The sequence below is a fragment of the Culturomica sp. genome, assembly GCF_003524185.1.
GTDB lineage: Bacteria > Bacteroidota > Bacteroidia > Bacteroidales > Marinifilaceae > Culturomica > Culturomica massiliensis.
In genome coordinates this window covers 57,672-115,342 of sequence record NZ_DOED01000007.1, presented here as the reverse complement: position 1 = coordinate 115,342, position 57,671 = coordinate 57,672, and the positions used below count along the sequence as shown (strand labels likewise).

At 44.0% G+C, this 57,671-nt stretch carries 35 protein-coding genes, 1 tRNA gene and 1 riboswitch (2 of these 37 cut by a window edge); of the genes, 18 read left to right on the top strand and 18 right to left on the bottom strand.

Going from position 1 to position 57,671, the window contains the following annotated elements; translation table 11 throughout:
* The 5 genes from metF to DD657_RS02760 all read right to left on the bottom strand — a co-directional run.
* On the bottom strand, positions 1 to 396 hold the start of the coding sequence (metF, locus tag DD657_RS02780) for a methylenetetrahydrofolate reductase [NAD(P)H] (RefSeq protein WP_021987412.1). 558 nt of this gene lie to the left of the window's left edge; only the first 396 of its 954 coding nucleotides appear in the window; it begins with the start codon at positions 394 to 396; the stop codon falls past the left edge of the window.
* A 109-nt stretch (positions 397 to 505) separates the two neighbouring features.
* Entirely contained in the window at positions 506 to 4,030 is a 3,525-nt protein-coding gene (gene metH, locus DD657_RS02775; protein WP_287048388.1) for a methionine synthase, read from the bottom strand.
* Positions 4,031 to 4,102: 72 nt separating this feature from the next.
* Complete coding sequence (locus DD657_RS02770) at positions 4,103 to 4,852, bottom strand: UPF0280 family protein (RefSeq protein ID WP_021987414.1); 750 nt, start codon at positions 4,850 to 4,852, stop codon at positions 4,103 to 4,105.
* 116 nt (positions 4,853 to 4,968) lie between these two features.
* Complete coding sequence (locus tag DD657_RS02765) at positions 4,969 to 5,379, bottom strand: NIL domain-containing protein (RefSeq protein ID WP_068690497.1); 411 nt, start codon at positions 5,377 to 5,379, stop codon at positions 4,969 to 4,971.
* Positions 5,380 to 5,406: 27 nt separating this feature from the next.
* Positions 5,407 to 6,558: a homocysteine biosynthesis protein gene (locus DD657_RS02760; RefSeq protein WP_021987416.1), complete on the bottom strand. Its 1,152-nt coding sequence runs from the start codon at positions 6,556 to 6,558 to the stop codon at positions 5,407 to 5,409.
* Between the two features lie 257 nt (positions 6,559 to 6,815).
* Positions 6,816 to 6,919: riboswitch (SAM riboswitch) on the bottom strand.
* Between the two features lie 180 nt (positions 6,920 to 7,099).
* Here DD657_RS02760 and DD657_RS02755 point away from each other — a divergent pair.
* The 3 genes from DD657_RS02755 to DD657_RS02745 all read left to right on the top strand — a co-directional run bounded on the left by DD657_RS02755 (position 7,100) and on the right by DD657_RS02745 (position 10,688).
* Entirely contained in the window at positions 7,100 to 8,275 is a 1,176-nt protein-coding gene (locus DD657_RS02755; RefSeq protein WP_068692221.1) for an acyltransferase family protein, read from the top strand.
* Positions 8,276 to 8,286: 11 nt separating this feature from the next.
* Positions 8,287 to 10,437 (top strand): alpha-N-acetylglucosaminidase, encoded by a 2,151-nt coding sequence (locus DD657_RS02750; RefSeq protein WP_287048387.1) that lies wholly within the window; start codon positions 8,287 to 8,289, stop codon positions 10,435 to 10,437.
* Between the two features lie 83 nt (positions 10,438 to 10,520).
* On the top strand, positions 10,521 to 10,688 hold the full coding sequence (locus DD657_RS02745; RefSeq protein ID WP_287048385.1) for a hypothetical protein: 168 nt from the start codon (positions 10,521 to 10,523) through the stop codon (positions 10,686 to 10,688).
* 98 nt (positions 10,689 to 10,786) lie between these two features.
* Here the strand turns inward: DD657_RS02745 and DD657_RS02740 are convergent, their stop codons facing one another.
* Both DD657_RS02740 and DD657_RS02735 read right to left on the bottom strand, forming a co-directional pair.
* Positions 10,787 to 11,368 carry a porin family protein gene (locus DD657_RS02740; RefSeq protein WP_021987419.1) on the bottom strand — a complete coding sequence of 194 codons (582 nt, stop codon included), beginning with the start codon at positions 11,366 to 11,368 and terminating at the stop codon, positions 10,787 to 10,789.
* Positions 11,369 to 11,412: 44 nt separating this feature from the next.
* Positions 11,413 to 12,174: a TrmH family RNA methyltransferase gene (locus DD657_RS02735; protein WP_287048384.1), complete on the bottom strand. Its 762-nt coding sequence runs from the start codon at positions 12,172 to 12,174 to the stop codon at positions 11,413 to 11,415.
* A 99-nt stretch (positions 12,175 to 12,273) separates the two neighbouring features.
* Between DD657_RS02735 and tamL (DD657_RS02730) the strand changes: the two genes are divergently transcribed.
* The 8 genes from tamL (DD657_RS02730) (at position 12,274) to DD657_RS02695 (ending at position 28,422) form a co-directional block, all read left to right on the top strand.
* The gene (gene tamL, locus DD657_RS02730; protein WP_021987421.1) at positions 12,274 to 14,592 is read left to right on the top strand and encodes a translocation and assembly module lipoprotein TamL; all 2,319 of its coding nucleotides are present in this window, start codon (positions 12,274 to 12,276) and stop codon (positions 14,590 to 14,592) included.
* A 99-nt stretch (positions 14,593 to 14,691) separates the two neighbouring features.
* Entirely contained in the window at positions 14,692 to 15,633 is a 942-nt protein-coding gene (locus DD657_RS02725; RefSeq protein WP_021987422.1) for a sensor histidine kinase, read from the top strand.
* Positions 15,634 to 15,748: 115 nt separating this feature from the next.
* Positions 15,749 to 16,402: a response regulator transcription factor gene (locus DD657_RS02720; protein ID WP_021987423.1), complete on the top strand. Its 654-nt coding sequence runs from the start codon at positions 15,749 to 15,751 to the stop codon at positions 16,400 to 16,402.
* A gap of 156 nt (positions 16,403 to 16,558) precedes the next feature.
* Positions 16,559 to 19,660: a SusC/RagA family TonB-linked outer membrane protein gene (locus DD657_RS02715; protein ID WP_287048383.1), complete on the top strand. Its 3,102-nt coding sequence runs from the start codon at positions 16,559 to 16,561 to the stop codon at positions 19,658 to 19,660.
* Between the two features lie 50 nt (positions 19,661 to 19,710).
* Positions 19,711 to 21,162, top strand: coding sequence for a RagB/SusD family nutrient uptake outer membrane protein (locus DD657_RS02710; protein ID WP_287048382.1), 1,452 nt, complete (start codon positions 19,711 to 19,713; stop codon positions 21,160 to 21,162).
* 139 nt (positions 21,163 to 21,301) lie between these two features.
* Positions 21,302 to 25,966: a translocation/assembly module TamB domain-containing protein gene (locus tag DD657_RS02705; RefSeq protein ID WP_287048381.1), complete on the top strand. Its 4,665-nt coding sequence runs from the start codon at positions 21,302 to 21,304 to the stop codon at positions 25,964 to 25,966.
* Complete coding sequence (gene tamL / locus DD657_RS02700) at positions 25,963 to 28,269, top strand: translocation and assembly module lipoprotein TamL (RefSeq protein WP_021987427.1); 2,307 nt, start codon at positions 25,963 to 25,965, stop codon at positions 28,267 to 28,269. The genes DD657_RS02705 and tamL (DD657_RS02700) overlap by 4 nt, the downstream gene beginning before the upstream one ends.
* Positions 28,270 to 28,334: 65 nt before the next feature.
* A tRNA-Ser gene (locus tag DD657_RS02695) sits at positions 28,335 to 28,422 on the top strand.
* Positions 28,423 to 28,550: 128 nt separating this feature from the next.
* Here DD657_RS02695 and DD657_RS02690 read toward each other — a convergent pair.
* Positions 28,551 to 29,573 (bottom strand): M48 family metallopeptidase, encoded by a 1,023-nt coding sequence (locus tag DD657_RS02690; protein WP_287048380.1) that lies wholly within the window; start codon positions 29,571 to 29,573, stop codon positions 28,551 to 28,553.
* Between the two features lie 217 nt (positions 29,574 to 29,790).
* Between DD657_RS02690 and DD657_RS02685 the strand changes: the two genes are divergently transcribed.
* Positions 29,791 to 31,107: an acyloxyacyl hydrolase gene (locus DD657_RS02685; protein WP_287048379.1), complete on the top strand. Its 1,317-nt coding sequence runs from the start codon at positions 29,791 to 29,793 to the stop codon at positions 31,105 to 31,107.
* A gap of 173 nt (positions 31,108 to 31,280) precedes the next feature.
* On the opposite strand, the gene gpmA is transcribed toward DD657_RS02685, so the two are convergent.
* The 5 genes from gpmA to rimP form a co-directional block, all read right to left on the bottom strand.
* Positions 31,281 to 32,027 (bottom strand): 2,3-diphosphoglycerate-dependent phosphoglycerate mutase, encoded by a 747-nt coding sequence (gpmA, locus tag DD657_RS02680; RefSeq protein WP_021987430.1) that lies wholly within the window; start codon positions 32,025 to 32,027, stop codon positions 31,281 to 31,283.
* A gap of 36 nt (positions 32,028 to 32,063) precedes the next feature.
* Positions 32,064 to 33,116: a class I fructose-bisphosphate aldolase gene (locus DD657_RS02675; protein ID WP_287048378.1), complete on the bottom strand. Its 1,053-nt coding sequence runs from the start codon at positions 33,114 to 33,116 to the stop codon at positions 32,064 to 32,066.
* A gap of 146 nt (positions 33,117 to 33,262) precedes the next feature.
* Positions 33,263 to 36,046, bottom strand: a complete 2,784-nt coding sequence (infB, locus tag DD657_RS02670; protein WP_287048376.1) for a translation initiation factor IF-2 — start codon at positions 36,044 to 36,046, stop codon at positions 33,263 to 33,265.
* A gap of 40 nt (positions 36,047 to 36,086) precedes the next feature.
* On the bottom strand, positions 36,087 to 37,328 hold the full coding sequence (nusA, locus tag DD657_RS02665) for a transcription termination factor NusA (protein ID WP_021987433.1): 1,242 nt from the start codon (positions 37,326 to 37,328) through the stop codon (positions 36,087 to 36,089).
* A gap of 63 nt (positions 37,329 to 37,391) precedes the next feature.
* A complete protein-coding gene (rimP, locus tag DD657_RS02660) occupies positions 37,392 to 37,859 on the bottom strand; it encodes a ribosome assembly cofactor RimP (protein ID WP_287048375.1) in 468 nt (155 codons plus the stop codon).
* A gap of 369 nt (positions 37,860 to 38,228) precedes the next feature.
* On the opposite strand from rimP, the gene lpxD reads away from it, so the two are divergent.
* From lpxD to lpxA, 3 genes are read left to right on the top strand one after another with little or no spacing between them, the layout of a single operon-like run.
* A complete protein-coding gene (lpxD, locus tag DD657_RS02655; RefSeq protein ID WP_021987435.1) occupies positions 38,229 to 39,263 on the top strand; it encodes a UDP-3-O-(3-hydroxymyristoyl)glucosamine N-acyltransferase in 1,035 nt (344 codons plus the stop codon).
* Complete coding sequence (locus DD657_RS02650; RefSeq protein ID WP_021987436.1) at positions 39,263 to 40,663, top strand: bifunctional UDP-3-O-[3-hydroxymyristoyl] N-acetylglucosamine deacetylase/3-hydroxyacyl-ACP dehydratase; 1,401 nt, start codon at positions 39,263 to 39,265, stop codon at positions 40,661 to 40,663. Before lpxD ends, DD657_RS02650 begins: the two co-directional genes overlap by 1 nt.
* Before the next feature lie 50 nt (positions 40,664 to 40,713).
* The gene (lpxA, locus tag DD657_RS02645) at positions 40,714 to 41,493 is read left to right on the top strand and encodes an acyl-ACP--UDP-N-acetylglucosamine O-acyltransferase (protein WP_021987437.1); all 780 of its coding nucleotides are present in this window, start codon (positions 40,714 to 40,716) and stop codon (positions 41,491 to 41,493) included.
* A 114-nt stretch (positions 41,494 to 41,607) separates the two neighbouring features.
* On the opposite strand, the gene pckA is transcribed toward lpxA, so the two are convergent.
* Together pckA and DD657_RS02635 are read right to left on the bottom strand one after the other, a co-directional pair.
* Positions 41,608 to 43,215 (bottom strand): phosphoenolpyruvate carboxykinase (ATP), encoded by a 1,608-nt coding sequence (gene pckA, locus DD657_RS02640; RefSeq protein WP_287048372.1) that lies wholly within the window; start codon positions 43,213 to 43,215, stop codon positions 41,608 to 41,610.
* Positions 43,216 to 43,363: 148 nt separating this feature from the next.
* Positions 43,364 to 43,912, bottom strand: coding sequence for a DNA alkylation repair protein (locus DD657_RS02635; protein ID WP_287048370.1), 549 nt, complete (start codon positions 43,910 to 43,912; stop codon positions 43,364 to 43,366).
* Positions 43,913 to 44,046: 134 nt separating this feature from the next.
* On the opposite strand from DD657_RS02635, the gene DD657_RS02630 reads away from it, so the two are divergent.
* Positions 44,047 to 46,350, top strand: coding sequence for a S9 family peptidase (locus tag DD657_RS02630; RefSeq protein ID WP_068690453.1), 2,304 nt, complete (start codon positions 44,047 to 44,049; stop codon positions 46,348 to 46,350).
* 59 nt (positions 46,351 to 46,409) lie between these two features.
* Here DD657_RS02630 and DD657_RS02625 read toward each other — a convergent pair whose 3' ends face one another.
* Positions 46,410 to 49,838: an ATP-binding protein gene (locus tag DD657_RS02625; RefSeq protein WP_287048367.1), complete on the bottom strand. Its 3,429-nt coding sequence runs from the start codon at positions 49,836 to 49,838 to the stop codon at positions 46,410 to 46,412.
* A gap of 272 nt (positions 49,839 to 50,110) precedes the next feature.
* Between DD657_RS02625 and DD657_RS02620 the strand changes: the two genes are divergently transcribed.
* Positions 50,111 to 50,599: a Dps family protein gene (locus DD657_RS02620; protein WP_021987442.1), complete on the top strand. Its 489-nt coding sequence runs from the start codon at positions 50,111 to 50,113 to the stop codon at positions 50,597 to 50,599.
* 166 nt (positions 50,600 to 50,765) lie between these two features.
* On the opposite strand, the gene rlmD is transcribed toward DD657_RS02620, so the two are convergent.
* Together rlmD and DD657_RS02610 are read right to left on the bottom strand one after the other, a co-directional pair.
* The gene (rlmD, locus tag DD657_RS02615; protein ID WP_068690449.1) at positions 50,766 to 52,169 is read right to left on the bottom strand and encodes a 23S rRNA (uracil(1939)-C(5))-methyltransferase RlmD; all 1,404 of its coding nucleotides are present in this window, start codon (positions 52,167 to 52,169) and stop codon (positions 50,766 to 50,768) included.
* Positions 52,170 to 52,252: 83 nt separating this feature from the next.
* Positions 52,253 to 52,945: an SIR2 family NAD-dependent protein deacylase gene (locus DD657_RS02610; protein WP_021987444.1), complete on the bottom strand. Its 693-nt coding sequence runs from the start codon at positions 52,943 to 52,945 to the stop codon at positions 52,253 to 52,255.
* A 213-nt stretch (positions 52,946 to 53,158) separates the two neighbouring features.
* Between DD657_RS02610 and DD657_RS02605 the strand changes: the two genes are divergently transcribed.
* Positions 53,159 to 57,671, top strand: the 5' portion of a protein-coding gene (locus DD657_RS02605) for a T9SS type B sorting domain-containing protein (protein ID WP_287048364.1). 3,491 nt of this gene lie beyond the right edge of the window; 4,513 of the gene's 8,004 nt are visible here — the first part of the coding sequence; the start codon lies at positions 53,159 to 53,161; its stop codon lies beyond the right edge, outside the window.

The window sequence follows — 57,671 nt, the reverse complement described above, 5'->3', positions numbered from 1 at the left end:
TTTTTGACCGGGTATTGCGTCTCCGCGAAGGGCGACGACATTTTGGATATCCAGAAAGTTGAGATCAATCAGGTCGTTTTCGAGTTTATGTTTTGAAGCACCTCCACAAATCAGGTGGGGGACTACCTCTATTTTGAATTTTTTCATAATAGCGGCTGCAATAGCGACTGATCCGGGACGTTTCGTGACCGTAATTTTTTCGAATGTACCGTCCGGTTTTGGGCGAAATTCGATTTCATCCCGATGGAAGGTGATATTGAGAAAAGGAGGATTGAAATCCATCAGCGGTTCTATGGATTCATATAGTTTATGTACATCGCTGCCCCGCAGGGGAGGAACCAATTCGAAGGAAGCAAACGGGCTTGCTTCCCGATTTAATATATCTGTTATTTTCATTGTCGGTTTATTAAAATGATTGTTTGTATGTAAAAACGGGTCCGGGTGTTTTTTTAATTTCGCATACTTCCATTCTGGTTTTACGGATATCCGCCTTTACGGGCAGTTGCTATTTTATAATATGGCTTAATAGGCGTTTCCCCTCTGTTTCTGATATTCCTTTGTTTTTACAATAAGCCGCAAACTGATCCGGTCCGATTTCTCCGATACCGAAATACCGGGCTTCCGGGTGTGCGATGAGCATACCGCAAATGCTGGTCGAAGGTGTGATAGCATAGGAAGGGGTCAGGGTAACGCCTATTTTTTCCGGGGCATCCAATAGTTCGAATACTTCTTTTTTCAGGGAGTGGTCGGGACAGGCCGGATAGCCGAAGGCCGGCCGGATCATCTGTAATCCGTCATTTACTTGTTCCTGCATCCATACGGCTAAAGCTTCTGTCAGGCGGGCACAGAGACTTTCCCGAAGCAAATGCTCGAAATCCCGGCAGTCCGGACAGTTGTGCCGGTCCGATACTTTCAGGCAAAAAACACCGATCGTACTCGGTTGATCAGCTTGTGGAGAGATAAAATCCGACAGGCAGAGGCAAACCAGACTGTCGCTTTGTTGCCGTAGCATCGGTAATCTGTGTCCGTTATCGAGAATAATGGTGTCGTTTTCCGTATGAGCATTGAAAAAACGTACGACGAGTGAAGCATCGAATTCCTGGCCGGCAATGATCCGGCCGAGCATTTCGAGGGCTGCCTGATAGGTTTTTTCGGCTTCTTCCCGGGTGTAGATGATTTCCGGAAATTTACCTTTGAATCCCCAGAAATGAAAAAAAGGCGTCCAGTCGATGCGTTCTGCGAGTTCTCCCAGGTCTAAGTGTTTTACGGTTAAGTTGTGTTCCCCAAAATTTTCCGGTTGTCTGTAACTTTCCGGGGTGAATACCGGTTTTCGGGAAATCGCTTCCGGATAGGAAATACATTCCGTATGTGATAGCCGGTAAGCTTCGCGGATTTTAGCCTGTTCGGTTTTTATTTCCTGAAGGTAGGCGTCCGGGTGTTGTAGAAAGCGTTTGATTATTCCGGCGGTCCGGGAGGCATCTCCTCCGTGTATCACCCCATAGTTGTATTTGGGGGCCAGTTTGACGGCCGTGTGTACGGCCGAAGTGGTTGCACCTCCTACCACTAACGGTATCCGGATGTTTTCTTTTTGTAACAATTCACACAAGGCTTCCATTTCACTCAGGGAGGGAGTGATGAGTCCGCTGATTCCGATAACGTCGGGCTTGTAGGTATGTATTGCTTCCAGGATGCGTTGGTTGTCGACCATGACTCCCAGATCGATAACTTCCATATTGTTACAGGTCAGTACGATACTGACGATGTTTTTCCCGATATCGTGAACATCTCCTTTGGCTGTTGCGATTACAATTTTATTTCGTTTAATATTCCGGTTACCGCTTTGGTTGTGGCGTTCGATTTCCGGTTGTAATATGGCGACAGCCTCTTTCATAATCCGGGCCGATTTAACGACTTGAGGTAAAAACATTTTGCCTTCTCCGAACAGGGTACCTACTTTATCCATGCCTTTCATCAAAGGGCCTTCGATGATTTCAACAGGAGAGGGGTATCGGGAGAGGGCTTCTTCAATGTCGGCGGGAAGATAGTCCTTGATACCTTTTACGAGTGCATAACCGAGGCGTTCTTCCAGGCTGCGTTCCCGCCATGCTTCGTTTTTTATATTTTTTCCTGTTGTTTTGTTTTCTTTGATTTTTTCAGCCAGTTCGATCAGTTTTTCGGTGGCTTCCGGATATTTGTTAAGTACGACGGCTTCAACCGCTTGCAATAGTTCCGGCTCGATTTCGTCGTATACCTGTAGCATGGAAGGATTGACGATTGCCATATCCAGACCGGCGTTTATGGCATGATACAGGAAAACCGAATGCATGGCTTCTCTTACCGGACTGTTTCCGCGAAATGAGAAAGAGAGGTTGGAGACTCCTCCGGAGGTTTTACATCCCGGAAGATTTTCCTTGATCCATTTTACAGCGCGTATGTAGTCTACAGCATAGTTGTTGTGTTCTTCCAGGCCGGTGCCTATAGCCAGGATATTGACGTCGAAAATGATGTTTTCGGGGTGAAATCCGGCTTTCTGTGTGAGCAGACGATAGGCCCGGCTGCAAATACTGATTTTTCGCTCGTAGCTTACGGCCTGTCCTTTTTCGTCGAAAGCCATAACGACGACGGCAGCCCCCAGACGTCTGATTTCGGATGCTTTACGCAGAAATTCGCCTTCTCCTTCTTTCAGGCTGATGGAGTTGACGATGCATTTTCCCTGTGCATTTTTCAGGCCGGCGAGTATGGTGTTCCAGTCGGACGAATCGATCATCAGGGCGGCTTTGGCGATATCGGGGTCGTTGCTGATAATGCGTGTGAATGTCGCCATTTCTTTGGCACTGTCCAGCATGGCATCGTCCATATTGATATCGATGACTGAAGCTCCGTCCTCAATTTGTTTCCGGGCAATGCCGGCTGCTTCTTCATAAGCCCGGTCATGAATCAGTCTGGCAAATTTTGCCGATCCTGCGACATTGGTACGTTCGCCGATGTTGATAAAGTTGTTTTGGTTTTTATCGACGACAACCGGTTCCAAACCGCTGACAACCAAGTGTGAGGTTGGGGATTGGGGCTGACGCGGGGGGATGCCGGTCATGGCATCGTGTATGGCCCGGATGTGTTCCGGGGTGGTACCGCAGCAACCGCCTGCGATGTTCAGTAACCCTTCCCGGGCCATGTTTTGCAGGCATTGGGCTGTAAAGGCCGGACTTTCGTCGTATTCACCCATCTCGTTCGGTAGTCCGGCGTTGGGATATAAGCTCAGATAGCAGGGCAAAACGGCAGAGAGCCGCTCGACGAAAGGCTGTAGATCGGGAGCTCCGAACGAACAATTCAATCCGAAGCTCAATAGCGGGTAATGGGCAAGGGCTGTGTACAGCGCTTCTAAGGACTGGCCGGTCAGGGTACGTCCGCTTTTGTCGTTAACGGTAGCGGAAACCATGACCGGTATAGTCGTTCCTTTCTCCTGTTGTACCCGGTCGATGGCGTACAGTGCGGCTTTGGCATTCAGTCCGTCGAATACCGTTTCAATCAGCAGTAAGTCGGCTCCGCCGTCGATCAATCCGTTTATTTGGGTCGTGTAAGCCGCTGTCAGGGTATCAAAATCTACCGGACGGAATTCCGGATGATTGACGTCCGGAGACAGGGATAGAGTTTTGGAGGTCGGGCCGATACTGCCGGCAACAAATACCGGACGATTGGCCAGTGAAGCGGTTTGTTTTGCCAGGCGGGCTCCTTCGTAATTCAGCGTATATACCAGTTCACTGCAATGATACTCTTCCTGGGAGATTGCATTGGAATTGAACGTATTGGTTTCGATAATATCAGCACCTGCTTCTATGTAAGACCGGTGTATGGACTGAATGACTTCCGGTTTTGTCAGGTTCAATATATCGTTGTTACCTTTCAGGTTTACCGGGTGAGTGACAAAACGTTGTCCTCTGAAATCTTTTTCAGTCAGTCCGAATTTCTGAATAGCCGTGCCTGTGGCTCCGTCTAAGATGAGTATTTTCTCTTTTAATAGCTTTCTCAGCATATATACTACAATATAGATCCGGAGCTTTAAATACGGCAGGTCGTAAAACCTGCCGGTATATATGTCCGGAAGTTAGTTAAAAAACTTGAGTTCAAATTTACCGACAGCCCCCATTTTATCGTCTTTGATCAGAACAGCCGAGATAATATCTTCTATTTTTCCGATTTTTTCCAGTACCGGATTTATATCCTCGGCTTTTCTGACAAAATTAGCAAAGGCGGTGGCATAGCTGTCAGCTAACAATACATCTTTACAAATAATCATTACTGCGTCGGCTTTTCCGAAGCTTAATGACGGTCCGACTGTACCGGAAGAGGTACAGATACCCAACGGCGCTTGTGACGCGTTGATGTGTAATCCCACTTTCTCGGAGAGGGGAGAAGCTCCTGCGAATACCGATACGTCAATGTCTTCCAGAATATCGGCATAGATATCCCCTCCGTTTTCAATGATTACTTCTTTAACTCCGAAATGCCTTTTCAGTGCATTTGCAATATACAGAGCAATGGCACCGGCAACGGCACTCATCGGTCCGATATTGGTCCGGTGGGAGATTTCGGACATTTGTGTAAATATGGCCGGAGCATCGGGTTTGGCGTCGTAAGGTACCAGTGATGTCAGATAACAGGGATCTTTTTGCAGATACTTTTCCATGGTATCCCGCAGTTCTGTGATCAATGTATTGCTGTATTCAGGCATCTCAGGGCGGTATGATGTTTTATCTATACCGATCCACAAGTCCGATTCTTTGCATTTTACGACAAAGCTGGTCCAGCGACCTTCCCGAAAATGTTCCCGATAGGTTCTGTTTTTATATTCCATGATCTGTAAGGTTTAGGGTTTATTCTCGATCATAAAATTATAAATTTTCTTCCAGCTTTGGTATCGAAAAATGAGCAAAGTTTGATATTGTACAGACATTTGTCCGCGTTGAAGCCTTATTCCGAAAATTCGATCCGGAAAAGTTTTAACGGGCATGATTTCAGACAAAGCTTACAGACGATGCATTTTTCCGGGTTGAATTTGAGTTTCCAATCCGGTTCTCCGATTGTCAGCGCATGGGAAAAGCAGGCTGAAGCACAGTTGCCGCAATTGATACACCGGCTTTCGTCGTATGAAATTTTACTTGCCAGCGGGCTGACGGTAACTCCGTTGTCGGTCAGAAAGGCAAGACCTTGTTCCAGTAACAGTTCGTCAGCTTCCAGTTCTACGAGTAATTTTCCGGATTTTCCGGCTTCAATTTCTGCTTTTAATATATTGATTCGGATATCGTATCGTTTTACGAGATCGTACATCAACGATCTGTCGGTAGCATCTACCGGGAACGATAATACAACTTTTTTTATCATAGGATTCGTGTTTCAGTGTTTGTGGTTTCAATTTTCCGGTTTGGTTTCGAGCAATGATTTCAGCCCGGTGTTCGTCGGCATCGGACGAACGGGTTCTGTCAGTTGGAAATGGCCTCCGGCAATCCGTTTTTTTAGCATTGCAGCGATTTCCCGGGCTTTTGCCAGGCTGGAAACCGGAGCCGTCCGGACTTTTTGTCCTTTGATTTCAATTTCTCCGCTGTGTAATGCGGCATAGTTCGTTTTGCCCAGTATCTGATTTCCGTTTCCATAATCTACGATCGTCGTTTCGATCTGTTCGTTACGGATGGAGACTCTGCGGGCCAGATCTTCGTCCAGTATGGGAATGGGGATACCGATGCCGACAAACAGGCTTATTCCGTATTTTTCATAATAAGCGGCCCGGAGGTATTCGCTACTCATATTTTTAAGATCTCCGATTACGGCAATGGTACGGGCGTTGCTTGTCGGTATGCCATATTCGTTTACTTCTTTTGTCGAATGAAACTGTGTTCCGTTCCAGGTGACGTAACCTTCTGTACCGCCAAGGAAGATCCGGGTGCCTAACCCGATCGTCCGGCATTCCGGATCGTTGATCAGGGGAGACAGTTCTCCGGCCGTACTGTAGGACGCATTGCGCATACGGGGAAGCAGGGTTCCCATGTAAGTGTATTTAAGCTGGTCCGTGGTATTGGTCGCTACATTGTAATTTTGATATGCGTTTCTCGGATTGTAAAGGATGGCTTCGTTGACAGTGTCTTTATTGATGACCGTTTTGATGTGTTTACGCGGGTAACAGTCGGTGCCTTTTCCCCAAGCTTCCAGTAAAATATCTTTACCGTTGATCAGGTCTTCGATGATATGGGCGCCACCGTATGCGGGACGCTCGGGGTTGCAGTCGGTTGCTCCTATGTAGGTGTCTACCGCTGCCAATCCGCCGCTTACTCTCACACCGTTCAATTCGATTTTTTCCATCCGGATGGGTGGATTGGCGTGTCCGAAGTTGATAAATGCACCGGACGAGCACATTGCTCCGAAAGTACCTGTTGTTACGACATCTACTTTTTGTGCAATTTCTTTGGGGGATAATGTACGGGATAGTTCCGCTACTTCTTCTGCCGTTAACACGACGGCCGTTCCTTTCTTTATTTTTTCGTTTATTTCAGCGTATGACTTAGCCATGGAATTAAAATTGAAATTTGATACAATAAGTTTAAGGTCGAAAAATCTATCGTATACAAGCGGAAACTCCCTTCCGTCCGGGTACTTTAGTTTTTCGTCCGGCTATAATATAAGCCGTTATTGGCGGGGAAAAATAAAAGATCAGCGCATACAGCGCATATACATGAAGAAACCGTTAAGAAAAGAATAGGTTGCCTGAAATACTTTTGTGGACACTTTTACTGAATGACTGTCTGTTTTCATCTGCTTCTCGGTTTAAATTATAATTCCTGATTTTCAGGACGGGTTTTGGCACCTTTCAGAAAGTTCTGAGGTTGTCGGAGTTTCATAGAGCCCGTCTCTCAACTCCTCTTTATAATTCAAACAATCTTTCTTACGGATTGAATTGATGTTGCAAAGAAAAGTCAAAATCTTGTAAATTCCAAAAAAAGGAATAAAAAATGCATTTTTATTTATTTGTACGGCATAAATTCTTACATTTTCTTTTTCTTTGTAAAAAAATGTATTGAGATGTAGCTTGCGTTTTTTTTAGATGTATGATATGACAAAACAGACAAATCGTTTATTGGCACTGGATGTATTGCGGGGTATTACGATAGCGGGTATGATTTTGGTGAATGATCCCGGTTCGTGGGGAGCTGTATATGCGCCTTTGTGCCATGCTTCCTGGAACGGACTGACTCCTACCGATTTAGTGTTCCCTTTTTTCATGTTTATTATGGGGGTATCCATGTATTTTTCTTTGCGGAAATACGATTTCACTTTTTCCGGGGAAGCAGCCGTAAAGATTTTTCGCCGGGCTACGGTTATTTTTTTGATCGGAGTCGGGATCAATTGGTTTGCTTTGTGGTTCTCGGCTGTCTGTAGTCCGGAGGAGATGCCTTTGGGCGAACGGCTTACCTTGAATTTATTTCCTTTTGACCGGTTGCGGATATTGGGTGTTATGCAACGATTGGCGATTGCTTATCTGGGGGGAGCTTTGTTGAGTCTTTGGATAAAGCCGAAGTATTATCTTGGGGCTGCATTCGGCATTTTATCGGGTTATTTTTTTATTTTATGGGCAGGAGACGGGTTCGCCCGGTCAGCGGATAATATTATTGCCGTGGTAGACCGGACCGTATTCGGTGTGAATCATTTGTATGGCGAATGGTTACCGGACGGGACCCGCATTGCTTTCGACCCGGAAGGTTTGTTGAGTGCTTTGCCTTGTGTGGCGCATGTGTTGTTGGGGATGTTTATCGGCAGGGCGTTGGTGGAGGCTAAGGATAATACGCTGCGTATACAACGGCTTTTTATTTTCGGAACTCTTATTTTATTTGCCGGTTTTCTGCTGCAATACGGTTGTCCGATAAATAAGAAAATATGGAGTCCTACTTATGTGCTGGTTACCTGTGGGTTGGCTTCACAGTTGTTGGCATTGCTGATTTTTGTCATAGATGTAAAGGGGTATAAGCATTGGAGTCGTTTTTTTGAGGCTTTCGGGGTTAATCCGTTGTTTATATATGTATTGGCAGATGTGCTGGCGATTGTTTTGGGGTATGTTCATTTTTTCCGGCAAGGAGAATATATCAGTTTGCAGGGTTACATTTATTCCGTCGGTTTGGCTTCCTGGCTGAATCCTTATTTTGCTTCTCTGGTGTATGCTGTATTGTTTGTATTTTTGAACTGGTGTGTGGCCAGGGTGTTGTATAACAGAAAAATCTACATTAAAATCTGATAAAACGAAATATGAAAAGTATCTGTTTATTTATTTTTTTGTTGTCGGGCTATCTTGGGAATGCCTCACCGGTTCATGAGTTGCTGGACCGGATAGATCCGGGGGCTTCAAAGAAGTTTAAGATTGAGCTGGTTGAAGGTAATACGGATTTTTTTGAGCTGGATCAGGATGGGGACCGGGTGGTTGTGCGGGGAAACAATTATGTCAGTATCGCTACTGGTGTGAACTGGTATTTGAAGTATTATGCCGGAATTCATTTGTCCTGGAACGGTATGAAAGCAAAATTACCTGCTGTTTTACCTCCTGTCGAAAAAAGGGAACGCCGGGAAACATCGTTGAAGTACCGGTATGACCTGAATTATTGTACTTATTCCTATTCGATGGCGTTTTGGGATTGGGAGCGTTGGGAGAAAGAGCTCGACTGGATGGCATTGCATGGGATAAATCTGCCCCTGGCATTGACCGGAACGGAAACGGTTTGGCGCAATGTGTTGTTGCAGTTGGGGTATAGTGCGGAGGAGATCGGAAAGTTTATTGCCGGTCCGGGATTTTTAGCCTGGTGGCACATGAATAATCTGGAAGGGTGGGGAGGTCCTAACCCGGAAAATTGGTATAAACAGCAGGTGCAATTGCAACAGCGTATTTTAAACCGGATGCGGGAATTCGGTATAGAACCCGTTTTCCCGGGGTATGCCGGTATGGTACCTCATGATGTGAAGGAGAAACTGGGGCTGAATGTAACCGATCCGGGTAAGTGGTGCGGTTTTACCCGTCCTGCTTTTCTGCAACCGGAAGACCCGGCATTTCAGCGTGTTGCCGGTTTGTACTATGCGGAAATGGAAAAGCTGTTCGGGAAAGCCCGGTTTTACAGTATGGATCCTTTTCACGAGGGAGGAAGTACGGAGGGGGTTGATCTGGCTGCTGCCGGCAAATCGATTCTGGAAGCCATGAAGCGTGCTAATTCTTCGGCTGTCTGGGTTATTCAGGCCTGGCAGGCCAATCCCCGGCCGCAGATATTGGATGCTATTGAAGCCGGAGATATGTTGGTATTGGATCTTAGCAGCGAGAATCGTCCGATGTGGGGTGATAAGGAGTCGCCCTGGTACCGGGAGAACGGTTATGGAAAGCACGACTGGTTGTATTGTATGTTGTTGAATTTCGGTGGTAATGTCGGGATGTACGGACGGATGGACCGGGTGATCGACGGATTTTATGCTGCCCGGGAGTTGCGGAAAGGTACTTTGTGCGGAGTCGGAATTACAATGGAGGGGATTGAGAATAATCTGGTGATGTACGAGCTGTTGCTGGAGTTGCCCTGGCGGCCGGAAAAATTTACAAAGGAAGAGTGGGTGGAGGGGTATGTGAAGGCCCGTTATGGATGTGACGATTCCCGCTTGCGGCAAGTCTGGCAAATATTGTCGGAGACGGTTTACAATTGTCCGGATATCCGGGAAGGAACTGTGGAGTCTGTATTTTGTGCCCGTCCGGCTGAGGAAGTGCACAGTGCTTCCAGTTGGGGAAGTTCCCGTATGTATTACCCACCGGAGGAATCGGAGAAGGCTGCGAAGCTGATGTTGTCGGTGGCTGACCGTTATGCCGGTAATAATAATTTCGAATATGATTTGGTCGATGTGGTACGACAGGCTATTGCTGATCGTGGAAATCGGCTGCAAAAAGAAGTTACGGCGGCATACCGTGCGGGTAAAAAGGCTGATTTCCAAAGGTTGAGCCGGGAATTTCTGGATTTGATTTTGGTGCAGGACAGTCTTTTGACGACACGCCGGGAATTCAAAGTCGGCAACTGGATTGCACAGGCGCGGAAAATTGGACGGACAGAGGATGAGAAGAGGTTGTATGAATGGAATGCCCGGGTACAAATTACAACGTGGGGGAACCGGAAAGCGGCAGATGAAGGCGGTTTGCGTGATTATTCCCACCGGGAATGGTCCGGTTTGCTGAAAGATTTTTATTATCCCCGCTGGAAGGCCTATTTTGACATGTTGGGACAACGCCTGAACGGTGTGCAAGTCCAGGATATCGACTGGTATGCGATGGAAGAACCCTGGACATGGCTTCGGAACGATTATCCAGCAGAGCCGGAAGAAAATGCAGTGGAAGTAGCTCAGTGGGCTTATGGGAAGGTTTTTGTAAAAATCCGATAGCAAACAGATTGTGTTATCCATCAGCTACTAACAGTTGCTGCACGATAACCTTCCAGGACAACGATCTGCCCAAAAGAGAATGGATGCAAAAAGGCTTTTCAGAATTGATGAAACTACCCGATGCCAGACAAGCATGTAGTGAACTACTCCCTGAAATGCCACAAATGGCAGATACAATGCAACTTATGGTCTTCAATACCGGTATACAGGAAGTGACCGGCGAATGGAAAGACTTTATTTCCGGGTTATAGCAGTTTTTTCATTGAAAATATAAAATAAAGAGTCGCAAAATTCCGAATGGTTTGCGACTCTTTTTATGTATTACGATTCTGTAATTTACGATTCGTTTTTAGATGATCTTGAATCCAAGGGTAAAATTAAAGGAACGGGGAGCTTTGATTTTGATTTCGTCGTTCTGGAATTTTTTGAGTCCCTTCTCATAGTCGATATCGAAGGTCAATTTCCATACGTCGACACCGACACCGATTTTTCCGTTCCACATGGTTTTGTCGTTGTCGATTGCATTGCCGAAGTCTCCTTTGTCCCATTTTAATTTACCTGTAAAAGACACAACCGGTCCCAGATAAGCCCTGAGTTTTACGATCGGTAAGTCTAAGATATGCAGCCCTACCATTAACGGAATGTCGAACGAATTGTATTTCAGGGAACTGCTATAACCGTCTCCTTTCACTTCTCCCTCTTTATGCGAGTAGTTTAAAGAGGGCTCTACATACAGCGGTCCCAGGTTGACACGGGCAAACACACCGAACATGTAGCCGGTATTGGAACCGTTTTTTAACACAGTAGGTACGTCTTTTACTTTGATTTTGGTGTTGGAAATACCTCCGTGAATACCGAAATTCAGCGGAGATTGTGCCATACAGGTCAATGTACCCAGGCAAACGGCCAAAAGAATAAACAGTTTTTTCATATTTAGCGTTTTAATTGATTTGATTATTTTTACGTTATTTAAAATTAGTTGTTCCGTTTGAATTCCGATAAAATAATACCGGTAGCGACTCCTACATTCAGCGATTCCGTCGAATAAGTACTGTCAGCAAAACTCGGGATGGTCAGTTTACTGTCGATGCAGGATTCGAGTTCCGGACAAATACCTCTGCCTTCGTTGCCCATAATGATAAAGCCTTTGGCTGATAATTCCGTTTTATAAATATTTTCTCCGTTCAGAAAGGTTCCATAGCAATGGAATTCCGGGGAGCTGAATTTTTTCAGCAAACCGACCAGGTTCGTATAGATCGTTTTCACCCGGAAAACAGCTCCCATGCTGGCTTGAACACATTTCGGACTGAATGCTCCGGCGCAATCCATATCGCAAAAAACGTACCGGATTCCGAACCAATCGGCTACCCGTAATATCGTACCCAGATTTCCCGGATCCTGAATGCCGTTTAGAACCAGGGAAAGGGATTGCCGGATCTCGGTTTCTGTGTACCGGTATTCCGGAATTTCGGCTAATGCTATTACTTCCGGTAATGACTGGAAATTGGAAATGGCATGCATTTCCCGTTCGTTTACTTCTACAATTTCCCGTACCCCTTGTATGTCCGGATGTGATGCAAGCCATTGCGGATAAGCCAACAGCATATCGATTTTCAGGTCGGATTGCAGCAGTTCGCTTACCAATTTTCCACCTTCTGTCTTGAAGAGATTATATTTATCTCTGAATTTCTTTTTTTCAAGACTTTGGATTATTTTTGTTACATGTTTGCTTAGCATACTGTGAATCGGAATTTCAGATTTAGGTATTTCTTTATTTTGAAACCTAAATCCGAATGAGTTGTATTTCGCTTACAAAAATAATAACATTTTTGATAGTTGGAGAGGTATACCGGATATAAGATCGTATTTGTCGGTCTGTTGTTGTTGTTGTTTTATGCTTGTTCCCCGACGAAATATATCGGTGAAAATGAATATTTGCTCAATAAAGTGACTGTTAAAACGGACGATAAAGCCGTTAGCCGGTCGGATTTAAAGAAAAATATTCGGCAGAAACCCAATACCCGTATTTTAGGGGTGCTGCGCTTTCATTTGGGGATGTATAATTTAAGCGGCCGTAACGGAGAGAAACGCTTTAACAAGTGGTTGCGTACGATTGGAGAAGCTCCTGTCGTTTATAATGATTTTCATACGCAGCGGAGTCTGGCACAACTGAAGTTGTATCTGAATAATAAGGGGTATTATCATGCTTCGATATCGGATACCGTTATCTATAAAAATAAGAAAGCAAATGTGGAATACCGGATATCTCCGGGAAAACAGACGGTAATCGAGGAGTTCGGATACCGGGATAAGCAGGATTATGTGCAGAATCAGCTGGAGGATTCGACGGAGCTGATGCAAATTGTCCTGGCCGATTCGGTACATAGTTTGTTGAAGACGGGTAAACCCTTGGATATGGATTTGTTGGAATCGGAACGGGAACGGGTTACGCGTATGCTTCGGGAAAAAGGATATTTCAATTTCTCTAAAAATTTCATCCAGTTTTATGCGGATACTATTCAGGGACAGGAGGTTGATAAAGCCCATTTGTTGTTGAGTGTGATCGGTAATCCTGCGGATTCCTCTGCCTACCGGAAGTTCAGGATAGGTGAAATCAATATCAATTTCGATTATGATCCGCTGTATCTGGCGTCCGGTGCGGATTCTTCATATGTAGATACGACTTATGGGGGATATGGGATCATCTACCGCGATAAGTTGAAAATCAAGCCGAAGTTGATTGAGGAAACGATTCAATTCAAAGAGGGAGAGCTTTATAATGTACAAAAGGTTGTCGATTCTTATTCGCGTTTGCAGGCTTTAAATCTCTTTAAGTTTATCAATATTGTTTTTAAGGAGAAGGTGGATACGACGGGAGTAAAATCTTTGGTTTGTGATGTACAGTTGATACCGATGAAGCGTCAGTCGTATAATGTTTTTCTGGAGGGAACGCATAATTCGGGTAATATAGGGGTCGGAGGTAATCTGACTTATAATCACCGGAATTTGTTTCAAGGGGGAGAAAATCTGACTTTTAGTATATGGGGGGCTTTGAAGAAGGAGCAGTTGAATGAAAATAAAATTTTCAGTACCCGGGAATTGGGTGCCGAGTTGAAGTTTATCACGCCTCAATTTTGGCTACCGATTTTTAAGATGAAGGATTTCCGTCGCAATTTTGCCCCTAAGACGTCGGTGTCCCTGTCTTATAGCTATGAATATACACCTTTTTATGACCGTCGGGTAGCGAGTGTGAAATTCGGTTATTTGTGGCGTAAAGCGGATAAGAGGTGGCGGTATAATTTCGATTTGGTCGATCTGAATTATGTGATGATGCAGAAGGTGGATTCTGCTTTTCTGTCTGGTTTGAAAAGTGATTATATAAAGAGTGCTTACCGGAGTCACTTGATTTTTTCGGCTAACTTTATGACTATTTTTACCGATCAGCAGTTGAATACTCCCGGAAGTTACAATTATTTCAGGAGCAGTGTGGAAAGTTCCGGTAATTTGCTTTGGGCTGTCGATAATATGTTCGGGGTGAAGCGTATCAAGAGCAGCGGCGATTCATATTACGAAGCTTTGGGGGTACAATATGCCCAGTATGTAAAGGCCGATGGCGAATATCGTTTTCACCATTATCTGAACCGGGCCAATACCATGGTGTATCGTTTTTTCATCGGTTGCGGTTATCCTTACGGGAATATGAAGGTGTTGCCGGTGGAAGAAGCTTTTTACGGAGGCGGTGCGAACGGGATAAGGGCTTGGCAGGCGCGGACTTTAGGTCCCGGAGCTTATGTAGCGACGGATAATTATCCGAATAGTGTCGGGGATTTTAAATTGGAAGCGAATGTGGAATACCGGTTTAAGCTTTTTTGGTTATTGGAGGGGGCTTTGTTTGTGGATATCGGCAATGTGTGGAATATAACTAAATACGAAGACCGTAAAGGGGCAACGCTGGGGGCTGATTTTTACCGGCAACTGGCTATCGGCACAGGGACGGGTTTACGTCTGGATGCCAGTTTTTTCTTGTTGCGCTTCGATTGGGGTATAAAAGTGTCTGATCCGGCGAAACCTGAAAATAGCCGTTTCGTATTGTTTGATAACGGCAAATGGATGAAGCATACGGTTTTCAATATTGCGATCGGTTATCCGTTTTAAGCAGTTAGGATGTTTGTCCGTAAAAAATTATAAATTTACCGTTTGAATGAGAGTCGGAGGGTGCTGCAAGGAATTCTTATAATGCTATAATACAAATTTATGCTATCTACTATTCTGGTATATATGTCGTTGTTGTTTCAGGTACTGGCAGCGGCAATTGCTATCAGCTTGTTTAAACGGACGAAGTTCAATGCTTCCTGGATATTGATTTCAACGGGATTTATATTGATGGTGGTGTCCCGTATATTCGAACTTTTCCCTACAATCTACCCGGAATGGGAAGAGGAGTTGGCTGTGGTGCAGAAGTGTCTGGCTTTTGTGATTTCTTTGGTGTTGTTGATCGGCGTGTTTTATATCCGGAAGATTTTTCAGTTTATGAGACGTCTGGATGAGATTCGCCGGGAAACGGAAAATAAAGTGCTTTCGGCTGTCATCCGGACAGAGGAGCGGGAGCGGCAACGGTTTGCCAAGGAGTTGCACGATGGGCTCGGGCCTTTGTTGAGTGTCGTAAAAATGTTGTTGTCGGGATTAAGCGGGGATGCCAAACCGGAAGTGAATGAAAAAATAAAACAAAATCTGAAACAAGCCGTAGATGAGGCTATTATCAGTGTGAGGGATATCTCTGCCAATATCAGTCCCCACATTTTGAATAATTTCGGGTTGAAGGATGCCGTCGATTCTTTTATTAAGAAATTGCGTTCGGCAAAAGCTCTCGATATCAGTTTTACAACCAATATCGGAAACCGCCGGTTCGGTTATAATGTAGAGGTGATTATGTACCGGGTGATTTGTGAATTGATCAATAATACTTTGCGTCATGCCGAGGCGGATAAAATCCGTATCGAATTGAAGCTTACCGATGAAATTATATATTTGACATATACCGATAACGGTATCGGTTTTGATGTGAGCCGTCAGGCCACAAAATACGGTATGGGGTTGGATAATATGCAATATCGTCTCAAGTCCGGTAACGGGGGAATTGAGATAATGAGTGAACGGGGAAAAGGTATGCAGGCGAAGGCATTTATTAAGTTGTGATGAGTTCATGGACTTATTTAATATTTACGTAGCCTTTTTGAATTATAGAATGTTGCAACCTTGAAACCTTGAAACGTATAATTAATTTAGACAGATTACTTATTATAGAAAGTATATGCAGAAATTGAAACTTTATCTGGTAGATGACCATAAGCTGTTCAGGGAAGGGTTGAAGCTGCTGTTGTCGACACAGGATTTCGTAAAACATATTTACGAAGCTTCGAACGGACGGGAATTTATTGAAAATTTACCATTAACGGAATGTGATGTGGTGCTGATGGATATTGAGATGCCTGAAATGAATGGGATCGAGGCCACGCGGGAAGCTTTGCATTTGCATCCGGAATTGAAAATCATTGTCCTGTCGATGTATGGGGACGAGCAATATTACTATCAGATGATCGATGCCGGAGCCAAGGGCTTTATGCTGAAGAACACCGGGATCGAAAATGTCATCAAGGGAATTCAGAAGGTAGCCGCCGGAGAGAATTTTTTTTCGGAAGAGTTGCTGTTCAATATTCTGAATAATATGCGGGATAACAGTAAAACTACCGCAGATGTTCCTGATAATGAATTATCCGATAGGGAGATGGAGATTTTATACCATGTTTGCAAGGGGGAATCCAATCAGGAGATTGCAGAGGCTTTGTTTATCAGTAAGCGGACGGTAGATAAGCATCGGGCTAATTTATTGAGTAAAACCGGTTGCCGCAATACGGCGGCATTGGTCATGTATGCCATTAAGAACAAGATGATCGAAGTAAATTGATGTTTTAATTTACCAACGAATGTAAAAGAGGACTACGGTCCTCTTTTTTATTTTGTTAAAATTAAGAGGTATTGAAACCGATAACGTTGGAATTCGTTAAACAAATCAAAAAAAGTTGCAATAGCAGGTTTTTATAACTAATCTAAACTAACATTTATGAGAAAACTAATCGGTTTATTGTCTCTCCTGTTTTTTATCGGTTTACAGGTGAGTTACGCTCAGACGCGTACAATCAGCGGTATTGTGACGGATATAAGTGACGGGCTTCCGCTGCCCGGCGTTTCCGTTGTGATAAAAGGAACGCAGACCGGAACGGCTACGGACGTGAACGGTCGTTACACAATTGAAGCAGCGCCTTCAGATGTACTTATTTTTTCTTTTGTCGGCATGAAAACGCAGAACGAGACTGTCGGCAATCGTCAGGTGATTAATGTTGCTTTGGAGAGTGATGCACAGAATCTGGAAGAAGTTGTGGTGACCGGTTATGGAGTGACCCGTAAAAAAGCATTTACGGGGGCAGCTTCTACTGTGGGTTCCAAGGATATTGCCGATAAGACGGATGCCAATCCGATCAAAGCGCTGGAGGGAACCGTGCCCGGATTACAGATGAATGTATCTTCCGGACAACCCGGTGCTCCGGCAACCATTTTCATCCGGGGACGTAATTCTTTGAATTCCGGTACACAGCCTTTGTATGTGATTGACGGTGTTCCTGTTACGGCAGAAACAATGGGGATGCGTTCTTCCGAATCGCAATCGTTGTCTCCGCTTTCTACATTAAGTCCTTCGGATATCGAATCGATGACCGTATTGAAAGACGCTACGGCAACTTCTATTTATGGAGCCCGGGCTGCTAACGGGGTAATCGTCATTACGACAAAGAAGGGCCGGGCCGGAAAGTTGCAGGTGAACCTGACGGTTAAATTGGGTATGGAGATGAAACCTTCCATTCCTAAAGCTTATAAACCGTTGGATGCAAAACGTTACACCGAATTACAGGTGGAAGGGTTGATGAACGATTACGAATTGTATGGGGAGGGCGGTAATGCCGCTTATTATAATAACGTGGTGTTCGGCGGTTATTTCCCTTATACTCCGGAAGGTATGAAGGATATGATGTATGCTTATCTGGAAACCGACGGAAAGACGAATACCAATTGGTTTGACGAGGTGACCCGCGTCGGATTCGTTCAGGAATACAATCTCGATTTACAGGGAGGGGGCAATACGGAAACGGCTCCTAAGTTCTATACGTCTTTCAACTATTTTAATAATAAAGCATTGGTGATCGGTAAGGACCTGGAGCGTTATTCCGGACGTTTTAATTTTTCCCAGTCTCCCAGTAAACTGATCAGTTACGGATTTGCTTTGAATCTTTCTTATACGAAAACCAATATGGGTGCTGGGGGCGGTTATTTTTCCGACCCGATTACCCAGGCTTATATGCAATCTCCTTTGATACCGGTGAAAGATGAGAACGGAGATTGGAATTTCAATACCCTTAACGGATATAATCCTGTGGCTCAACGAAGCAAATACGGAGATAAGAGTGAGGGGAAACAGTACCGTGCGACAATTACTCCTTATCTGACGGTAAATTTCCGGCCGGATTTGATTTTTAACTCCCGTATCGGTATTGATTTTTATGATTTGAAAGAATTCGGGTATTGGTCGTTTTTGCAGCCGCAGGGTGCGGATATGAGAGGGTTGGGCGAACAGGGTACGACAACCCGTACATTGCTCAGTATCACCAATACATTGAGTTATATCAAGTCGATAAACGACGTGCACAATCTCAATCTGATGGTTGGTCAGGAAGTACAGAAAACGAAGGAAAATCTTTCTTACCTGGCAGCTTCCAATTATCCGTTGTTCAATATGAACCAGGTGGCGAATGCTGCTGTGCCCAGTTCTGCCTCGACCAGTAAAAATGATTTTGCGTTGGCTTCCTTCTTTTTTAACGGCCAATACGATTATATGAATAAATATTATTTCTCTGCCAGTGCCCGGGCCGACGGTTCTTCCCGTTTCGGAAAGGATCACAGATGGGCCGGATTCTGGTCTGTCGGAGTCAAATACCGTTTGACGGAAGAAGATTATATGGCATCGGTAAAATCCTGGATGAACAACCTGACTTTACGGGCCAGTTACGGTACTTCCGGTAATCAGGATGTCGGGGATTCGGCATTTGCCCACGGTTGGTATGCTTCCCGGAATTTGTTCGGATTCGGCTATAATTACAACGGTTTGCCGGGAAGTGCACACGAGCAGCAGGGGAATCCCAAGTTGAAATGGGAGCAGACGAATAAATTCAATGTCGGACTGGATGTTTCTTTCCTGGACCGTATTACTTTGGAATTCGATTATTATTACCACCGGACCAAGGATATGGTATTTCTGGTGCCCGTATCCCGGACTACCGGATTGGAGACGATACCTAAAAATATCGGTAAACTGGAAAATCAGGGTATTGAGTTTACGATTAATGCCAAGGTTTTGCGCTTGAACGGTTTTAATTGGGATTTGAGTTTGGTCGCTTCTCACAATAAGAATAAGATTGTCAAGTTGAGTACGGACGAACCTATAGAGGGTGCGATTACAATTGTCGAGAAAGGACGTGATATTTATACGTTTAAGATGAAGAAATATGCCGGTGTGGATCCGCAAACCGGAGAAGCACAATGGTATAAAGGAACGACAGGAAGCGAAATTACGAAGAATTACAACGAAGCCGGCAAACGTTATGTCGGAGCTGCCAGTCCTAAATTTCAGGGGAGTGTTATCAGTCGTATGAGTTATAAAGGGTTTGATTTTTCATTTCAGTTGAATTATTCATTAGGCGGTAAGATTTACGGAGATAATCTGACGTATGACGAACAGATCGGAGGTTCCGGATTTGATAATACCACCCGGTATGTATATGACCATCGCTGGCAGAAACCGGGAGACCGTACGGACGTGCCGCGCTTTGTATTCGGAGACGGCTCTGCGGCTAACAACGCTTCTACCCGCTTTTTGATGAACGGGCGTTATTTGAAGATCCGGACGATGTCTTTGGGGTATACATTGCCGAAACGTATTACGGATATGGCTCATTTGGGATCGGCCCGTGTTTTTATGACGGCTGACAATCTGTATACTTTCTGTGCCAAGAATTTCCGGGGATTCGATCCTGCAGGTATCGGCGCTAACGGTATACAATGGTGGAATTATCCGACACCGCGGAATATCATGTTCGGTGTAACCATCGGTTTTTAAAAGATAAAATACAATTGCCGTCCGACGGCTTATAATTAAAAAATCAGTATATGAAAAATAAATTGAAATATTTAATCGGGCTGCCCGTATTGCTGTTATGTTCCTGTAATGATTTTCTGGATTTGGACAATTTCCAGAATGTACCTACGGACGATGCATACAAAACGGTGCAGGATGTACAGAACGGCATGAACGGTATGTACTATGCTTTCGGCTATTATTATTTTTACGGAAGAAATGTCGTAGCTTTGGGAGATATGGCTGCAGACAATGCTGTTGCCAGTGCTTCAACAGGTCATTTCCTGTCTATCAACCGGTATAATTTTTCGGATACCGACGGGAATCTGGACGAAATCTGGCTGGGAGGCTATCAGGTACTCGACCGGGCTACCCGTACGATTGCGGGAGCTAAAGCCGTGTTGGAAAAGGCCGGGGCTTTGCATTTATCGGATAAGGATGTGGCCAGTTTGCATTCGTACATCTCTCAGTGCTATGCATTGAGAGCTTTGTCTCAGCATGTGTTGGTCAACGTATTTGCTTTGCCTTATAAAGCGGGGGAAGCCAATTCTCAATTGGGGATCGTATTGCCGGGAGAAGAACCCATTCCTTCTTTTACAAAGGTAGAACGGGCGACTGTGGATGCAACTTATGCCAATATATTGGCAGACATAGCAGAATCTGCCAAATGGTATACTTATGTTGACAATTACAATCTGAATAATGAGGACGATGTTATTTTGCCGGATCAGTATTATATGAACCGTGCAGCTATTTATGCTTTGGAGGCCCGGGTGTCGTTGTATATGGAAAATTATAACCGGGCGATCGTTGCAGCCGATTCAGCCGTTATTTTACGGAATGCTACGGAGATTTCCAATGAGGCTTATTTGAAGATGTGGTCGTCGACGGCCATCAGTGACGAAGATATTTTTACAATTGCCAAATCGGAGAACGATAATTTGTCGGCTAATTCGTTGAATACGCTGTATGGCAGCTACAGGGGTGCTCTTACCGATACGGTTGTCAAAATTTTCGGTGCAGATGATGTCCGGCTGAAGCTGATCGATGTAAAAACGCGGCATCCGAAAAAATTCGACGGTATACCGACTTCTCAAGCTGTCAATAATATACCGGTGTTCCGGATTTCAGAGATGAAGCTGATTGAGGCGGAAGCTTATGCCCATCTGAACAATACGGGTGAAGCACAAAAAGCTTTGCTGTATACGGCCAAGCGAAATCCGGCTATCACTGCGGTTACGGACTTACCTTCGGGAACTGCTGATTTGCTGGATTTCATCGCCCAGGAGCGGAGACGGGAGTTTTTCGAAGAAGGTTTCCGCTGGTATGATGCACGGCGTACCGGAATGCTGATCAGTGTATCCAATGGCAGCTATAAGGATTTTAATGTGGCAGCCTTTGTATATCCGATACCCGCTTCCGAAGTAAACGCCGGTTTCGGAGTCGTTCAGAACCCCGATTGGGAAAATAACATGCCTTCTTAATACAGAAGAGCTGTGACTGGTCACTCATGAAGGGGATGTGTCAAAAGTTTACTTTTGACACATCCTCTTTTTCCCATATTATTTCTTTATTTTTGATGTTTGACTTTTTATCTTTAAACTGTATGTATCGGGCTGAAGTATGAGGAAGTTTTTTAAATATCTTTTTCGGACGCTGGGGGTTCTTGTGGCGTTGATTCTACTGCTGGTTAGCTTGCTTTATATACCTGCCGTACAGCGTTATATAAAGAACAGGGTGGTGGAATATGCAGCCTCGCGCTGGGATATGACGGTCGGGATCGGAGAGTTATCTTTGAAATTTCCGGTAGATTTATCTTTGAAAAGGGTATATGCGGGAAAAACGAATACCGATACGTTGGCTTATCTGGGACGTTTACGTTTGAATGCGGGGATAGGCCGTTTAATGTGGGGACAGATTGCCGTAGATGATTTACAACTGGAAGATGTGGTGTTGAATTTGAGAAACGACACTACCGGTATGGTTTTGAAAGTACGTACCGATCGGGTCGGGTTGCAGGCGGATGTGGTTAGCTTGCGGGAGAAACGTGTGGATATCAGCCGTCTGTTGTGTTCCGGAGGAGATGTGTTTCTTGCGACCGGCGTGAGCAGGGAAGATCGGGATACTATAAAAAATGCTTCTTCATTCGACTGGACATTTGTTATCCGGCAATTGGAGATCGATCGGGTATATTATACAATGACCTCGGAGGCTTTGGCGCGTTTGTATGCCGGAGTTGGAAAAGGAATAATTGCCGGAGGTGTTGTCGATATGGTGCACCGGCAGGTGAATGTCGATTCTGTGAATTTGTCGGGAGGTGTTTGCGATTTGATTCCAATGGATACGCAGAGTGTAAGTCCGGTACAGGGGGCGGTATCTCCGGATACTGCCGGCTTATGGACCGTAGAAGCCGGCCATCTGGAATTGGAAAATTCGGCTTTTTCAATGTCGGGAACTGAAAATAAAAAGTTTGAGCTTACTTTGACGGATATCGGACTTCGGATCGATAGCGTATATAATCGGGGAGCTGTTGTAAAGGCTGATTTGAGTCGTTTGCAGGTTGTGAGGGCCCAAGGTGGACGGATTGAAAAGATGCAGGCGAGTGTCGATATGGGTGAGGAACGGACCGAGCTGGGAAATGTCAGCATCCGGACCCCATACACTAGCATACGTTTGAACGCTTTGTCCGATGCTCCGTTGGCGGAGATAGGCAAGACCGAGCCTTTGCGGGTTGTTCTGGAAGCTTCGGTGGGGATGGAGGATGTCCGTTTGTTTTGGGCGCAGATGCCGTTGGGGATGGAGAGAAAAAGTGTAAAGTTCGATATGGATATTTCTTATCGGGAGGATCGTATCGGTATCCGGAAGTTTATGGCCGTGATGCCCGGTAATTTCGATTTGTCGGGTACGGGGGAGGTGGCTTCATTCCGTGATTTGAATAATCTTGCCGGAGTTTTGAATCTGGAGGGAAATATTCAGGATGTTTCTTTTTTGAATGAAAAGAATAAGCGATTCCGCATACCGGATCAGATGCGGTTGTCTTTGGCGGCTCGTGCCGGGGCAGGGGTGTTACATCCCCGTCTGGAACTTTGCCGGGAAGCCGGCTGTGTTACTGTAGACGGCAGTTATGACGTGAAGAATGAAGGGTATGATGTACGTTTGGTATCGGACCGTTTTGATATCGGACGTTTTTTGCCTGCGGATTCTCTCGGAATATTAACGACGGATATTAAGTTGACGGGGCACGGGTATCGGTTCGGAAAGGCTAATGCCCGTTTGACTCTCGATTTACGGGAATTGGTTTATAAAGGACATCGTTACCGGGATATTTTATTGGCAACCGATGTGCAGGGGTCCCGTATAAACGGGCTGTTGAAGAGCGGTGATCCGGCATTGTTGTCGGAGATAGCCTTTAAAGCCGATTCTATCGGGAAAAGGTATGCTGTGGATGCAAACGGGAAGGTAGAAAAAGTCGCTTTGCAGGAACTGCATTGGGTGGCTGAAGAATTTTCTGTCGGGATGAATTTCGATATTAAAGCAAGTCTGGGGAGGCAGGGAGAAATATTGTTGAATACAGATATCCGTCAGGTGAAGGTTGAGGATGCCCGTAATTCTTATGATTTAGGCGGTTTAACTTTGCGCCTGGACAGTGAACCGGCAGAAACGGAAGCGGATTTGGTTTCCGGTGATTTCCGGCTGGCATTCAGGAGCGATACGGCTGTGACGGAGATTTCGGCGATGTTGGGAAATGCCGTCGGCGAGATTCAGCGACAGGTGCGGCAGCGGCGTTTGGCAATGGATAGCATACAGGCGTTGTTACCTTATTATACACTGACAATAGAAGGAAGTGTCGATAATGTCATGGGACGTTATTTGCAGGCCCGGGGCATTCGTTTTAAAGAGGTGTCGTTGAAATCTGCTTCACAAAAAGGCGAAGGAGTAAATATGGAGGCCATGATTGTCGGGCCTGTTTTGGATAAGGTGAAATTCGATTCCGTATGTATCTCTTTGCATCAGCAGGAGAATGGCATGGATTATCGTGTTAAAGTTCTCAATCCACAAGGGATTGTAAAAGATTTGTATGATGTCGTGCTCTACGGCTCTGTTCGGGATAACCGTTTTAAGCTTGCTGCCTTGCAAAAGAATAAGGAGGGGCAGGTCGGTGTGGATTTCGGAGCGGCGTTTACTTTCCGGGATAGTTCTTTTTCGGTTAACTTTTTTCCGCATGATCCGGTTCTGGGATATACGAAATGGATGGTCAACGCCGGTAATGAATTGAATTTTTATAAAGGAGGGGTGATGACTGCGGACTTGCGTATGGCTTATCAGGAGAAGTTGATCAGTTTGCAGTCTTTGGAAGACCACGGAGATGAGAAAAGACGTCTTCAGGTCGAAATCAATGGCATTGATCTGGCTTCGGTTTCGAATATGATTCCTTTTGTGCCGGATATACAAGGTATTCTAGGAACGGATTTGTTGTTTTATACGGTGGATGGACATACGATAGCCGAAGGGGATTTTAATATTCTGAATTTTTATTACCAACAACAGCGGATCGGGGATGTTAATCTGGATGTCAGTTATAGTGTGGCTAACCGGTTTACGGATCATTCCGTCGATTTTACCCTTTATCTGGATGATAAACCGAGGGCTGTGGCCAAAGGTGATTTCTCGACTTCTGACCGGAACAGGGAGATTACCGTGGATGTAGATCTGCCTTCTTTACCGTTATCCGTCGTCAATGCTTTTTTACCGTCGGATTTGTTACGGTTGACGGGAGAGTTACAAGGGAAAATAGACCTCCGGGGAACGATGGATAATATGTCGGTCAACGGAGGAATTGCTTTCCGGGATGCCAAAGCAGATATAACGATGCTGGGGACCGGATTTGTATTGGATACGACTTATATTCCGGTAAAAAGCGGAAAGATTCTTTTCGAGAAGTTCGGTTTTTGGGCACCGAACCGGCATGCACTGACAGTGGACGGTTCGGTTACAGTGATGCCCTTGACGAGGATGGGGATGGATTTGACTCTTGCTGCCAGGGATTTCCAGATTGTGAACGTGAAGGCCAATCCGGAGTCGATGGTGTATGGAAAGGCATATACCGATTTGTCGGCTTCTATCCAGGGACCTTTCGACCACCTGAAGTTGACCGGGAATGTCAAATTGCTGAATAATACGGCAATCAATTATGTGTTACGTAATTCTTCCCCTGAATTAAAGGACCGGAGTGTGGATTTGGTGCGTTTTGTTTCTTTCCGGGATACAACGTTGCTGGAAAAGGATTTGTTGACCAATCGGGTGAATACCGGAAGTTTCAATATGAAAGTGTTTATCGAGATCGGAGATGCCGTGAATGTGAATGTGGATTTGTCGGAAGGGGGGGATAACCAGATTGCTATTCAGGGAGGGGGTAATTTGATTTTTTCGATTACTCCCGAGGAAGGAAATAATTTAAGCGGTAAGTATACGTTGGCAGGAGGTACTGTACGTTATGCCATACCGGTGGTGGGGAATAAACTGTTTACCATACAGAGCGGCAGTTATGTCGAGTGGACCGGGCCTGTCGATAATCCGGCATTTCACATTACGGCCAGCGAATCGGTAAGGGTCAGTGTAACGGAGGATAATCAATCTTCCCGCCTGGTGAATTTCGATGCTATGATTCTGATTCAGGGAAATTTGCAGCAACCGCAGATTACTTTTGATCTGGCGGCTCCCAATGATCAGGCTATTCAGGTGCAATTGGCGGCTTTCTCTCCGGAAGAAAGGACGAAACAGGCTATGAATCTGCTGATATATGGGACGTATTCAGGACCCGGTACTGTCAATACGGGAAGTACTGCCAACAATACGCTGAATAATTTTGTGGAGAAAGAATTGAATCAGTGGAGTCGTAAATATTTGAAGAATGCCGGGTTGACGTTCGGTATCGATACTTATAATCAGATCGGGGCCGGAGGACAGGAAACGAAACGTACCGATTATTCTTATCAGTTTTCGAAGCAATTGTTCAATGATAAGGTGAATGTAAAGATCGGAGGACGTATATCTGCGGATAATGATCCGGGAAGCAGTATGGAAGATAATTTGGTTGATGATATCGCTATTGAATATATGTTTACCAAGAACCGGAATTGGTTTTTAAAGGTATTTCGTCATACCAATTATGAAAGTGTTCTGGAAGGAGAGGTGACCCAAACGGGTGTCGGTATTGTGTTGCGAAAGAGTTTCCGGAAAGTAAAGGATTTGTTTATACGAAAGTCAAAACGGGAAACCAGGAAATGATGAGAAACTGTATCCTATTGTCCTTTTTCTGTCTGTTGTTTTTTTCTTGTTCTACAACGAAAAAACTGACAGACGGGGAGGTGCTGTATACCGGTGTAAAGAAAATGAAAATTGAAACTCCGCCGAAGTTGAAGCTGAAAGGGCCGGAGAAATCCGCATTGACGTCACCGATGTCTTATCCGCCTAACAATCCTTTGTTTGCACCTTATGTCAGAAGTCCGTTCCCGATTGGTTTGTGGGTGTATAACTGGCATATAAAGAAAGAAAAAGGGCTCAAATGGTGGCTTTATCGTAAGTTGGCGAAAGAACCGGTACTGATATCGGATGTACAACCTGAATTGAGGTTGAAGATGGTGGAAAACAATATGAAAGATTTCGGTTTTTTCGGTCTGGAAAGCCGTTATGAGATTATTCCCCGTAAACGTAATCCGAAAAAGGCCAAAATCAGTTATTGGGTGAAGTTACCCGATCCTTTCCGTTATAGTTCCGTCGATTTATGGGGATGGAAAGGACAGATGGATTCTTTGGTCAGGCAGTCGATGCGGTTTAGTTTGCTCAAGGCCGGCGAACAGTATGATGTAAATGTACTGGAGCAGGAACGACAACGCATATCGGATATATTACGCAATCGGGGATATTATTATTTTCAGCCCCAGTATATCGAATTTTTGGCGGATACCACCCGGCGGCACGGGGAAGTCGATTTGCGTATCGGATTAAAGCAGGGTATCCCGGAAGTGGCTTTTCATCCCTATACAATACGGAATGTGGACGTTTCATTATTCGGGAACGACGATTCGGACCGGCGGGATACCTTGGAATACGATCGTCTGCAAATGGATTATTCGCCTCCCCAGACATTAAAACCGAAAATCTTGTCTCAGGCCGTGAAAGTGCGTCCCGGACAATTGTATACGGCCCGCCGTCAAAACCGGACCCAAAGCGGAATCGTGCAACTGGGGGTATTTAAATTCGTCAATTTGACGATCAATCCGGTCGATACTTCATACGGACGTAAGCTGGATTATAAGATATCGGCGGATTATGCCTTGCCGATAGAAACGGAAGTGGAAGTCGATATCGCCTCAAAATCGAATAATTTATTGGGGCCGGGATTGATCTTGAGTTTGAATAATAAGAATATGTTTAAACGGGCGGAAACTTTTTCTTTAAAATTGACCGGAGCCTATGAATGGCAAGTCGGAGGGGAAAAGACGACGAAAGGCCGTTCCGGGTTGATTAACTCTTATGAGTTGGGCGTCAATCTGAATTTGTCGGTTCCCCGCTTGCTGGTACCCGGCTTTCTGAAATCGGGAAAGGATCGTCAGGAGAGGACTCATTTTCAGATCGGAACGGATTTTCTGAACCGGCATAGCTATTTCCGAATGATTTCGTTTTGGGGAAGCGCTACTTATGATTTTAATTCTTCCCGGCGGAATTATCATTCGGTGGTGCCTTTCAAATTGAATTATACTCATTTGTTGCGAACGTCACATGAGTTTGATTCTACCCTGAACAAAAATCCGGCGATAGCCCTGAGTTTTAAAGATCAGTTTATACCGTCGATGTCGTATACCTATACTTTTGACCGGGCGGCGACCTACCGGAATCCCAACCGGCTTTTCTGGCAAACTTCCATTACACAGGCCGGGAATATTATTTCCGGTATTCAGTATCTGGCCGGGAAAAGGGGAGAAGGGCGTGAGATATTGGGAAATCGCTATTCACAATTTTTGAAATTGACGAGTGAGATTATCAAATATCGTCAGGTATCCGAAAACAGTCAGGTGGCTATGCGGCTTATGGGAGGAATCGGCTATGCATACGGAAATTCGAGAGTGATGCCTTACAGCGAGCAGTTTTATATCGGAGGAGCCAACAGTATCCGGGCTTTTCAGATCCGATCGATCGGACCGGGAAGCTATCATCCGGAAAAACGGTCGGTGACGGCTTACCTGGATCAGACCGGAGATATTAAGCTGGAAGGAAATATCGGTTATCGTTTTAAAATTGCCGGCCGGTTGAATGGAGCTGTATTTGTCGATGCCGGAAATGTTTGGTTGTTGCGGAAAGAAAAGGAACGTCCCGGCGGGGAATTCCGCTTGAAAGATTTGTGGCGGGAAATTGCCTTGGGGACCGGCTTCGGGTTACGTTACGATATTACTTATATCGTTATCCGGGCAGATTTGGGCGTGGCCTTGCATGCTCCTTATAATACGGGGAAACCCGGATATTTTAATATCAGGAATTATGATTTCAGAGACGGATTAGTATTGAATCTGGCCATCGGTTATCCTTTTTAGATTGAAAATAATTCGGGTTCTTGTTATATTATTTACTTTTTTTTCTATCTTTGCCCCGCTGTATTGGAGAGATGCAGGAGTGGCTGAACTGGCTCGCCTGGAAAGCGGGTATACCTCAAAAGGGTATCAGGGGTTCGAATCCCCTTCTCTCCGCTGAAGTTAAAGAGTTAATCGGATCGATTAGCTCTTTTTTTAATGTACCGGGATTCGAATGGAAGGATTGCCGGGAGGTGTTGCATACAGAGGTTTGGAATCACCTGAAAAATGCCATTGTGAATATGTTAATGTCGGTTTTTGCAACATTTTTTTATATTTTCAATTCTATCTTTTAATCTGGGATGTTCAATATCGTATTTATCCATTCTGCCCGCAAAGAGTCCGTTTAATTTTGTAAGAGCCGATATATATGTATCAGCACCAATAATTTGAGCTGCGTAACTATCTGCTTTTTTCTCATATTGCTTCATTATTATTCTGAGAAATGGTATTAACCCTCCGGCTAATCCGATTGCAGCGACGATGACATAGGGATTCTTGTTGCTGCTGTAGGATGCAAGAAAACCGGTGAGCATGGTAATATATACGCCGACAATGTCGATAAGTATGAGTTTACGTAAATGCTTGTATTTGATATGTCCAATTTCGTGGAGTAAAATACCTGTATATTCATCTTTAGACAGATTTTCTATAAGATTAGAACCAATCATTATTATTTGACTTTTCTTTGTTATCCCCATAGTACATGCAATATTGGAGTTTTTAATGACAAAAACTTTTCCATGACAGTCATTATCGGTCAAAAGTTTGGTGTATTCAGGATTCATTTCTTTTTTCCGGAATAAGAGATAATATAACGGGATGACAATGTACTTGTATAAGAATATGGGTGTTGTCATAATTGGCATACTGATAATTAACACGAGGAGTATATATTCATTAGCAATGCCCAATGCTGACAGTCCGAACGGTACGATTACCGATAGTGAAATGACACACATAAAAACAGGAATAATTAAAAGGGATGAGATGAGTGTTTCTTTCCAGCATTCTTTTATATTTTCGCCGTAAAATGTAACAGAAATAATAAGTCCTGATAGAGATATTCCGATCGAAGCTAATAATATTGTAACCCACATAATTGAGGAATAAAGGATGTTTACTGTTTCAGATGTAATAAATTTGAAGCTCCCAATAAGTTGTTCATTGATTTCGCGGATGCAATGTAGTATGAAATATTTTAACCTGCAACTCGGATTTAGCGAATGGATTTTTACGGTATTTTTACAGGCTTTCCCTTTTTCCATAATTCAAGCAGTTAAGGGAGGTGAGCAAGAAATACCCGGATCCGGGATGAGTTTATAGAGGAAGAAGTGGAGGGTGAAATTTAAGTATCTGTGCGGTTTACCTCCTTTTTTCTTAACTGTTTGTAAGGTATTATCAATTTTATTATCATTATATTTGCACCTTATTGGAAAAAAATGCTCCTGCATATCTATTGTAAAATAAGGCTTGGGAAGTTATATGAAAAGTAAGATGCAGATGTGGAACGTGATATCCCTTTTGGGTGTGATGCTTTTTTATTTGTCCGGTATAGCCTGTGCAGAAGAAGGGATACTTATTCCCGGAGGGGCGGGAGGGGCGACCGTATCGTTGCCTGAAAAAAAAGAAGCGGTTGATTACTTTGCTTCCGATACGGCTTCTCTGCCGTTTTCGCGTCGCTTTATTCATCGATTGAGTGTAGAAGCCCGTCCGGGGTATATTTTTACGACAAATTCTTTTCTGCGGGGAGAGAATATGTATCGGAAACCGATCAAACATACCTTTTCCTCTCATCTGAATTATTCGTTTCAATTTCGTCCCAATACCTGTGCCGACCGGATTTACGGAGGGGCATACCAGGGGGCCGGATTGGCTTACTATACGTTCGGGGACCGGAAGGAAATAGGAAATCCGGTTGCATTTTATTTGCTTCAGGGGGCACGTATCACCCGTTTTACTTCTTATTTGTCACTTAATTATGAGTGGAATTTCGGATTTTCAGTGGGATGGAAACCGTACGATTACGGAAAAAACAATTATAATAAGGTGATCGGGTCGAGTACAAATGCCTATATCAATACTAATTTTTATTTAAACTGGCGTCTTTTCCGGCATTTGGATTTGATGACCGGTGTGACGTTGAGTCATTTTTCCAACGGTAATACGCGTATTCCGAATGCGGGTTTGAATACCGTCGATTTGAAAATAGGTTTGGTATATAATATGAACAGAAAAGAGGATTTACTGGGTAAGTCTTTGTTTAAGCCTTTTGTACCGAAGTTTCCCCGTCATATCAGTTACGATTTGGTGTTGTTCGGTTCGTGGCGCCGGAAAGGGGTTATTTTCGGTGATAAGCAGGTGGCTTCACCGGAGGCCTATACGGTGTTCGGCTTCAATTTTAATCCGATGTATAATATCGGATATAAGTTCCGTATCGGATTGTCGTTGGATGGGGTATACGATGGAAGTGCCAATGTTTTTACAGAGGATTATATTGTCGGTACGACACAGGAGTTTTATAAGCCTCCGCTCCATCAACAACTGGCATTGGGTATTTCGGGCCGGGCGGAATATGTGATGCCTTATTTTACGATCGGAATCGGTGTCGGCGGTAATGTCTTACACGGAAAAGGGGATTTGAAGGCTTTTTATCAGATTTTGGCATTGAAAATTGCCGTTACCCGAAGTTCATTTGTTCATGTCGGTTATAGTATTCACGATTTCAGTACGCCTAATTTTCTGATGCTGGGAGTGGGCTACCGCTTTAACAATAAATATCCGAAAGTTATTCAACGCTGAATTTAACTTTGAATCAGCAGTGGCGGGAGGAAGGAAAGATGATTTATGATTTTTGATTTACGGTTGCAGATTATTTCCTGAACCCGTTTATGGCTGATTTGAAAGTTCGTTTGTGAGATTTGCGGAATTTACCGGTTGATAAGAATCGTAAATCAAAAATCATAAATCATAAATTATTTTTTCTGGCCTTGTTTGGCGACAGCTTCCATCATTTTACGGATTTCTTCGGGATCGCCGAGGAAGTAATCTTTTTGTAATTTTAACGTATCGTCGAATTCAAATACATAGGGAACGGCTGTCGGGAGGTTTAGTTTTACAATCTCATTGTCCGGAATATTTTTGAGGTATTTTATAATTCCTCTCAGGCTGTTGCCGTGAGCTACAACCAGGAGCTGGTCGAAATGTTGTAATGTCGGAACGATTACTTCTTTCCAGTAAGGAAGTATACGTTCGACCGTGTCTTTCAGGGATTCCGTCAACGGGAGATGATCGCTTTGAATTCCCATATAGCGGATGTCCAGACGCGGATTACGCGGATCGTTTTCCCGGAGTGCCGGCGGAGCGATGTCGTAACTACGGCGCCAGATCAATACTTGTTCTTCTCCGTATTTAGCGGCTGTTTCGCTTTTGTTCAAGCCTTGCAGGTTACCGTAATGCTTTTCGTTTAACCGCCAGGTTTTTTCTACGGGAATCCAATCGAGGTCCATCCGGTCGAGTACGACATTCAGGGTTTTTACTGCCCGTTTCAGAAAGGAAGTGTAGGCTTTTTCAAACTGAAAACCTTTTTCTTTCAATAGATTTCCGGCTTTTACCGCTTCTTCGATTCCTTTTTCCGTTAGATCAACATCCGTCCATCCGGTAAAACGGTTTTCTTTATTCCAGGTACTTTCGCCGTGGCGAAGTAATACTATTTTTTTCATGTTTATCGATTAAAATTAAATATGTATGGATTTGTATTATGCCAGCGTAATGCTTTTGTCCAGGTATACATCCTGAATAGCATTGAGCAGGCGTACTCCGTCTGCCAACGGTTTTTGAAAGGCTTTGCGGCCGCTGATCAGGCCCATACCTCCTGCTCGTTTATTGATAACGGCGGTTATAATGGCTTCCTGTAAATCCGTATCTCCGTGTGATTCCCCTCCGGAGTTGATCAGGCCGGCACGTCCCATGTAGCAATTGGCCACCTGATAACGGCATCTGTCGATCGGGTGCTCACTGCTCAATGCCGAGTACATACGGGGATCCGATTTGGCAAAGTGCAAGGTGGTAAACCCACCGTTTGTTTCGGGTAATTTTTGCTTGATGATATCGGCTTCGATTGTAACACCCAGGTGATTGGCCTGTCCGGTAAGATCGGCAGCCGTATGGAAGTCGGTTTGTTCCGTTTTAAAGGCAGGGTTACGCAAGTAACACCACAGAATGGTAGCCATTCCTTTTTTATGGGCGTATTCGAATGCCCGGGCTATTTCGATGATTTGTCGCCGGCTTTCAACCGAACCGAAATAAACGGTCGCTCCGACAGCAACAGCTCCCATGTTCCAGGCTTCATCGATAGTACCGAATAAGATCTGGTCGTAGCTGTTGGGATAGCTCAACAATTCATTGTGGTTGATTTTTACGATAAACGGAATTTTATGTGCGTATTTCCGGGCGACAGAACCGAGTACCCCAAATGTGGAGACTACGGCATTACAACCGCCTTCTATTGCCAGACGGATGATGTTTTCCGGGTCAAAGTAAAGGGGATTGGGAGCGAATGAGGCTCCGGCCGTGTGCTCTATTCCCTGATCGACCGGAAGAATGGAAAGATAGCCTGTATCAGCTAAACGGCCGTGACTAAAGAGTGTTTGTAAGCTTTTCAGTACGGGAATATTCCGGTCGGAATTGCTCCATACTTCACTTACAAAGTCGGGAGAGGGAGCATGTATGAGTTGTTTGTCTATGGTTTTACAGGTGTGACCGAGGTAGTATTCCTGTTTGTCGTCTAAAATTTTTGCTATGTTATTCATAGGATTTAATTTTTACACATTGTTGTATTAAGAGTTTTACGAATATACAAAAGCAAAAGTTTTTGCCGCGCAGGAAAAAGAAAACCTGTAAAGTCCGGTATTGACCGAAGCTTTACAGGTTTCTGTGGAAATGACCTTCAATGGGATTATAAGGTCTTTTTAATTTCTACTTCTTCAAAAGCTTCGATCATATCTCCGATACGTAAGTCGTTGTAGTTCGTAATGTTCAGACCGCATTCAAAGCCTTTGGAAACTTCTTTCACGTCGTCTTTGAAACGTTTTAAAGAACCGAGTTCGCCTGTATAAATTACGATACCGTCGCGAATGATGCGAATCTTGGAAGAACGGGCGATTTTTCCGTCACGTACGATACACCCGGCAATTGTACCGACTTTTGAAATTTTGAATGTTTCCAGTACTTCGACTGTCGCTACGACTTCTTCTTTGATTTCCGGGGATAACATACCCTCCATAGCAGCTTTGATTTCTTCAATGGCGGTGTAAATAATAGAATATAGGCGGATATCGATTTGTTCTTTTTCCGCTAACTTCCGTGCACTCATGGAAGGACGTACCTGGAATCCGACGATGATGGCATTGGAAGCCGCTGCCAGCATGACGTCTCCTTCGGAAATTTGCCCGACAGCTTTGTGGATTACATTTACCTGAATTTCATCCGTAGACAGCTTGATCAGGGAGTCGGAAAGGGCTTCTATCGATCCATCCACGTCGGCTTTTACGATGATATTCAATTCCTGGAAGTTACCGATGGCAATCCGTCGGCCGATTTCATCCAATGTAATATGTTTTTGCGTACGCAAGCCTTGTTCGCGTTGTAATTGCTCGCGTTTGTTTGCCAGGAGACGAGCCTCTTTTTCGTTGGCCATTACGTTGAATTTGTCTCCTGCCTGGGGTGCGCCGTTTAATCCAAGGATCAATGTCGGTTCTGACGGACCAGCTTTTTCCAGCTTTATACCTCTTTCGTTGAACATGGCCTTTACGTGGCCGAAATATTGACCGGCAAGAACAACATCACCTACTTTTAGAGTACCGGATTGTACCAATACGGTAGCAATATATCCCCGTCCTTTGTCCAAAGAAGATTCGATGATAGAACCGACGGCCTTTTTGTGCGGATTGGCTTTTAAGTCGAGCAATTCGGCTTCCAGCAATACTTTTTCCAGCAGTTCCTCGATATGCAGACCTTTTTTGGCTGCAATTTCCTGACATTGGTATTTACCTCCCCATTCTTCGACGAGGTAATTCATATTGGCCAGTTCTTCACGGATTTTGTCCGGATTAGCTCCGGGTTTATCAATTTTGTTGATCGCAAATACGATGGGCACTCCCGCTGCACTTGCATGGTTTATGGCTTCAATGGTTTGCGGCATGACATTGTCATCGGCTGCAATAATGATGATGGCGATATCCGTTACCTGTGCACCGCGGGCACGCATAGCGGTAAATGCCTCGTGTCCCGGAGTATCCAGGAAAGTTACAGCACGACCGTCAGACAATTTTACGTTGTAGGCACCGATATGCTGGGTAATACCTCCGGCTTCGCCTGCAATCACATTGGTTTTGCGGATGTAGTCGAGCAATGATGTTTTACCATGATCGACGTGTCCCATAACGGTTACGATCGGCGGACGCGGGAGCATGTTTTCAGCGGAATCTTCCTCTTCTTCAATTGCTTCCTGAATATCGATACTGACGAATTCAACGGAGAAACCGAATTCATCGGCTACCAGGTTAATGGTTTCTGCATCCAGACGTTGGTTGATGGAAACAAATAAGCCTAAACTCATGCAAGCCGATATAATATCCGTTACCGGTGTGCTCATCATGGTTGCCAATTCAGCAACGGTAACGAATTCCGTCAGTTTCAGAACGCTTTTATCTTTTTCTTCCTGTTCCATTTCTGCCTGCAATTTTTGTTGCACGGCATCCCGTTTGTCACGGCGGTGTTTGGAAGCAGCAGATTTACCTTTATTTCCGAGACGTGCGAAGGTGTCTTTAATTTGCTTGTCGACATCTTCTTCCGAAATTTCGGTTTTGTCCTGTTTCTTTTTCTTCAGTTTTTTGAGTTTCTTTTTATTCTCTTCGATTTTGCTGTTTTTATCGTTTGAAGGATTAACAGCTACTTTTTCATCCGAACGATGAATCCTTTTCCGTTTTTTCCGGATGTCTCCGTCATCTTCCGAGTTTTCTTCGGAATTGGTATTCGTATTGGTATTTTGGGTTTCTGTCCTGATCGGCACAGCGACCCGGTTTACTTTTTTCAATTCTTTACGATCCCTTTCTTTCTCCTGTTTGCTTTTTTTCGGAGGACGGGTACGTTGATTAATGGAATCGAGATCAATGCTGCCTACGACTTTGACGTCTTTGACTGTCGGTTGCGTAATTTTAAACGGTGTCTCGTTGTTATCGGTTTCTGTATTCTCTTTTTCTTCCTCCGGTTTAACAGCAGGAACTTCCTGTGTCGTTTTTTCTTCGGCAACAGGCTTTTCTGTTTCTTTCGGTTCCGGCTCCGGTTGCTGCAGAACGGGTTCTGCTTCCGGTTCTTTCTGCACTTTGGCCGGTGTGTTTAAATCAATGTGATCGACTACTTTGATTTTGTTTTCCAGTTTTACTTCGTCTTTTACAGAAATGAACTCTTCCTCATCATCGTTCTTTTCCGTGATAATACCCATGTCGTCAATGGAAACGGTTTCTTTTTTCTTACGGGTATTTTTCAGGTCAACCATTGTGGATTCCTTTTTCACTTCGCTGTCTGAAGAAAATTCTTTAGCCACCAGGGCATAATTTTCGTCAGAGAGTTTGGTGTTGGGATCAGAAGATATCTTGATCCCTTTTTCATGCAGGAATTCTACAATTGTAGCGACTCCTACGTTAAATTCTCTGGCTATTTTACTTAATCTTACTGGCATATAGAGATTTTAATTTTTTACAAGATTGTTTTCGGCGGAATTATTCGAACTCTGCCTTCAATATACTGATTACTTCGCGTATGGTTTCGATTTCGAGATCTGTTCTCTTTTCGAGTTCATCTTCGTTTAATTCCAGTACACTCTTCGCTGTATCACATCCGACTTTTTTCAATTCGTCGATGACCCACGGTTCGATTTCGTCTTTGAATTCGTCGAGGTTCACATCCTCTTCTTCCTGGGCTTCGTCGAATTCTCTGTACACGTCGATTTCATAACCGGTCAGCTGACTGGCTAATTTGATGTTGAGACCGCCTTTCCCGATTGCCAGAGAAACTTCTTCCGGATTCAGGTAAACATTGGCTTTTTTGTTTTTATCGTCGATTTCAATGTGGTTGATCTTAGCCGGATTCAATGCACGTGTAATGTATAATTGGAGATTATTGGTGTAATTGATGACATCGATATTCTCGTTTCTCAATTCACGTACGATACCGTGTATACGGGAACCTTTCATACCGACACAAGCTCCGACCGGATCGATACGATCGTCATAGGATTCGACTGCAACTTTAGCCCGTTCTCCCGGAGCCCGTACGATATTTTTAATTGTGATCAGTCCGTCGAATATTTCCGGTACTTCATTTTCGAAAAGTCTTTCCAAAAATACAGGTGAAGTTCTGGAAAGGATGATATAGGGATTTGAATTCCGCATTTCTACCCGGATAACGACTGCTTTAATCGTATCTCCTTTTTTGAAAAAGTCAGAGGGAATCTGTTCTTGCTTGGGAATAATCAGTTCGTTGCCTTCATCATCGAGAACAAGTATTTCTTTTTTCCACACCTGATATACTTCTCCTAAAATGATCTGACCTACTCTGTCTTTGTATTTGGTGTAAATGTTGTCTTTTTCCAGTTCCAGGATTCTGGAAGAGAGGTTTTGTCTTAAAGCAAGTACGGAACGCCGGCCGAAATCTTTCAATTTTACTTCGTCGGTAACGTCTTCTCCGATTTCGTAATCTTCATCAATTTTCTTGGCTTCGCTTAAAGCGATTTCCGTATTCGGATTCTGTAAATCTTTGTCTTCAACAACTGTCCGGTTTCTCCAGATTTCCAGGTCTCCTTTGTCAATATTAATGATAATGTCAAAATTTTCGTCTGTTCCATATTTTTTCAAGAGCATATTTCTGAAAATATCTTCCAATACACTCATTAAAGTAGCTCTGTCAATGTTTTTGAATTCTTTAAATTCGGCAAATGATTCTACTAAATTAAGATTTTCCATTTGGCTTTTTAGCTTTTATTTTGATTATTTATTTTTCTTTCTTCCTTCCTTTTGACGACCGTGTTATTTTATCTCGACGACATCCTTAATTTCTTTGATATTGGATAAAAGAATTGTTTTTTCGACTTTAACAGTTTCTTTTTTCTTTTTGCCTTCTACCGGTCTTTTCTCTTCGCATTCCAGTATAATTTTTTCTCCGTCATAGGCTTTTAAAATACCTTCTGCCCGGAGGGTATCTACCGTTTTCACGACGACTTTGTTGCCGATGTTTTTTTGGTATTGGCCGGCGACTTTAAAAGGATAACCGATACCGGCACTGGAGACTGTAAGTTCGAAATCTTCATCTTCCCTGTCCAGACAGGCTTCTATTTGCCGACTGATCCGGCTGCAGGTGTCGATATTTATACCTTTCGGAGAGTCGATGAAAATTTCGATGATGTTGTTTTTTAAAACTTTGATTTCAACTACAAATAATTCGGAATCACCGATGATCCCTTCTGTGATCGTTTTTATTTCTTCTACAGTTTTCATCCGTTCGTTTCTTTGTCAAATTACTGATTTCTGACAAGCTTTAGATTCGTTTTACAGTATCGTATATTGATTTTTTTCTATAACAAAAGGGGACGACTTCGTCCCCTCGTGTTTGTGATCGCTTAAAATCAGTGCAAATGTAATACTAATTATTGAAAAACAAAATATTAAGTGGATAAAAGTTTATTGCTTTTATAGGTTTTTGCCGGGATGTTTTGCCAGAAGTCAGGCATACTTTTTAAAGGTTTGTTGTAATATGTTGTTTTTTAGTGTGTTGTATTGAAAATGGGGAGATAAAAACGAAACATATTTGTAATAAACTTATTGAGTTACAAATAAAATTTGTAAGTTTGCCGAAATTTTAATTTTATGGAATTTAAAGCAAAGGATATAGCAGCTTTATTAAACGGAGTTGTAGAGGGTGATCCGGAGGTATGTGTGAATAATGTTTCCAAGATTGAGGAAGGAAGGCCGAATACGCTCGCTTTTTTAGCTAATCCGAAATACGAGCATTATATATATACGACGGAGGCATCTGTCGTTTTGGTAAATCAGGATTTTGTGGCTGCTCATGCCGTATCGTGCACATTGATACGTGTGGCTTCTGCTTATGAAGCTATCGCAAAATTATTGCAGATGTATGAGAATATGCGTCCGCAGCCAAGTGGAATAGAACAACCGTCATATATTAGTGAGAACGCCGTCATTGGGGAAAAACCCTATGTCGGCGCTTTTGCTTATATCGGTAAAGGTGTGCGTATTGGCAATCATGTAAAGATTTACCCCCAGGCTTATATCGGAGATGGGGTGACGATCGGAGACAATACGACTATTTTTGCCGGAGTGAAGATTTATCACGGTTGTGTTGTGGGTAACGGATGTACGATTCATGCCGGAACTGTGATCGGTGCGGATGGTTTTGGGTTTGCTCCTTCTTCCGAAGGGTATAATAAAGTAGCTCAGATTGGAAATGTGATTATTGAAGATCATGTGGAAATCGGAGCTAATACTTGTATCGACCGGGCAACGATGGGATCGACCCGTATCGGTAAAGGTGTAAAATTGGATAATCTGATTCAGATTGCCCACAATGTGGTTGTCGGAGAGAATACGGTGATGGCTTCTCAATGTGGTATTGCCGGGACGGCTAAGATCGGTGCAAATTGTATGTTAGGAGGACAGGCTGGAGTTGCCGGGCATTTGGAGGTCGGAAACGGGGTGAAGATTGCCGGGCAGGCGGGAATCGGTGGTAAAATTGCTGATGGGGCTGTTGTTATGGGTGCTCCGGCATTTGATGCCGGTCAATATCAGAAATGTTACGTACTATTCAGAAAATTCCCTGAATTATATACACGTATCCGGGAAATGGAAAAAGAAATTCAAACATTAAAGTCAAAACAATAATGTCAGTAAAACAACGTACGCTAAAAGCAGAGTTTTCCCTAAAGGGTAAAGGGTTGCATACGGGAAAAGAAGTATGCGTGACTTTTAAACCGGCAGAAGAAAATTCCGGTTATAAAATTATAAGAACAGATGTGGAAGGTAGGCCGGTTGTACCGGCTTTGGCTGAATATGTGAAGTTTGTGGAACGTGCCAGTTGCCTGGAAAAAGACGGTATATGCATATATACCATGGAACATGCCATGGCAGCTCTTTACGGTTGCGGTATCGATAATTGCGATATCGAACTGGAAGGGGAAGAATTTCCGATCCTGGACGGTAGTTCCCGTTTTTATGTCGAGGCTATTGAAAAGGCCGGAATTCAGGAGCAGACGGCAGAACGACGCTATTTTGAGGTGAAGGAGAAAATGGAGTTCGTTTCTGAAGATGCGCAAACGAAGATTACATTACTGCCGGATACGGATTATAGTATAAATCTGGTTGTTGCTTATGATTCTCCTTATTTGTCGATGCAATATGCCACTTATTCTGCACAGCATTCGGATTTTGCAAAAGAAATTGCTCCGTGCCGTACTTTTGTTTTTTTACGGGAAGTGGAGTTTCTTTTTGCCAATAACCTGATTAAAGGAGGAGATTTGCAGAATGCCATTGTTATTGTGGATAAAGAGGTTTCAGCAGAGGAGATCGACCGTTTGGCCAAGCAATTCGGATATGAGGACATCGAAGTGCGTCAAGGCATTTTGAATAATCTGGAGCTTTATTTTGGAAATGAGCCGGCCCGTCACAAATTGCTGGATGTTATCGGAGACCTGGCGTTGTGCGGTCGTTTTATAAAGGGACGTGTGATTGCAGAGAGACCGGGACATAAAGCGAATACGGCTATGGCACAGAAAATATACAAGGCGGTATTGAACGAGGAAAAAGACGATGCATATCCGATAAATATCGATTTCGAGAAAGAACCTTTGATGGATATCAATAAAATCCGTGCTTTGCTGCCTCATCGTCCGCCTTTCTTGCTGGTGGATAAGATTTACAAGGTAACGGATGATATGGTGATCGGATGTAAGAATGTCACCATGAACGAACCTTTCTTTGTCGGTCATTTTCCGGAAGAGCCGGTAATGCCGGGTGTGTTGATTGTGGAAGCAATGGCACAGTGCGGAGGAATTCTGGTGTTGAGCGGGGTGCCTGATCCGGAGAATTACTCGACTTATTTTATGAAAATAGACGGAATAAAATTTCGTAAAAAAGTAGTGCCGGGAGATACGTTGATTTTTAAATTAATCACGCTGGCCCCTGTAAAACGTGGCATTGTGACGATGAAAGGATATGCTTTCGTCGGTAAAAAACTGGTTTGCGAAGGAGAATTTATGGCTCAAGTAGCAAAAACCAAGAACTAATATTATATTTGCAGGCTGGAATTTTATTTAGTAACTAAAACAATAAACGAATGAAACAACCGTTGGCATACGTTCATCCCGAAGCACAGATTGCAGACAACGTGGTGATAGAGCCGTTTGTAACGATAGATAAAAATGTCGTAATTGAGGAAGGGACGCGTATCGGTTCAAATGTAACGATTCTGGAAGGAACTTATATCGGTAAGAATTGCAAGATTTTTCCGGGAGCTGTTATTGCAGCCGTTCCCCAGGACTTAAAGTTCAAAGGAGAAAAATCTATTGTAAAGATAGGTGATAATACGACAATCCGCGAATGCGTGACTGTTAATCGCGGGACTGCAGCTAAAGGAGTTACACAAATAGGAAATAATTGTTTGATTATGGCTTATGCCCATATCGCTCACGATTGTACCATCGGTAATAACTGTATTATAACGAATGCTTGTCAATTAGCGGGTGAGGTTGTGGTGGATGATTACGCTATTTTAGGCGGAATGAGTGCTGTGCATCAGTTTGTCCATATCGGTAAGCATGTTATGATTCAGGGCGGTTCCTTGATCGGTAAGGATGTACCTCCTTATGTAAAAGCCGGACGTTTGCCGCTTTCTTATGCGGGTGTGAATTCTATCGGTTTGCGCCGCCGGGAATTTACCAATGAGAAAATCAATGAAATTCAGGATATTTATCGTATTCTTTATCAATCCGGGTTGAATAATTCGGATGCTATCGAGAGAATAGAAGCTGAAATGCCTGCTTCCAAGGAAAGAGATGAGATCATCATGTTTGTCCGTAACAGTAAGCGGGGAATCATGAAAGGATATCTGGGATAACAGAGAAATTGAAGTAATGAAAAAGCAGTTCGAAAGAACTGCTTTTTTATTTAGGCCTTGTATAAAAAAACTCCCGGTTTTGCCGGGAGTTTTGTATGAATAAAGAATCCGTTATTATAATTTCGGACCGGCAGCAACCAATGCTTTACCTGCTGTATTGCCTTCGAATTTTTTGAAGTTTTTGATAAAACGTTCAGATAAATCTTTGGCTTTGGTTTCCCATTCGCTTGCATTAGCGTAAGTGTCGCGAGGATCGAGGATCTTCGGATCAACGCCCGGTAAGGCTGTCGGCACAACGAAATCGAAATACGGAATGGTCTTGGTCGGGGCTTTGTCGATAGAACCGTCCAGAATTGCATCGATGATACCGCGGGTATCTTTGATGGAAATACGTTTTCCGCTTCCGTTCCAGCCGGTATTTACCAGATAAGCTTTTGCACCTGATTTTTCCATTTTCTTCACCAATTCTTCTGCATACTTGGTCGGGTGCAATGATAAGAAAGCAGCTCCGAAGCAGGCAGAGAATGTCGGCGTCGGTTCGGTAATACCGCGTTCCGTACCGGCTAATTTAGCTGTAAATCCGGACAGGAAATAATATTTGGTCTGTTCTGCATTCAGAATAGATACCGGAGGCAATACACCGAATGCGTCGGCTGATAAGAAAATGACTTGTTTGGCAGCCGGACCTTTGGATACCGGTTTAACGATGTTGGTGATATGATAGATCGGATAAGAAACACGGGTGTTTTCGGTTACGCTCTTATCGGCGAAATCAATTTTGCCGTTTGCATCGACAGTTACGTTTTCCAATAAAGCGTCGCGTTTGATGGCGTTGTAAATATCCGGCTCTGCTTCTTTGCTCAGGTTGATTACTTTAGCGTAGCAACCGCCTTCGAAGTTGAATACTCCGTCGTCATCCCAGCCGTGTTCGTCGTCTCCGATCAATAAACGTTTCGGGTCAGTTGATAAAGTGGTTTTTCCGGTGCCCGACAAACCGAAGAAGATGGCCGTATTTTGACCGTTCAGATCAGTATTGGCAGAGCAGTGCATAGAAGCCATACCGTGTAACGGAAGCAGATAGTTCATATAAGAGAACATACCTTTCTTCATTTCACCACCATACCAAGTGTTGATGATTACCTGGATTTTTTCTGTCAGGTTGAATACTACCGCTGTTTCTGAATTCAGGCCCAGATCTTTGTAGTTTTCAACTTTAGCTTTGGAAGCGTTCATGATTACGAAATCAGGTTCGCCGAAATTTGCCAGTTCTTCTTCACTCGGGCGAATGAACATGTTCTTTACGAAGTGTGCCTGCCATGCAACTTCCATGATAAAGCGCAATTTCAGACGGCTGTTTGCATTTGCCCCGCAGAATGCGTCAACAACATACAATTTTTTGTCTGATAATTCTTTTACGGCAATTTCTTTTACAGCTTTCCAGCATTTTGCATCTACCGGTTTATTGTCGTTTTTGTACTCTTCGGAAGTCCACCATACTGTATCTTTGCTGGTTTCATCCATTACAAAGAATTTATCTTTAGGAGAACGGCCGGTATATACACCTGTCATTACATTTACTGCACCCAATTCGGTTACCTGGCCTTTTTCATATCCGGTCAGTGTAGGATCGGTTTCAGCTTTGAACAACTCGTCATAGGAGGGATTGTAAACAATCTCTTTTACTCCCGTAATGCCATACTTACTTAAATCTAATTTTGACATGTTTGTTATATTAAATGATTAATTAATACTTTTTTTCTCTAATTTCGTTGCAAATGTAACAAAGATTTCCCATTAAAAATTACCCCCAAGAAATTTATAACGCCTGTTTAACATTAATTAATATTAACAGTTCTTTCTTTTTTCTTTTTTAGGAATAACGGCTTGCAACCAGTTTTACATATTTGTCCGTATAGTCTTTGTGAGACAGTAATTTGAGAAAATCAGCCGAAATTACAGGGGCTGATTTGTATAAGATCAGATGGCGGGCACAGGCAGTCAATGCTGCAATTTGTTGGAAAGGGATGTTCGAATCACTCCATTCCGATGCTATTTCTTTTAAATTTTCCTGATGACAAAGATACAGGGAGCCGAAATATTCAGCGAGTTCTGTATTGTAGCAACTTTGAATTAATTGTGTAATTTTTTCTTTATTTATTTTTTTAGGAAGTAGGAGACAGGCGACGATTTGCTCTTCTCTTTTACAGGTATTCCAAAGAAGGATTGCCAGGTTTTCATTGGGTTGATAACAGGCAGCTAAGGTCTTCAAAGATAAGAAGCTGGCTCCGATCTGGTTTTCGGTATTTATCCCCAAGTGTTCCAAACTTTCGATATTTCCTCTGTTTTGCAAACGCCTGATGCGTTTTTGGATTTCTTTAAACCGGGGCTCTGTATCCGGTGATAGTACACTGTATTCCATGAATTGCCTGGATGATTTTGTTTGTTTTTGTTTCACAAAAATAATGTTTTTTATTTCTTTTTTCCTATTATTGTCTGCCGATGGAGAACGTATGTGTGTGAGGGATGGAATTTTTAAACATAAAAAAAATAAATATGAATAAAAAATGGATGACAATCCTGCTGGTTTGTTTTGTTGTTTGCGGGACACAGGCACAGAAGGCTAATTTCCGGGCAGCGGAAAAATTCAGAAAGGTGGCTGACGAGGTCGGGTCTTTACAGGTATCCCCTCATTTTTTGGAAGACAGCGATAAATTTTGGTATTCTTACCGGACGGGTGACGGTGTGCAATATTATTTTGTGGACCCTGCCCGGCGGACCAAAGATTTTCTTTTCGAGAATATGTATCTGATGGGAGAGTTGACTAAGATGACCAATAAACCATATAATTACAGGAATTTGCCGGTCAAGGATATCGAGTTTAAAAAGGATGAACGGACGGTTAAATTTAAGGTGGAAGATTTTAATTATGAGTATGATATTTACACGAAGAAGTTGGTGCAGAAAGACTCGGTGAAGAAGGAAAAAGAGAATAAGTGGATGTCTTTTTCCCCGGATAGTACCTATATCGTATTTGCCCGGAGACATAATCTTTATTTGATGAAGACGGGAGATAAAGATTCGGTTGAAATTCAGTTGACGACGGACGGAGAACCGTTTTTCTCTTATGCTTATAAAGAGCGGGATACGACGAATGAGCGAGGCTGGGCGCGTGCACGTTGGTTTAAGGATTCCAAAAAATTGTATGTTGTCCGTTCGGATAACCGGAAGGTAAAGGATTTATGGGTGATCGATGTATTGGCCGACAGACCGAAATTGGAGGAATACCGTTATGCTATGGCCGGCGATAAGGAGGTGCCGCAGTATGAGCTTAGCGTGATCGATGTGCAGAGTCGGAAGCAGGTGAAAATCAATACCGATAAATGGAAAGATCAATCCTTGGGTGTTTTACATGCCGGAAAAGAATCCGGGCAGATTTTCTTTGAGCGCCGTCGTCGTACCTGTGATGAGTTGGAGATTTGTAAAGCCAATACGGAAACGGGAGAATCGAAAGTGTTGATTAGTGAAAAGGCAAAGCCCTATTTTAACGATCAGATGTATGAGGCGGCTTTTTTAAATGAAGGGAAGGATATTATCTGGTGGTCTGAACGTACCGGTTGGGGACATTTTTATCACTATGATGCAGATGGTAATTTGAAAAACCGGATTACGGCGGGCAATTGGGTCGCCGGTCAGATGGTAAAAATTGATACGGTAGGACGTATGCTTTATTTTGAAGGATACGGTAAGGAAAAAGGACGCAATCCTTATTATGCTTTTGTTTACAAAGCCCCCATCGACGGAGGTGGTGTGACGTTATTGACTGCGGAAGATGCAAATCACAAGACCGTAATGCCGAAATCCTGCCGTTATATGGTGGATAATTATTCCCGGGTGGATTTGGAGCCGCGCTCTGTTTTACGGGATAATAACGGCCGGGAGATTATGGAATTAGCACGTCCGGATTTGCGGCGTTTGTATGAGACGGGATGGAAGATGCCGGAACGCTTTGTGGTAAAGGCACGGGATGGTGTAACCGATTTATACGGTGTCATGTGGAAACCTTATGATTTTGATTCGACAAAGCACTACCCGATAATTTCGTATGTATATCCCGGTCCGCAGACCGAGGCAATGGTTTTGGATTTCAGTGTTTCGGGTGTTTATAATGCGGCTTTGGCTCAGGTCGGCTTTATCGTTGTGAATTTCGGGCATCGGGGAGGAAGTCCGCAGCGGGATAAATGGTATCATACCTATGGGTACGATAATTTACGGGATTATGCACTGGCTGACGATAAGTATGGTATAGAGCAATTGGCAGATCGTTTCCCGTTTATCGATATCACGAAGGTCGGTATTTTCGGACATTCCGGCGGAGGCTTTATGTCGACGGCTGCTTTGTGTACTTATCCTGATTTTTATACGGCGGCAGTATCGTCTGCGGGGAATCATGATAATAATATCTATAATAAATGGTGGGGAGAGACACATCACGGTGTGAAAGAGGAGAAAAAGACAATAAAAGATACGGTAAACGGAGACCGGGAGGAGATTAGCTTTAAAACGAAAGTGCCGACAAATCAGGAATTGGCACGTAATTTTAAAGGCTATTTGTTGTTGGTGACAGGAGACATTGATAATAATGTACATCCGGGAAATACGCTCCGGATGGCCGATGCATTGATAAAAGCAGGGAAGAATTTCGATATAGCAGTGTTACCGGGACAGCGGCATGGATTTAGAGGTGTGCAACGGGATTTTTATGTTCGTAAGATGTGGTTCCATTTTGCGAAATACCTCTTGGGGGATAGTCGTGCTGATCTTTATTATCAGATTGACGGCTTTGAGCGGAGAAATTAAAACAAAAAGCAAGGCGTAGGTAATCCCAGTCGTTTTTCGGCTGGGATTATTTTTGTCGGTTATAGTATGAGGTATTTTTGCAGATACTGAATAATCAGCTTTTTCAGACCGATTGCATTTACCGGTTTAGCCGTGTAATCCGTGAATCCGTTTTGTTTGATCTGAGATTCGTCCGTTGCAAATGCATAAGCCGTTACAGCAATAATCGGAATCGTATCTGAGTATTTACGAATTTCCCGGGTTGCTTCGTAACCGTCCATTCCGGGCATTTTGATATCCATCAGTATCAGATGCGGGTGGGTGGTCTTGAACAGTTTGACAGCTTCTTGTCCGTTCCATGCATGTACTAACTGATACTCTTTTTTCAGAATGGATTCGAATAGCTGGAAATTGCTGGGATTGTCTTCTGCAATTAAGATGATCGGCTTTATGGTTAATAAAGATTGTTGAACGATACCGGTTTCCGGTTCTTTCCTGCCGGGTAGCTCTGCCGGTTGATAGGGGAGAGTAAACCAAAAGGTCGAGCCTTTGCCTGGTTGGGAAATAACGCCGATTTTTCCTTTCAGATGGGTGATAATCATTTCGCAGATCGCCAGGCCGAGGCCGGTGCCTTGTTTAAAAGAATTGAGCTTGACAAAACGGCCGAAGATTTTTTGCTGTTGATCGGCTGGAATGCCACAACCGGTATCGGAAACAAAAAAGTAAAGGGTTTCCGGGTCTTTTAGCTCGTATCCGAAGGTGATTTCGCCTGTGGCGGTAAATTTTACGGCGTTGGTGAGGAAGTTTGTGATTACCTGTACCACCCGGTTGTAATCCGTAGAGATAACACAGGTATCCATGTGTTTCGTGTATTTCAGTGCGACTTTTTTGTTCTGCATTTTGAGCAGAAAGCTTTGTTCGATTTCATAACACATTTTATTGATATCCGTAGGCGCATAAGAAAATTCCAGTATCCCGGCTTCGATTTTGGAAAGGTCGAGAATATCGTTAATCAGTTGCAACAGTAATTGATTGTTATTCTCAATAATGTTAACATACTCGTTTTTTTCTTTGGAATCTTCGGTGTTGACGAGTAGTCCTGAAAAGCCGACGATTGCGTTTAACGGGGTGCGGATTTCATGACTCATATTGGCCAGGAAAGCTGATTTCAGCCGGTTGCTTTCCTCTGCTTTTTCTTTGGCTCTGATTAGCTCCTGCTCGAGTTGCTTGCGCTCGTTGATGTACATCGATGCGCCGACAATGGTTGTCGGACGTTTGGTTTTTGGGTCGCGTTTGCCTATAATGGCATAGCTTTCCATCCAAACCGGTTTGTGTGAATCCTGTATCTGGCAACAGTATTGTTCGTGGTAGATTTCTGTCCGGCCGGCGATAATGTTGAGCATTGCTTTTCGTATTTTAGCGCGGTATTCCGGAGTGATATACTGAAATGTGTAGTTATCGATCTTAATGCTCGAAGGGAGTTCTATGGTATTTGTCAGTTTGCGATCTCCCATTTCGAAGTGTAAAGTATCAGTCTTGGTATCTATCGTCCAGGTCAGGAGGTTTACGGCCTGTGTGACCATTTCATATTTTTGGGCAACTTCTTCCAATTCACGGCGGTTGCGTTCGGATTCTGTCAGGTCGAGAGCAGAACTGACCAGCCATGTTTGGGAGCCGCGGCGGATGATTTTTTTATACATCAGGATTTTCTGTTCTTCCTGGTCTTTTATTTTAAGGGTAAAAAGCCGGGGAAACGAAGCCGGATTTTGGATGAATTCCTGGTCTAAGCCCGAAAATGTCCGGAAAACTTCCGGAGGCAGGACGTCTTTTCCCGTTGTTCCGATCAATGTTTCGTTTTTTGTTTGAAATAGTCGTTCCGAGCTTTTGTTCCAAATGACATATTTTATCTCATTGCCCAAGTGTTTTACGCTTGTCGGTACAGGCATACTGTTCAGAACGGAATCGAGAAATTTTAGATTTTCTTCATCTGTCAGCCGGCGGTTTTCCGATTCGGAGATATCGTGAACCAGACAGATAACATGTCGGGAATCATAGTGTATGATTAATGTATGCAGAAACATCGGGTCTCCGGAAAGGTTTATGATGTTCAGGTTGGCTCGCTGGGTTTCTCCGGTAACGATGACTTGTCGGATTTGTTCCAGGAGTGCTGTCGCATCCTGGGGATTGCGGAAGAGTTTTTTCAGGTTGGTTCCTTCTATTTGTCCTTCACCCAGAAAATGGGTGGTATGTCTGGATTTATTGACCAGTTTACGGATAATTCCGTACTCATTGATCAGTAGGACGGGATTTTCCAGCCCGTCGGTCATGCGCTGCATTAATTTGCGCTGTAATACATTACGATGCTGAAAATGGGAATAGAAGATAATCAGAATGAGCAGCATGATGATGCCCGACCAAATATGGGCTTTGTAACTATCGTAAAGGGTGGGTTGGGTGTTGAGGTATACGGCGTTTTTGGGAAGAAGGTGCGGGTCGATATTGTACCACAGTAGGTGGGGATAGTCGATATAAGTTTGCGCGACACCACTGTTGCCGGGTGGTAAGGAGGAGGCTGGGGTACCTTGAAGTATAAGTTTGATACGTTGGTAGGCCGTTTTGATCAGGTCGGCGGCACGGATGTAGTGGCCTCCGATACAATTATTTCTGTCTTCCTGATCCTTTAACGTGAAAACAGGTACTTTGGCAAAGTTGCAAATGATGTTTTGTATGTTGTCGACCAGGCTTGTTTTGTCCTGGGCTTCGAATTGCCTGAACCAGGAAAAATAGAGAATACCTGTCGTTTTGTCGAATTGTTGTAACGTATCAAGTAATTTTTCCGTGGAAATCCGGTCGGACCGCAATTGTATCAATTGCAATCCGGGATAATACTCCTGTATGCTCTGTTTTACGGCTTGTCTTGCTTCCATACTGATAAAACGATCGTCGGAAATGAATGCCAGGCTTTTCATGTGGGGAAGAATCTGTTGCATGACAGCAACGGTTTCTTTGACATAGAAAGGGACCTGTAAGGTGGTTACTTCATATCCTTTGTTGAAGTCTTCGGCCAGAATGCTGTTGGAGTCTGTCAGGATTTCTTTGTTGAGAAGAGCTTTTAGGGTCAGAGGTAAGCGGGCTCTGGAATAACATACTAAAGCGGGTATGCCTTTCCAGGCTTTTTTGAAAATGGGCGTACATACGATCCATCCCGGATCTCCGATGAAAATGACTAGTTCCGGACGCTTTTTATAGCGTGACAGTAATTTTGATCGCAGTGCTTCTGCTTCTTTTTCGTTTTGTAAGGTCGGTATGGATAGTTCTTCACTGTAACAGGAAATATCTTTGAAGTCCCGCGTAAGGTTTTGCTTGATTTCTGTTCGCAGAGTTTGCGTCCAGTGGTCGTTGAAACTGGCAGAATTGAGTAATAGCACATATTTCCCTCTTATTGAATCTTGTCCGCAACAAGATATAGTAATGACAAACCAAAACAAAAATAGTAAAGTGTTTTTCATGAATACACACACGTAATTTTTACAAATATAGGAAAATAAAATAAATTTAAGATTTATTTATGATTTAATTCTATAAGCTATGAACTGTGGGACAATGCGGAAGAGCTGTTTCTGAATTGTCTGGCCGTGTGAAAATGGTGTCCGGATACAAACCGGAATAGGGGAATTCGGAGAGGCAGCAGCGAAACTCTTCCTGAATTTGTGTAACAAAAGTTGTTTTCCTGCGTTTATAGGCATACTAAAAAGAAGTTTAATTTTAAATGAAGTTTATTATGGCAGCAAATATCGGGTTGGAACCCAAAACAGTGAAAGCCAGTAAAACGGTATTGAATAATCTGTTGGCAGATCATTTTGTATTGTTGGCAAAAACTTGGAATTATCATTGGAATGTAAAAGGCGTAAGTTTCCATTCATACCATGTTTTTATGGAAGATTTGTATAACGGTCTGATAGAGGATATCGATTCTATCGCTGAACGAATCCGCTCTTTGGACGAACGTCCTCTCGGGTCGTTGGCCGGCTATCTCGAACACAATCGTATCAAAGAACATTGCGAAACGGAACCGTTGCCGGAAGCCAAAAAAATGTTGGCTATTCTGAGTGAGGATAACGATACTTTAATCCGCGAGATAAGGAAAGATATCGAACAGTTGGAAAAAGAAGAAGATACGGATGATGCCGGTACGACTAATTTTCTGGAAGATATGATAGAAAAGAAGGAAAAGACAGCTTGGATGATCCGTGCTTATCTGGAAAAATAATCGGAAAATCAGGTATATTGAAATGATTTGCAGGTATTTTTGATGATTTGCTTTACGGCCGGGAACGGCTGGGTAAAAGATAAACTTTCGGTTTAGATTGAATTTTTTAATCGGAACCGAAAGTTTTTATCTATCTTTTATTTTTAAACCACTTGCAGCAGAAGGATTATCTTTTTTCCAGAAGTACGATGTTCTCTACGTGATGTGTGTGGGGGAACATGTCAACGGGCTGAACGGCCGTTACTTTATATTGGGAATCCATCTGTTGCAGGTCTCTGGCTTGCGTGGCAGAGTTGCAACTGACATAGACGATTCGCCCGGGGGCCGCGTTCAGTATGGTTTGTACGACATCCGGGTGCATCCCGGCACGGGGAGGATCTGTAATGATTACGTCCGGATGTCCGTGCTCCCGGATGAATTCATCGTTTAATACATCTTTCATATCTCCTGCGTAGAAGAGGGTGTTGGTAATGTTGTTCAGTGCAGAGTTGATTTTAGCATCTTCGATGGCTTCCGGGACATATTCGATACCGATCACCCGGGCTGCGTTCCGGGCAACGAAATTGGCAATGGTTCCGGTGCCGGTATATAAGTCGTATACGGTTTCTTTTCCGGTCAGGCCGGCTAATTCACGTGTCTGGCAATAGAGCTTGTAAGCCTGTTCTGAATTGGTTTGATAAAAGGATTTCGGACCGATTTTGAATTTCAGGTCCTCCATGGCTTCGAAGATGTGATCCTGCCCGTGATAGCAGATGATTTCCTGATCGGTGATTGTATCGTTGGCCTTTTCATTGATGACATACATCAGGGATGTAATCCGGGGGAACTGTTGTAGTAATGTGTTTAGCAGGGCTTCCCGGGCTTCCCGGTCTTCATGGAAAAAGGCGAGGATGACCATGGTGTCGCCGGTAGATGCCGTTCGGATGATTAATGTACGCAAAAAACCTTCCTGATTCCGGATATCAAAGAAAGGGAGTCCTTGGGTGATAGCATATTGTCTGATAAAGTTACGGATCTCATTAGAAGGAAAGCCTTGCAGGTAACAGGTTTCGATATCTACGATCTTGTCGAATAATCCCGGAACGTGGAAGCCTACAGCCGGTGTACGTGCGATTGATTCGTCCCGTCCGATTTCTTCCCGTGTCAAAAAACGTTTGTTGCAAAATGTGAATTCGAGTTTATTGCGGTATTCCCGGGTTTTCGGGGAACCGATGATCGGACGAATGTTTTGTAATTCTATTTTTCCGATGCGTTGTAAGTTGTCGATGACTTCCTGCTGTTTGAATTCAAGTTGTTTCTCGTAAGGGAGGTTTTGCCATTTACAACCGCCGCAAATACCAAAATGAGCACAAAACGGCTCGGTTCTCCATTCGGAAAGTTTGCGGATGTTGATTACAAATCCTTCCAGGAAGCTTTTTCTCTTACGTGTTACTTGCACATCGACGATGTCTCCCGGTACGGTGTTGGGGACGAATAGTACTTTTTCATCGACGTAGGCAATGGATTTACCTTCTGCTGCTATTTTTTTTATTTCAACATTTTCCAATACTGGTTTTTTTCCTCTTCCCATATATAATTTGTGATTGATTTAAAAGCATTCGATTTTTTGATGCTGTTATTTATTGTTATCTGAAAGCAGATGTATGTCGGGTTTTAATGCCGGTTGCTTGTCAGAAGTATTTTTTTCAATTCTTCCACCCCTGCAGAAGCTCCTTTTTCAATGAGGTGAAATCCCCATTGCCGGGCTTGCTGTGGAATTTTGGGATCAATGACGAAAACAGGAATGCCGTCGGGGGCATAGCTGAGTAGGCTGGCTGCAGGATATACGGCTAAGGAGGTTCCGATAACGACAAAAATATCGGCTTGGCGGACAAGTTCTGTAGCCGGCTCTATATTGGGGACTGCTTCTCCGAAAAATACGACATGAGGACGTAGTAACGATCCGTCTTCACAACGGGTTCCCGGTTTTAGTTCCCAGTCTTCCAGGTCATATATCAGACTGGGGTTTTTACTGCTTCTTACTTTTTTCAGTTCGCCATGCAGGTGCAACACATGTTTGCTGCCTGCCCGTTCATGCAAGTCATCAATGTTTTGGGTGATGATCTGCACATTGAAATAATGATCTAGCTCTGCCAGTCCGATATGTCCGGCATTGGGCTGGGCTTTATAAAGTTGCTTGCGTCTTTCGTTGTAAAAATTATTGACGAGTTCCGGGTTGCGTTCCAAAGCTTCGGGAGTACAGACATCTTCGATCCGATAATTTTCCCATAATCCATCGCTGTCCCGGAATGTTTTGATTCCGCTTTCGGCACTCATTCCGGCACCGGTCAATATAACTATTTTCATATTTCGTTTTTGTAAAATGTCTCTCTTTTTCTTTGTTCTCAGAGTTTCCGCTTTTGAATCTTCAAATTTTCAAATCTTTATCTGAAATTCCAAACAAAGATAAAAAATATATTTTGAGCCCTGTTTTGGGTGTAATTGTTGTAAAAAAATGCTAGATTGTTCTATAATTAATTAAATTTGTGAATTAATTTGCGCGCAAATTTCTTTGTCGTTATGAGTGTCAGGAATAAATCAAATCATATATATATTTTTTTCATCGGCCTTTTTGCTTTATTATTTGCTTATCCTTCTTTTTCTCAGAGTATAGGAGACCGGGTTGAGCTGGATACATTTTATCTGGGAATGCGTGTGGCGGATACGATCTGTGTCGGTGAAAGTGTGCGTTTGTCTTGTGATCCGAAATATGCGGATAAGGATATCCTGTCTTATGAATGGATTGATGTGGAGACGGGAGCAGTGGTGTCGAGGATGCGGGATTTGGTTGTCAGTCCGAAAAAAACGAAGAAGTACGTTTTATCGTTCCGGTATTTGAGCCGGAGTCCGGAATTGGTGACCAACGGAGATTTTGAAGCCGGGAGAACCGGTTTTACGACGGAATATCGCTTTGTCAATACTACACCTTGGAATGCCGGTTCGGAATTATGGGACGAAGGAACCTATGTGGTCGGTAGAAACCCGCAGACTTATCATCCTTATTTTATCAGTCTCGGAGATCATACGACGGGGAGGGGTGAGATGCTGATCGGTAATGGAGATCCGTCGCGCAACCGCATCGTATGGACGCAGGATATACAAGTGGTTGCCGGGGAAATTTATGCTTTTTCCACATGGGTGAATTGGGTGAACCGGGGAACGGGAAATGCCAGTCCCTTGTTGTATTTCAGAATCGGAAATCAGGAAGTGCCTTGCTATGGTAAGAACAATCAGATCAGTTATTTTGATCAGGGGAAGTGGCTGCAATATTATACGACTTATCAGGCTCTCAATACGGGGCGAATAACTATTTCCTTACGGAATAAATGTACGGACAGGAACGGTAATGACTTTGCCGTGGATGATATTTCCTTTACGCCCGTGTCGGTTGTAATCGATTCGGTTGTCGTAAAAGTCAGTCCTCAGGTGGAAATCGGTCCGTTGAGGTCGCCGGAGTATTGTGAAGGAACGAATGTCAATATACAGCCGGATGTATATGGAAGCGGTACGTTGACCTATCTTTGGAGTAAGTTGGAAAGCGGGGTTTATCAAACAAAGAGTACGACTCCGCGACTTTTGATTCCGGGTGCGCAATTGACGGATGCCGGGCATTATCGTTATGTCGTACAGGGGGTTTGTAAACCGGATACGGTGGAATTCGATCTGGCTATCCGGGAAAAAGTGCGGTTGAATGGTAAATTACGGGATACGGTCCGGGTTTGTGTGGGGGAAAAGGCAACATTGGATGCGGATTGTTTTACCGGGTATGCCATCGGTTATAAATGGAGCGGTCCCGGTTCGGGATTCAGGCCTTATACGGCTGATTCGGCTTTGTATTATAAGTCTTCTGCAAATCTGGCGGACGCCGGACAATATACTTGCCGGGTGACGGATCTGGCCGGATGCAGTGGCCTTCAAACGATATTCCGGGTGTTGGAAGTAGCGGAAAAACCGAATTTGCGGGATGTTTTGGTATCGGATACATTGGTTTGTACAGGGACAAGTGTGACATTGAATGCCTGGACAGATAATGTGGGCGCTTCGTTGTTGTGGGAAGACGTTGAGACCGGAATAACGTATACCAAAACGTCGGGAGAATCGTTTCAGGTAACGGTAAATAAGGCTATGAAATTCAGGGTATGGGCCCGTAATACTTGTGACGATAGCGAAGCGCAGTTGGTGGAGATCGGGGTAAAGCCGGAATTAACAACGTTGAATGTGACCGGCGATCAGACGGTATGTGCCGGAACGGATGTAACTCTTTCGGCATCGGTCAATACAGATGCCGAAAGGTATGTGACGTATTTATGGACGGGCCCCCGGACAGCTTCGACAGCAGATTTATTTATCGATCTTGTAACTCCGGCAGATGCCGGCCAATATAAAGTGACGGTAACCGATGAATGCGGTCATACTTTACAGGATTCTGTAAATGTCGGTTTAATGAATGATTTGGACGGACTTCGCGGTCCCGGAAACCGGGAGGTGTGTGCCGGGGAATCGGTATCGTTTACCTTATCGGGTGGGGGCAACAGTCTCCGCTATGTATGGATGACTCCTGCCGGACAGCGTGTGCCGGCCAATCCAATGGTTATAAATAATGTGCAGGCGACGGATGCCGGAATATATATCTGTTGGGTGACAGATCGCTGCGGTCATTCGCAGCCTTATACGACTAGTTTGCTGATCCGGCCGGAAGGAAACATCACCCCTTTGGCAGATAAGGCTGAGGTCTGTCCCGGGGAAACAGTTGCGTTTAAGGTAAAAAAGGAAGGAACGGGAGGATATTACGAATGGTTTCGCGATGGAATGCCGATTGGAACCGCAGATCAGGATTTGATTCTGACTTCCGTTACCAGTGCGGCAGCCGGTGACTATGTGTGTGTCTATACGAACGGATGTCCCGGAAATGAGAAAAGAATCGTTTGTAACCTGGGAGTATGGGATGCCACCCGGATTGTTTCCCGGAGTCCGGCACAGTATGTACAGCCGCATTCGCCTGTGAACCTGTTTGTCAATGCAGAAGGAGAAGCTAATGAGTATGTGTGGACAATAGGGGATGTGGAAGTCGGTCGGGGACCGGTGTTGAATATTCCCGATATAGGAGAGGCCGGAACTTACCTTTATGTGTGTACCGTTACCGGTAAATGTGGAAAATCCTGGATTGCAATACCGGTGAATGTAGACGATTATATTCATTTGACAGAAAATAAATCCGTCGTTTTATGCGAGGGAGTAAAATATGCTTATTCGGCAGAATTGTTACCGGTGGGGTGTACGGCGAGTTCGGATATACAGTATTCCTGGAAATTTAACGGACGGGAGGTGAGTGATAAAAAAGCGCTTTCTTTTGCGGATTTTTCGGAAGCCGATGCCGGAACATACATCTGTGAGATAACGGGAACCTGTGGTACGGCCCGGCTGGAATTAACCGTATCGGTACTCCGAAAACCCGTATTGGCCTCTTTGAGTGTGGATAAGACGTTGTATTGTGAAGGAGAAGATGTGCGTATCCTGACGGGTGCGGATGTCGCTTCGGGATTGACTTATTCCTGGCAGAAGGATTCGAAAAGAATACCCTGGAACGGGGAGACTTTGATTTTGAATGATGTTTTGCCGGTTGATGGCGGTAATTATACCTGTAAAATCGAGAATGTGTGCGGTAATGACGAAAAGAGTGTTGCCGTGGTTGTGAAACCGCAGTTACAGGTAGCTCCGGCAGATTCTGTGTTGGAGCTGTGTATCGGAGATCCGGTGCGTTTGTCAGTCAGGGCGGGTGGAGAGAATATTGCTTATGCTTGGTCAGGACCTTCGGCAGAAAATTGGACCGGCGGAGATAGCCGGGAGTATTCTAATTCCGGTATTACGGCGGATGGAGCAGGACGCTATCGGTGTCATATAACGAGTATCTGCGGTACGGCTACCGTTTATCGGACACTGAGGGTTGAAAGTGAACTGGCGGTCAATGTCCCTGCCAGCCGGACGGTTTGTACTCATACGGATCAGGTTCTTGAATTACGGACAAATTTTGAAGAGAATGTAACCTGGAAATGGATATTGCCTGACGGGACGGTCAGCGATCAAAGGATTTTGTATGTGAACGATGTCGTTAGCTCCGGGGTATATAAATATGAAGTGGAGAGCCGGTGTGCCCGGAATAGCGGAGAGGTCAGCCTGAACGTTTATCCGGAAATGGGAGCCTTGTCTTTTACGCCTGATACCGCAGTATGCGAAGGTGGAACGGTGAATCTGAGTGCTTCGGTCAGCGGGGAAGGCATTTCTTACCGGTGGATGGGTCCCCGGGCTTTTGTGGTGAATGGGGATAAAGCGACGATTGCCGGAATCACTCCGGGGCAAGCGGGAGTATATGAAATTGTGGTTACAGATATCTGTAACCGGAGTAAAAACGGAAAAACTGACGTTTCCATTTTAAGATCACTCGAAAATATAGAAATTAGCCGGGATACGGCTGTTTGTCCGGGAGAAAACATACGTCTGGAAGTGAAAAAGGGGGCTCCCGGTATGGCTTATGAATGGCGCTTTAAAGGAAGTGTGAAAGGAAGTGATGCGGCATTGGAGCTGACGGCTTTGGCTGCTGCCGATGCGGGGGATTATATTTGCCGGACGACCGGAGTATGCGGAGTTCGGGAAGACACAGTACATGTAGATGTATATAAGCCGTTGGTGGTGACTCCTGCTCCACCTTTAGCTCCCGTGTGTCCGGGAGAGGATGTCATGTTTACTGCAGTTGCTGACGGTGAATCGCTGCGTTATGTGTGGAGTAAAGAAAATGCCGGTTATGTCGGTACGCTCGATCCTTTCCTGCAATTGCGGAATGTGCGCCCCCGGGATGCCGGTACTTATTTTTGTGATATTACATCGTCGTGCGGGACTGCCCGTCTGGAATACGAGTTGGACGTGTTGCCGTCAACTCTGATTGTCGGTGCTCCGACCTATAAGCATGCCAGTAAAGATACGTCGGAGACGCTGACTGTTCGGGCGGAGGGAGATCATCTCACTTACGAATGGTATC

Coding starts and splice junctions, on each gene's coding strand:
- rlmD (WP_068690449.1), bottom strand. CDS start 52,169: ATGGGAAGAGGAAAAAAACCAGTATTGGAAAATGTTGAAATAAAAAAA.
- DD657_RS02770 (WP_021987414.1), bottom strand. CDS start 4,852: ATGGAATATAAAAACAGAACCTATCGGGAACATTTTCGGGAAGGTCGC.
- DD657_RS02725 (WP_021987422.1), top strand. CDS start 14,692: ATGCTATCTACTATTCTGGTATATATGTCGTTGTTGTTTCAGGTACTG.
- DD657_RS02650 (WP_021987436.1), top strand. CDS start 39,263: ATGTCAGTAAAACAACGTACGCTAAAAGCAGAGTTTTCCCTAAAGGGT.
- DD657_RS02675 (WP_287048378.1), bottom strand. CDS start 33,116: ATGAATAACATAGCAAAAATTTTAGACGACAAACAGGAATACTACCTC.
- DD657_RS02620 (WP_021987442.1), top strand. CDS start 50,111: ATGGCAGCAAATATCGGGTTGGAACCCAAAACAGTGAAAGCCAGTAAA.
- DD657_RS02710 (WP_287048382.1), top strand. CDS start 19,711: ATGAAAAATAAATTGAAATATTTAATCGGGCTGCCCGTATTGCTGTTA.
- metH (WP_287048388.1), bottom strand. CDS start 4,030: ATGCTGAGAAAGCTATTAAAAGAGAAAATACTCATCTTAGACGGAGCC.
- nusA (WP_021987433.1), bottom strand. CDS start 37,328: ATGGAAAATCTTAATTTAGTAGAATCATTTGCCGAATTTAAAGAATTC.
- pckA (WP_287048372.1), bottom strand. CDS start 43,215: ATGTCAAAATTAGATTTAAGTAAGTATGGCATTACGGGAGTAAAAGAG.
- gpmA (WP_021987430.1), bottom strand. CDS start 32,027: ATGAAAAAAATAGTATTACTTCGCCACGGCGAAAGTACCTGGAATAAA.
- DD657_RS02720 (WP_021987423.1), top strand. CDS start 15,749: ATGCAGAAATTGAAACTTTATCTGGTAGATGACCATAAGCTGTTCAGG.
- rimP (WP_287048375.1), bottom strand. CDS start 37,859: ATGAAAACTGTAGAAGAAATAAAAACGATCACAGAAGGGATCATCGGT.
- DD657_RS02745 (WP_287048385.1), top strand. CDS start 10,521: ATGCAAAAAGGCTTTTCAGAATTGATGAAACTACCCGATGCCAGACAA.
- DD657_RS02685 (WP_287048379.1), top strand. CDS start 29,791: ATGAAAAGTAAGATGCAGATGTGGAACGTGATATCCCTTTTGGGTGTG.
- DD657_RS02760 (WP_021987416.1), bottom strand. CDS start 6,558: ATGGCTAAGTCATACGCTGAAATAAACGAAAAAATAAAGAAAGGAACG.
- tamL (WP_021987427.1), top strand. CDS start 25,963: ATGATGAGAAACTGTATCCTATTGTCCTTTTTCTGTCTGTTGTTTTTT.
- DD657_RS02765 (WP_068690497.1), bottom strand. CDS start 5,379: ATGATAAAAAAAGTTGTATTATCGTTCCCGGTAGATGCTACCGACAGA.
- lpxA (WP_021987437.1), top strand. CDS start 40,714: ATGAAACAACCGTTGGCATACGTTCATCCCGAAGCACAGATTGCAGAC.
- DD657_RS02690 (WP_287048380.1), bottom strand. CDS start 29,573: ATGGAAAAAGGGAAAGCCTGTAAAAATACCGTAAAAATCCATTCGCTA.
- DD657_RS02735 (WP_287048384.1), bottom strand. CDS start 12,174: ATGCTAAGCAAACATGTAACAAAAATAATCCAAAGTCTTGAAAAAAAG.
- DD657_RS02755 (WP_068692221.1), top strand. CDS start 7,100: ATGACAAAACAGACAAATCGTTTATTGGCACTGGATGTATTGCGGGGT.
- DD657_RS02705 (WP_287048381.1), top strand. CDS start 21,302: ATGAGGAAGTTTTTTAAATATCTTTTTCGGACGCTGGGGGTTCTTGTG.
- DD657_RS02750 (WP_287048387.1), top strand. CDS start 8,287: ATGAAAAGTATCTGTTTATTTATTTTTTTGTTGTCGGGCTATCTTGGG.
- DD657_RS02715 (WP_287048383.1), top strand. CDS start 16,559: ATGAGAAAACTAATCGGTTTATTGTCTCTCCTGTTTTTTATCGGTTTA.
- infB (WP_287048376.1), bottom strand. CDS start 36,046: ATGCCAGTAAGATTAAGTAAAATAGCCAGAGAATTTAACGTAGGAGTC.
- lpxD (WP_021987435.1), top strand. CDS start 38,229: ATGGAATTTAAAGCAAAGGATATAGCAGCTTTATTAAACGGAGTTGTA.
- DD657_RS02625 (WP_287048367.1), bottom strand. CDS start 49,838: ATGAAAAACACTTTACTATTTTTGTTTTGGTTTGTCATTACTATATCT.
- DD657_RS02630 (WP_068690453.1), top strand. CDS start 44,047: ATGAATAAAAAATGGATGACAATCCTGCTGGTTTGTTTTGTTGTTTGC.
- DD657_RS02635 (WP_287048370.1), bottom strand. CDS start 43,912: ATGGAATACAGTGTACTATCACCGGATACAGAGCCCCGGTTTAAAGAA.
- DD657_RS02740 (WP_021987419.1), bottom strand. CDS start 11,368: ATGAAAAAACTGTTTATTCTTTTGGCCGTTTGCCTGGGTACATTGACC.
- DD657_RS02610 (WP_021987444.1), bottom strand. CDS start 52,945: ATGAAAATAGTTATATTGACCGGTGCCGGAATGAGTGCCGAAAGCGGA.